The 57,671-nt window shown below is 59.0% G+C and carries 40 protein-coding genes, 1 tRNA gene and 3 pseudogenes (1 of these 44 cut by a window edge); 28 read left to right on the top strand and 16 right to left on the bottom strand.

Annotation, left to right across the window (positions count from 1 at the left end; all coding sequences use genetic code 11):
• The 3 genes in view from ACZ445_RS21065 to ACZ445_RS21055 are tightly spaced (at most 26 nt apart) and all read left to right on the top strand, a layout consistent with a single transcriptional unit that may run on beyond the window.
• Nucleotides 1-230: the 3' portion of an enoyl-CoA hydratase gene (locus ACZ445_RS21065; protein ID WP_464704251.1), read on the top strand. 556 nt of this gene lie to the left of the window's left edge; the window shows 230 of its 786 coding nt (coding positions 557-786); its start codon lies off the left edge, out of view; the stop codon is at nucleotides 228-230.
• Nucleotides 231-232: 2 nt separating this feature from the next.
• Nucleotides 233-1,762, top strand: coding sequence for a 3-hydroxyacyl-CoA dehydrogenase (locus tag ACZ445_RS21060; RefSeq protein ID WP_310864005.1), 1,530 nt, complete (start codon nucleotides 233-235; stop codon nucleotides 1,760-1,762).
• A gap of 26 nt (nucleotides 1,763-1,788) precedes the next feature.
• Complete coding sequence (locus tag ACZ445_RS21055; RefSeq protein ID WP_464707522.1) at nucleotides 1,789-3,021, top strand: CaiB/BaiF CoA transferase family protein; 1,233 nt, start codon at nucleotides 1,789-1,791, stop codon at nucleotides 3,019-3,021.
• On the opposite strand, the gene lldD is transcribed toward ACZ445_RS21055, so the two are convergent.
• On the bottom strand, nucleotides 3,018-4,148 hold the full coding sequence (gene lldD, locus ACZ445_RS21050; RefSeq protein WP_058424979.1) for an FMN-dependent L-lactate dehydrogenase LldD: 1,131 nt from the start codon (nucleotides 4,146-4,148) through the stop codon (nucleotides 3,018-3,020). The two genes, ACZ445_RS21055 and lldD, sit on opposite strands and share 4 nt — an antisense overlap.
• Nucleotides 4,149-4,248: 100 nt before the next feature.
• Here lldD and ACZ445_RS21045 point away from each other — a divergent pair, with 100 nt between their 5' ends.
• Together ACZ445_RS21045 and ACZ445_RS21040 are read left to right on the top strand one after the other, a co-directional pair.
• The gene (locus tag ACZ445_RS21045; RefSeq protein ID WP_071490736.1) at nucleotides 4,249-5,145 is read left to right on the top strand and encodes a LysR family transcriptional regulator; all 897 of its coding nucleotides are present in this window, start codon (nucleotides 4,249-4,251) and stop codon (nucleotides 5,143-5,145) included.
• 60 nt (nucleotides 5,146-5,205) lie between these two features.
• Nucleotides 5,206-5,281: transfer RNA gene (locus ACZ445_RS21040), tRNA-Asn, on the top strand.
• Nucleotides 5,282-5,466: 185 nt separating this feature from the next.
• Here the strand turns inward: ACZ445_RS21040 and ACZ445_RS21035 are convergent.
• Complete coding sequence (locus ACZ445_RS21035; protein ID WP_058424977.1) at nucleotides 5,467-6,414, bottom strand: helix-turn-helix transcriptional regulator; 948 nt, start codon at nucleotides 6,412-6,414, stop codon at nucleotides 5,467-5,469.
• A gap of 173 nt (nucleotides 6,415-6,587) precedes the next feature.
• Here ACZ445_RS21035 and ACZ445_RS21030 point away from each other — a divergent pair, with 173 nt between their 5' ends.
• From ACZ445_RS21030 to ACZ445_RS21020, 3 genes are read left to right on the top strand one after another with little or no spacing between them, the layout of a single operon-like run.
• Entirely contained in the window at nucleotides 6,588-7,016 is a 429-nt protein-coding gene (locus ACZ445_RS21030; RefSeq protein ID WP_058424976.1) for a hypothetical protein, read from the top strand.
• Nucleotides 7,017-7,019: 3 nt separating this feature from the next.
• On the top strand, nucleotides 7,020-8,381 hold the full coding sequence (locus tag ACZ445_RS21025; RefSeq protein ID WP_464707521.1) for a M48 family metallopeptidase: 1,362 nt from the start codon (nucleotides 7,020-7,022) through the stop codon (nucleotides 8,379-8,381).
• Between the two features lie 3 nt (nucleotides 8,382-8,384).
• Nucleotides 8,385-9,053 carry a hypothetical protein gene (locus ACZ445_RS21020; RefSeq protein WP_063611816.1) on the top strand — a complete coding sequence of 223 codons (669 nt, stop codon included), beginning with the start codon at nucleotides 8,385-8,387 and terminating at the stop codon, nucleotides 9,051-9,053.
• 86 nt (nucleotides 9,054-9,139) lie between these two features.
• Here ACZ445_RS21020 and ACZ445_RS21015 read toward each other — a convergent pair whose 3' ends face one another.
• Both ACZ445_RS21015 and ACZ445_RS21010 read right to left on the bottom strand, forming a co-directional pair.
• Nucleotides 9,140-10,426, bottom strand: coding sequence for a CitMHS family transporter (locus tag ACZ445_RS21015; protein WP_093122509.1), 1,287 nt, complete (start codon nucleotides 10,424-10,426; stop codon nucleotides 9,140-9,142).
• A 108-nt stretch (nucleotides 10,427-10,534) separates the two neighbouring features.
• Nucleotides 10,535-11,461, bottom strand: coding sequence for an SMP-30/gluconolactonase/LRE family protein (locus tag ACZ445_RS21010; protein WP_310864009.1), 927 nt, complete (start codon nucleotides 11,459-11,461; stop codon nucleotides 10,535-10,537).
• 329 nt (nucleotides 11,462-11,790) lie between these two features.
• On the opposite strand from ACZ445_RS21010, the gene ACZ445_RS21005 reads away from it, so the two are divergent.
• The 7 genes from ACZ445_RS21005 (at nucleotide 11,791) to ACZ445_RS20975 (ending at nucleotide 33,327) form a co-directional block, all read left to right on the top strand.
• The gene (locus ACZ445_RS21005) at nucleotides 11,791-12,732 is read left to right on the top strand and encodes a hydroxymethylglutaryl-CoA lyase (RefSeq protein ID WP_058424972.1); all 942 of its coding nucleotides are present in this window, start codon (nucleotides 11,791-11,793) and stop codon (nucleotides 12,730-12,732) included.
• Nucleotides 12,729-13,928, top strand: coding sequence for a CaiB/BaiF CoA transferase family protein (locus ACZ445_RS21000; protein ID WP_071490726.1), 1,200 nt, complete (start codon nucleotides 12,729-12,731; stop codon nucleotides 13,926-13,928). The genes ACZ445_RS21005 and ACZ445_RS21000 overlap by 4 nt, the downstream gene beginning before the upstream one ends.
• Before the next feature lie 86 nt (nucleotides 13,929-14,014).
• Nucleotides 14,015-15,331 (top strand): MFS transporter, encoded by a 1,317-nt coding sequence (locus tag ACZ445_RS20995; protein ID WP_058424970.1) that lies wholly within the window; start codon nucleotides 14,015-14,017, stop codon nucleotides 15,329-15,331.
• A gap of 120 nt (nucleotides 15,332-15,451) precedes the next feature.
• Complete coding sequence (locus tag ACZ445_RS20990; protein ID WP_058424969.1) at nucleotides 15,452-16,231, top strand: IclR family transcriptional regulator; 780 nt, start codon at nucleotides 15,452-15,454, stop codon at nucleotides 16,229-16,231.
• A 183-nt stretch (nucleotides 16,232-16,414) separates the two neighbouring features.
• Entirely contained in the window at nucleotides 16,415-18,136 is a 1,722-nt protein-coding gene (locus ACZ445_RS20985; protein WP_464707520.1) for a ShlB/FhaC/HecB family hemolysin secretion/activation protein, read from the top strand.
• 33 nt (nucleotides 18,137-18,169) lie between these two features.
• Nucleotides 18,170-32,926, top strand: a complete 14,757-nt coding sequence (locus ACZ445_RS20980) for a two-partner secretion domain-containing protein (protein WP_464707519.1) — start codon at nucleotides 18,170-18,172, stop codon at nucleotides 32,924-32,926.
• Complete coding sequence (locus tag ACZ445_RS20975) at nucleotides 32,923-33,327, top strand: hypothetical protein (RefSeq protein WP_464707518.1); 405 nt, start codon at nucleotides 32,923-32,925, stop codon at nucleotides 33,325-33,327. Before ACZ445_RS20980 ends, ACZ445_RS20975 begins: the two co-directional genes overlap by 4 nt.
• A gap of 181 nt (nucleotides 33,328-33,508) precedes the next feature.
• Here the strand turns inward: ACZ445_RS20975 and ACZ445_RS20970 are convergent, their stop codons facing one another.
• A complete protein-coding gene (locus tag ACZ445_RS20970) occupies nucleotides 33,509-34,063 on the bottom strand; it encodes an RNA 2'-phosphotransferase (protein WP_464707517.1) in 555 nt (184 codons plus the stop codon).
• A gap of 1,106 nt (nucleotides 34,064-35,169) precedes the next feature.
• Here ACZ445_RS20970 and ACZ445_RS20965 point away from each other — a divergent pair.
• From ACZ445_RS20965 to ACZ445_RS20955, 3 genes are all read left to right on the top strand, one after another.
• A complete protein-coding gene (locus tag ACZ445_RS20965) occupies nucleotides 35,170-35,694 on the top strand; it encodes a hypothetical protein (protein WP_464707516.1) in 525 nt (174 codons plus the stop codon).
• A 121-nt stretch (nucleotides 35,695-35,815) separates the two neighbouring features.
• On the top strand, nucleotides 35,816-36,397 hold the full coding sequence (locus tag ACZ445_RS20960) for a tetratricopeptide repeat protein (RefSeq protein WP_257102535.1): 582 nt from the start codon (nucleotides 35,816-35,818) through the stop codon (nucleotides 36,395-36,397).
• Nucleotides 36,398-37,498: 1,101 nt separating this feature from the next.
• Entirely contained in the window at nucleotides 37,499-37,729 is a 231-nt protein-coding gene (locus tag ACZ445_RS20955; RefSeq protein WP_464707515.1) for a hypothetical protein, read from the top strand.
• A gap of 292 nt (nucleotides 37,730-38,021) precedes the next feature.
• On the opposite strand, the pseudogene ACZ445_RS20950 reads toward ACZ445_RS20955, so the two are convergent.
• Nucleotides 38,022-39,215 (bottom strand): annotated as a pseudogene (locus ACZ445_RS20950) (IS4 family transposase).
• A gap of 196 nt (nucleotides 39,216-39,411) precedes the next feature.
• Here ACZ445_RS20950 and ACZ445_RS20945 point away from each other — a divergent pair.
• Nucleotides 39,412-39,819 carry a HEAT repeat domain-containing protein gene (locus tag ACZ445_RS20945; RefSeq protein ID WP_179028358.1) on the top strand — a complete coding sequence of 136 codons (408 nt, stop codon included), beginning with the start codon at nucleotides 39,412-39,414 and terminating at the stop codon, nucleotides 39,817-39,819.
• Nucleotides 39,820-40,064: 245 nt separating this feature from the next.
• Here ACZ445_RS20945 and ACZ445_RS20940 read toward each other — a convergent pair whose 3' ends face one another.
• The 6 genes and pseudogenes from ACZ445_RS20940 to ACZ445_RS20915 all read right to left on the bottom strand — a co-directional run bounded on the left by ACZ445_RS20940 (nucleotide 40,065) and on the right by ACZ445_RS20915 (nucleotide 45,663).
• Nucleotides 40,065-40,523 carry an Hsp20 family protein gene (locus tag ACZ445_RS20940; RefSeq protein ID WP_058425679.1) on the bottom strand — a complete coding sequence of 153 codons (459 nt, stop codon included), beginning with the start codon at nucleotides 40,521-40,523 and terminating at the stop codon, nucleotides 40,065-40,067.
• A gap of 115 nt (nucleotides 40,524-40,638) precedes the next feature.
• A pseudogene (gene cuyB / locus ACZ445_RS20935) lies at nucleotides 40,639-41,295 on the bottom strand (cysteate racemase); the annotation flags it as partial.
• Nucleotides 41,296-41,442: 147 nt separating this feature from the next.
• A pseudogene (locus tag ACZ445_RS20930) lies at nucleotides 41,443-42,276 on the bottom strand (DUF3800 domain-containing protein).
• 158 nt (nucleotides 42,277-42,434) lie between these two features.
• Nucleotides 42,435-43,700 (bottom strand): cation:dicarboxylate symporter family transporter, encoded by a 1,266-nt coding sequence (locus tag ACZ445_RS20925; protein ID WP_058425678.1) that lies wholly within the window; start codon nucleotides 43,698-43,700, stop codon nucleotides 42,435-42,437.
• Between the two features lie 95 nt (nucleotides 43,701-43,795).
• Nucleotides 43,796-45,001, bottom strand: a complete 1,206-nt coding sequence (locus ACZ445_RS20920; protein WP_464704232.1) for a pyridoxal phosphate-dependent aminotransferase — start codon at nucleotides 44,999-45,001, stop codon at nucleotides 43,796-43,798.
• Nucleotides 44,998-45,663 carry an RraA family protein gene (locus ACZ445_RS20915; protein WP_058425676.1) on the bottom strand — a complete coding sequence of 222 codons (666 nt, stop codon included), beginning with the start codon at nucleotides 45,661-45,663 and terminating at the stop codon, nucleotides 44,998-45,000. The genes ACZ445_RS20920 and ACZ445_RS20915 overlap by 4 nt, the downstream gene beginning before the upstream one ends.
• Nucleotides 45,664-45,785: 122 nt before the next feature.
• On the opposite strand from ACZ445_RS20915, the gene ACZ445_RS20910 reads away from it, so the two are divergent.
• Both ACZ445_RS20910 and ACZ445_RS20905 read left to right on the top strand, forming a co-directional pair.
• Nucleotides 45,786-46,682, top strand: coding sequence for a LysR family transcriptional regulator (locus ACZ445_RS20910; protein WP_058425675.1), 897 nt, complete (start codon nucleotides 45,786-45,788; stop codon nucleotides 46,680-46,682).
• Nucleotides 46,683-46,691: 9 nt separating this feature from the next.
• Complete coding sequence (locus ACZ445_RS20905) at nucleotides 46,692-47,615, top strand: LysR family transcriptional regulator (RefSeq protein ID WP_464704231.1); 924 nt, start codon at nucleotides 46,692-46,694, stop codon at nucleotides 47,613-47,615.
• On the opposite strand, the gene ACZ445_RS20900 is transcribed toward ACZ445_RS20905, so the two are convergent.
• Nucleotides 47,518-48,222, bottom strand: coding sequence for a TetR/AcrR family transcriptional regulator (locus tag ACZ445_RS20900; protein WP_058425673.1), 705 nt, complete (start codon nucleotides 48,220-48,222; stop codon nucleotides 47,518-47,520). The genes ACZ445_RS20905 and ACZ445_RS20900 overlap by 98 nt on opposite strands.
• Nucleotides 48,223-48,344: 122 nt before the next feature.
• Between ACZ445_RS20900 and ACZ445_RS20895 the strand changes: the two genes are divergently transcribed.
• Together ACZ445_RS20895 and ACZ445_RS20890 are read left to right on the top strand one after the other, a co-directional pair.
• Nucleotides 48,345-49,562: an MFS transporter gene (locus tag ACZ445_RS20895; RefSeq protein WP_058425672.1), complete on the top strand. Its 1,218-nt coding sequence runs from the start codon at nucleotides 48,345-48,347 to the stop codon at nucleotides 49,560-49,562.
• 94 nt (nucleotides 49,563-49,656) lie between these two features.
• Entirely contained in the window at nucleotides 49,657-50,451 is a 795-nt protein-coding gene (locus ACZ445_RS20890; RefSeq protein ID WP_464704230.1) for a DNA/RNA non-specific endonuclease, read from the top strand.
• Nucleotides 50,452-50,525: 74 nt separating this feature from the next.
• Here ACZ445_RS20890 and ACZ445_RS20885 read toward each other — a convergent pair whose 3' ends face one another.
• Complete coding sequence (locus ACZ445_RS20885) at nucleotides 50,526-50,705, bottom strand: DUF1289 domain-containing protein (protein WP_058425670.1); 180 nt, start codon at nucleotides 50,703-50,705, stop codon at nucleotides 50,526-50,528.
• 123 nt (nucleotides 50,706-50,828) lie between these two features.
• Here ACZ445_RS20885 and ACZ445_RS20880 point away from each other — a divergent pair, with 123 nt between their 5' ends.
• Nucleotides 50,829-52,040 (top strand): YeeE/YedE family protein, encoded by a 1,212-nt coding sequence (locus tag ACZ445_RS20880; protein WP_464704229.1) that lies wholly within the window; start codon nucleotides 50,829-50,831, stop codon nucleotides 52,038-52,040.
• Nucleotide 52,041: 1 nt separating this feature from the next.
• Here ACZ445_RS20880 and ACZ445_RS20875 read toward each other — a convergent pair whose 3' ends face one another.
• Both ACZ445_RS20875 and ACZ445_RS20870 read right to left on the bottom strand, forming a co-directional pair.
• Nucleotides 52,042-52,203 carry a DUF2986 domain-containing protein gene (locus ACZ445_RS20875; protein ID WP_464704228.1) on the bottom strand — a complete coding sequence of 54 codons (162 nt, stop codon included), beginning with the start codon at nucleotides 52,201-52,203 and terminating at the stop codon, nucleotides 52,042-52,044.
• 40 nt (nucleotides 52,204-52,243) lie between these two features.
• Nucleotides 52,244-53,296, bottom strand: coding sequence for an alpha/beta hydrolase family protein (locus ACZ445_RS20870; RefSeq protein WP_464707514.1), 1,053 nt, complete (start codon nucleotides 53,294-53,296; stop codon nucleotides 52,244-52,246).
• Nucleotides 53,297-53,540: 244 nt separating this feature from the next.
• Here ACZ445_RS20870 and ACZ445_RS20865 point away from each other — a divergent pair, with 244 nt between their 5' ends.
• The 4 genes from ACZ445_RS20865 (at nucleotide 53,541) to msrA (ending at nucleotide 57,489) form a co-directional block, all read left to right on the top strand.
• On the top strand, nucleotides 53,541-54,029 hold the full coding sequence (locus tag ACZ445_RS20865) for a hypothetical protein (protein WP_310864133.1): 489 nt from the start codon (nucleotides 53,541-53,543) through the stop codon (nucleotides 54,027-54,029).
• A 99-nt stretch (nucleotides 54,030-54,128) separates the two neighbouring features.
• Nucleotides 54,129-55,475: a hypothetical protein gene (locus ACZ445_RS20860; RefSeq protein ID WP_464707513.1), complete on the top strand. Its 1,347-nt coding sequence runs from the start codon at nucleotides 54,129-54,131 to the stop codon at nucleotides 55,473-55,475.
• Between the two features lie 65 nt (nucleotides 55,476-55,540).
• Nucleotides 55,541-56,887, top strand: a complete 1,347-nt coding sequence (locus ACZ445_RS20855) for a hypothetical protein (RefSeq protein WP_464707512.1) — start codon at nucleotides 55,541-55,543, stop codon at nucleotides 56,885-56,887.
• 95 nt (nucleotides 56,888-56,982) lie between these two features.
• Complete coding sequence (gene msrA, locus ACZ445_RS20850; RefSeq protein ID WP_058425663.1) at nucleotides 56,983-57,489, top strand: peptide-methionine (S)-S-oxide reductase MsrA; 507 nt, start codon at nucleotides 56,983-56,985, stop codon at nucleotides 57,487-57,489.
• Nucleotides 57,490-57,671: the final 182 nt, after the last annotated feature.

The following is a 57,671-nucleotide window of genomic DNA, read 5'->3' as shown; positions in this document are numbered from 1 at the left end:
ACGACCAGACATTGCCCCGCGCCCTCGAACTGGCCGCGCAGATCGCTGCGCTGCCGCCGTTGGCGGTGGAGCAGATCAAGGAGGTGATGCTGGCCGGTGCCGACTTGCCGCTGGAAAGCGCCCTGGTGCTGGAGCGCAAGGCGTTCCAATTGTTGTTCGATTCCAAGGACCAGAAGGAGGGCGCTGCGGCGTTCTTCGAAAAACGCACGCCGCAATACCGGGGGGAATAAACATGACCGACATTATCAATACGCTGGGCCTGGTGGGCACCGGTGTGATGGGGGCGGGCATTGCGCAAATCACCGCCCAGGCCGGTGTGGTGGTGCGCTTGTTCGATGCTCGCGACGGCGCAGCGCAAACAGCTCGGGACAACCTCGGTGCCACGTTTGCCAAGTTGCTGGGCAAGGGCAAGATCAGTCAGGCGACGATGGACGCGGCGTTGGCCAACTTGCAGGTGGTCGAGTGCATCGACGACCTGCGCGATTGCGACCTGGTGGTGGAAGCCATCGTGGAAAATCTCGACGCCAAGCGCGGCCTGTTGCAACAGCTTGAAGGCATTGTCAGCCCGAGCTGCATCCTGGCGACCAACACCTCGTCACTCTCCGTCACCGCCATCGCCACCGGTTGCCGGCACCCCGAGCGCGTGGCCGGGTTGCACTTCTTCAACCCGGTGCCGTTGATGCGCGTGGTGGAGGTGATCGATGGCCTGGCCACCGCGCCCAAGGTCGGTGAGGCATTGCTGGCCCTGGTGGCGCGCACCGGCCATCGCGGTGTGCGCGCCAAGGACACGCCTGGTTTCATCGTCAACCACGCGGGCCGGGCCTACGGCACCGAAGCCCTGAAGATGCTGGAAGAGGGCATCGCCGAGCGCGGCGATATCGACCGCATCCTGCGCGACGGCGCCGGGTTTCGCATGGGGCCGCTCGAGCTGCTGGACCTCACCGGCCTGGACGTGTCGCACCCGGTGATGGAGTCGATCTACAACCAGTTCTACCAGGAGCCCCGCTACAAACCGTCGCTCCTGACCCGGCAGATGCTGGTGGGCGGCCGCCTGGGGCGCAAGACCGGGCACGGCTTCTATCAGTATGAACACGGCCAGCTCATCAACGGCCCGCAACCCCAGCCGGTGCCCACGGTGCAAGCGCTGCCACCGGTGTGGATTGCCACGGAAAACAGCGAAGACTACGAGCGCCTGAGTGCCTTGGTGATCGACCTGGGCGCGCACCTGGAACACGCTGCGCAACCATCGCCGCAGGCGTTGTGCCTATTGGCGCCTTACGGCCGGGATGCCACCAGTGCCTGCGTGCGCTTCGATACCGACCCGGCGCGCACGCTGTGCATCGATGTGCTGACGGACCTGTCGCGCCACCGCACGCTGATGCAAAACCCGCTGACGGCCCCGGCGATGCGCGATGCCGCCCACGCCTTGTTCGCAGCGGATGGCGTGGGCGTTACGGTGATCGGCGACAGCGTCGGTTTTGTGGCCCAACGCACCTTGGCGATGGTGGTCAACCTCGCCTGCGACATTGCCCAGCAGCGCATCGCCAGTGTCGAGGATATCGACCAGGCCGTGCAGCTCGGCCTGGGCTACCCCCACGGCCCGCTGGCGTGGGGCGATGCCCTCGGGCCACGGCGCCTGCTCACGATTTTGCAGCGCATGAGCGAACTCACCCACGACCCGCGCTACCGCCCCAGCCCGTGGTTGCGGCGGCGGGCACTGCTGGGGATTTCCCTGCGCCATGAAGCGCCGAAAGCCGGCTGATTTCCCAACCTCACAGGATAAGAATAATGGGTGCATTGACAGGTTTGCGGGTGCTGGATCTGAGCCGTGTGTTGGCCGGCCCCTGGTGTGGGCAAGTGTTGGCCGACCTCGGCGCGGAAGTGGTCAAGATCGAACGTCCGAAAAGCGGCGACGACACCCGTGGCTGGGGCCCGCCGTGGATGAAAACCGACACCGGCGAGTCGTCTGGCGAGGCTTCGTATTATCAGTCGACCAACCGCGGCAAACTGTCCGTGGCCATCGACATCGCCACTCCCGAAGGCCAGGAGTTGGTACGCGCATTGGCGGCGAGTTCCGATGTGTTGATCGAGAACTATAAAGCCGGCTCCCTGGCCCGCTATGGCCTGGACTACGCGACCCTGGCCGAGCTCAACCCGCGCCTGGTGTATTGCTCCATCACCGGTTTCGGCCAGACCGGCCCGCGTGCCGAGGAGCCGGGCTACGACTTCATCATCCAGGGCATCGGCGGCCTGATGAGCATCACCGGCGAGCGCGATGACCTGCCCGGCGGCGGCCCGCAAAAAGTCGGCGTGGCGTTCTCCGACCTGATGACTGGCCTGTATTCCACCGTGGCGATCCAGGCCGCATTGCTCAGCCGTGAGCGCACCGGCGTGGGCCAATACATTGATATGGCGTTGCTGGATGTGCAGGTCGCGACCTTGGCCAACCAAAGCATGAACTACCTGGCCTCGGGCAAGGTGCCGCAGCGCTATGGCAATGCCCACGCCAATATCGTGCCTTACCAGGTGTTCCGCGCCGCCGACCGCGACTTCATCATCGCCTGTGGCAACGACAGCCAGTTTGTCGCGCTGTGCCAGAGCATAGGCCTGGCGCATCTGCCGGACGACCCGCGCTTTCGCCGCAACGCCGACCGCGTGGCCCATCGCGAAGAAATCGTCGCGCTGCTCTCGGCGCACTTTCTGGGGCGCAGTGCCGATGAGTGGGTGGCGTGTATCCATGCCTCGAAAGTGCCGGTGGGGGCGATCAACTCCATCGCGCAATCCCTGGAAGAGCCCCAGGTGATCGCGCGCAACCTGATGGTGAAGATCCCTCATCCGCAGAACCCGGAGTTCGCCATGGTCGGCAGCCCGATCAAACTGTCCGGCACCCCCGTGGAGTACCAGCGGCCGGCGCCGAGGCTGGGGCAGCACACCGACGACATCCTCGGCCAGCGCTTGGGTTTGTCACCGGAGCAACTGGCCCAACTCAAGGCGCGCGGGATTGTCGAACAGCAGGCTTAGACCAGGGTGGTGCGGTCGATCTGCGCGATGGACGTGACGCCGGTGAGGGTCATGGCCACGCGCATTTCCTTGGCGAAGATGTCCAGCAGGTTTTCCACGCCGTGCTGGCCATCGGCGGCCAGCGCGTAGGCGGTGGCGCGGCCCAGCAGGCACGCCTTGGCGCCCAGGGCGAGCATGCGCACCACGTCCAGCCCGGAGCGGATGCCGGAGTCGACCAATACGGTGAGGTCATCGCCCACTGCATCGGCAATCGGCGGCAAGGCTTTGGCGGTGGACAGCACGCCGTCCAATTGGCGGCCGCCGTGATTGGAGACCACGATGCCATCGGCGCCGAAACTCACCGCGTCCTTGGCGTCCTGGGGGTCGAGGATGCCTTTGATGATCATCGGGCCTTTCCAGAACTCGCGGATCCACTCCAGGTCTTTCCAGCTGATCGACGCGTCGAAATTGTTCGCCAGCCAGCCGATGTAGTCTTCCAGGTGGGTGGGTTTGCCCAGGTATTTGGAGATATTACCCAGGTCATGGGGACGGCCCATCAACCCCACATCGAAGGCCCATTGCGGCTTGGCGACGGCTTGCAGCATGCGTCGCTGTGCGGCGAACGGGCCGGACATGCCCGAATGGGCATCGCGATACCGTGCACCGGGCGTGGGCATGTCCACGGTAAATACCAGCGTCGTCACACCGGCCGCTTGCGCGCGCTCCAGCGCGTTGCGCATGAAGCCACGGTCCTTGAGCACATACAACTGGAACCAGATCGCTTGCGCGCTTTGCGACGCCACTTCTTCAATCGGGCACACCGACACCGTCGACAGGCAGAACGGGATGCCCTTGTTCGCCGCCGCCTTGGCTGCCTGCACTTCACCGCGCCGCGCATACATGCCGGTCAGGCCGACCGGGCTGAGGATCACCGGCATGTCGAGTTCCTGGCCGAACACCGTGGTCTTCAGGCTCAGGTTGTCGACATTGCGCAGGATGCGCTGGCGCAGGCTGATCTCGGCCAAGTCCGAACTGTTCGCACGCATCGTGTGCTCGGCGTAGGCGCCGCCGTCGATGTAGTCGAACAGGAAGCGCGGCAGCTTGCGCTTGGCGGCTGCGCGGTAGTCGGAGGCGGACGAGATGATCATTTTTAGAGGCTCCACGGGCAAGGTGGCTTCAGGATAGGCAATTCTCTGGCATGATAAAAACAACTTTTATCGCTGGCAGCCAGTCGCCAAAGGAATACTGATGAACCTGAGAACATTGCGCGCCTTTGTTGAAGTGGTGCGCCAGGGCGGATTTTCCCAGGCTGCCGAGGTGGTGTCCTTGACTCAATCCAGCGTAAGCAAGGCGGTCAAGACCCTGGAAGACGAACTGGGTACGCCGCTGCTCAATCGCCTGGGCCATCGCAACGAACTCACGGCGGCCGGCGAAATTGCCTACCGCCGCGCCCTGGTACTGCTCGCCGAGCGCAATGACCTGGTGGCCGAGATCAACGACCTGTGTGGCCTCAAGCGCGGCGTACTGCGCATCGGCCTGCCGCCGGTGGGTTGCGGGGTGCTGTTCGCGACCATGTTCGCCACCTACCGCAGCCGCTACCCGGACATCGACATCGAACTGACCGAATACGGCAGCAAAAAACTGCGCGAATGCCTGGAAGCAGGGGAGGTCGACCTGGCAGCGCTGCTGCTGCCGGTGGACGAAGACTTCGACTTCCAGCCCGTGCGCAACGAACCGTTGATGGCGGTGCTGCCCATCAGCCACCCGCTGGCCCGCCTTGAACGTATCGACTTCACCGACCTGGCCGATTCGCCGTTCATCCTGTTTGAAGCCGGCTTCGCCCTCAACGCCAAGATTCTCGCCGCCTGCGAGCGCAAAGGCGTCACCCCCAAGGTGACCGCCCGCAGCGGGCAGATCGACTTCATCATCGACCTGGTCGCCGCCGGCCTGGGCGTAGCCTTCGTGCCACGCATGCTGGCGCACAAACACCAACACCCCGGCATCGCCCTGATCCCCCTGGACGAACCCCACACCGACTGGCACATCGCACTGGCCTGGCGCGCCAGCGCCCACCTGCCACCCGCCGCCCTGGCCTGGCTGGAACTGGCCAGGGAGCACGCCGTTTCAACCGGCCATCCGGTTTAATCACGCCGAGTGCCAGAGAAAGCTTGACTTCTCCTTTTCAATCAGTAACATACGGCGCATTCCGCGATAGCTCAGTTGGTAGAGCAAATGACTGTTAATCATTGGGTCCCTGGTTCGAGTCCAGGTCGTGGAGCCAGATAGCGACATAAAGAGAAGCCTGCAGCGATGCAGGCTTTTTTTTGCCTTGGATTTTTCTAGGGTGATCAAAGCGCACAGCGTGACCCACATGAAGCCGTCTCTGATCCTACGATTCAGAGGGAAGCCCCATGAAAGTCGCTGTAGTCGTTTCAACCAAAGGCGGCAGGGTCGGGGTAACGAACGTCAGGATTCAGCCCCGGGCGGATGACCGAAATACGCCTTGTAGGCGTGGTTGAAGTTGGCAGGGTTGGCGTACCCCAGGCGGTGGGCAATCTGCGCCACGTGCCATTTGCGCTGGCGCAGCAGGGTGCGCGCCAACTCCAGGCGCTGCTGGCGCACGTAATCGAGCATCGATTGGCCGTACACCCGGCTGAAGGCACGTCTGAGGGTGGTTTCACCCACGCCCAGTTCCCGTGCCAGCGCCAGCGTGCCGGGTGGTTTCATCAGGTTTGCGTCGAGCTTGAAGCGTGCTTCATGTGCCAGGTCCGAATGGCTGCGCAACGGGGCCGTGGGCTTGGCCGGTTGTGGCGCCAGGTGCGTGGCCAGCTCGACCAGCACGGCCAGGCTCAGGCTTTCCTGATTCAGCCGTTCCAACGCCCCCTGGTAGGGCGAGTGATAAAGGCGCTCGAACAAACGCCCGACGGCGCGACAGCCGTGCAGTTCTGAAAAGTGCATGCCATCGTCGAGCAGCCTGGCCAGCGATTGCAGTGACGGATCTTCTTCGGCCAATTGGCGTAGATAGTCGCCGCCGATGCGCAGCCCGGCCATGCGCGCACGGCTGCCGGCAGGCATCTGGTCCATGGCTTCCATGCTTTCGCTCAAGCCCAGCACATGGGGCGCGCCGGGGGTGTATTCATTCAGCCGACCGTCTACCTGATGCTGCCATTGCCCACCCAGTACCTGCACGATGCACACGCTGTCGGGCAGCACCTTGTGGATGCGTAACGGTTCGGGGAACTGCAGATCGCAGTCGAAATACTGCAGGTGCGGCCGCACCGTCTGCGCACGGTAATGGCCGATCGCGCTGCCCATGACCTGCTGCGCGCTGTCATCGAATACACCGGCCTGGTCCAGGGCCTCTGGGTGATCGAAGCAGAAGTGGGTGTCCAGATAGGGGTTGCGGCGGTCCATTGGCAAAAGCGTCCGTCAGAGCGGTTGGGCAGCGTTGCATGATATCGACATCGGGCAGGCCGATCAGTTGTTGTGAGCCACGGCCTTATTATTGTGCGCCACGGCCGCACCGCTTGGCAGGCGTCGGCGCGTTGATTTCAATGGTCGGCTTTGAACTGTCGAGGAAGCCGAAAATGTTGATATATCGCAAGTGGGCAGCGCTGCTGGGCCTGGTTCTGGCCGTGATCGCGGGGATCGCCCAGGCTGACAACCGCCCGGAAGTCGCGGAAAAAGTGCTGGCCTATGCCGGCGAAGGCGGCGTGAAAGTCTGGACCCTGCGTATCGGCGCGCGCAGTGACAATCAGGCGCTGGTGCAGGTAGAGGGCGTGGACCACGACTGGAACATGAAGATCCAGAAAATGGCCGTGGAAAAGACCGGCAAGGACACTCGCTATTCCACCACCATGGACGGCCAGAAGTTCGTCGTGCTGTTGCTGCGTCAAGGCTGGGGCGAGCTGTACTTGCCCGGCGACGCTCAAGCGTTGAACGTTGGTTATGACGAGTTCCTGTCCAGCCAAGGCAATGCGCAGGCATTCCTGACCGATTATTTGCAGGCCAACTGAGCAGTGGGTCGATTCGCACGGTGGTCGTGGGCGCTGACGATACTGGTACTGCCGCTGGCCCTGATGGGGTGGGCCAGTCTGCAGAGCTGGCGCGCCGATGAAGTGCTGCGGGACGCGCAAAGTATCGACGGCGACTACGCCTGGCTGCGTGTGCGTCAGGCCCTGGCGGGGTTGGCGTACTGGCTGGCCATCGCCGCGTTGGTGGCCGGGCTCTTAACATGGCTCAAGATGCGGCTGGACGCATGGCGCGCGCGGCAATCCAAGGACTTTCTTTACAGCCGTCTGTTCCTCTGCTGGCGTGCTCTGGGCCACTGGTTGGTGGCCTACACAGGGCTGCTGGTCTGCGCGCTGGCGCTGTGCCTGCTGTATGAACTGAGCTGGGGCTGGAGCCACTTCAAGGCCGGCGGCTGGTTCATGCTATTGGTGGCGGTGCCAGTGATTACCGTGCTCTGGACAGGCTGTCTGTTGATTGAGCGGTTGCGCCGGCAATGGCACGCCTTGGACCGGCCTTCCTCGGCGTTTCTGGGCCAAACCCTGGGGCGCGCCAAGGCACCGGCCTTATGGGCATGGGTTGAGCAACTGGCCAATACGGCCGGTGCGCCGGTGCCCGACCATATCGTGGTGGGCATCGACCAGGCGTTTTTCGTCACCAGCGTCGATGTCGCGCTGCAGCCCGCCGGTGACGTGTTCAGCGGGCGCACCCTTTACTTGCCGCTGACCTACCTCTCGAGCCTGAGCCAGGCCGAGGCGGCGTCGATCATCGGCCATGAGCTGGGCCATTTCAGCAGTCGCGACACCGAACGGGGCAGCGAGATCGGGGCGCATTTCAGCCTGATGTGCCTGCACTTTTCGTATATCAGCGCTGGGGATGCCGACCCGGCGTGGGTCGAGCGCCCGGCAATCTGGATGACGCAGCGTTTCCTGCACCACTTTCAACTGGCGGTGCACCACTGGGGCCGCGCCCAGGAATTGGTCGCAGATAGGGTGGGCGGCAACATCGGCGGTGAGCGCTTATTCTGTCAGGCACTGTTACGCGTTATCGCGCTCGACGGGGAGATCCACACGCTGCTCACCGAGCGCCACCCGAACCTGATCCAGGCCCTTACCGACCACCTGCTTCATACACCGCTGCGCTTGGACAAGGCAGCGCTGGACCATGCCATCGCGCACCCGTTCGATACGCACCCGCCGACAGCACTGCGCATGCAGCAACTGGGCGTGCGACTGGATGACGACCTGCTGGCCCAGGCCACTCGCGTGCCTACCGAGCACGACCGCCACTGGTTCAGTCAACTCACCCATGCATCGTCCTCCGATGTCGGGCTGCCTGTATCACCGCCTATATCAATCGCTCAAGGAGAATGACCCATGACCCAACCCTCCGATCCGCTGTCGGATCTCGCCAGCACACTCAGTCAGGAATATGCCGACTCCCGCGAAGCTCAGCGCGAGCGTGCGATCGCCGAACTCGAGCAGGTCATCCATCGCGTGCCCGAGCAGACCGAATTCACCAATTCGCGCCGTTACAAGGTGCGCGGTCCGCTGTTTTTGCTGATTGCCCTGGGCTTGCTGGGCTTCGGGCTGCACCGAGGTTACAACGGCTTGGCCGTGTGTGCCGCGGTGATGGCCGTGGTGTTCGTACTGCTCACTTGGCAGCACCGCAACGCCGGGCAACATGCCTTTATGCGCCTGACCCGCCGCCAGCTGTTTGTGGACACCTTGAGTGCGCCGGTCGATCTCGTCGAAATTGCCGACGTCAGCGTCAGTGAGGAAGGCTGGCTGACGGTACAGAAACTGATTTTGCGACCCGGTGCGCCCCTGCCTGTGCATCGCGCCACGCGACAGCTGTTCGGCAACCAGGCGCTGGCCCTGAACAAACCCCAGCCGCAGATCCTGATTCAATCCGCCGGCCTGATGCATGAGGGCCATACCCTGGATGACGACCAGATCGCAGACATCCTCAACGCCTATTGCCAAGCCGCCCAGGCCCAACAACATCTTGATGCGCTGCGCCAGGGCACTCAGCGCGATTCCTGAGCGGTTGTACGGTAGAGCCGGTTCAGGGTTGTTGAAATTGCCTCGCTGCATTGACATCCAGATCCGCAAATCAACCTGTCGAGCATTCAGTTTATGACCGTGATCGCGCCAGTTGCGATGGCCGCGATCAACATCACCAGCACGGTGCCGAAGGTCCACTTCAGCGAGACCCGCTGGTTATCGCCATAGTCAATGTCCAGCAGCCCGCACAGTAGGTAGGTGGAGGCCACCAGCGGGCTGAGCAGGTGCACTGGCTGGCCGATCAACGATGCGATGGCCATTTCGTGGGGGCCGATGCCGTAGTGGGCAGCGGTTTCGGCGAGGATGGGCAGCACTCCAAAATAGAACGCGTCGTTGGTCAGGACGTAGGTGAACGGCATGCTGAGCAGCGCGGTGATGACTGACATGCCGTGGCCAGCCTGCTCTGGCAGGATGGCGATCAGGTTATCGGAGATAGCCTTGATCATCCCGGTGCCGCCCATGATGCCGACGAAGATGCCCGCCGCAAAAATCAGCAGGGTCACGGCCAACACATTGTCGGCGTGCCGACCGATGACTTCCTTCTGCTGTTTGAGCGTCGGGTAGTTGATCAGGCAACCCAGGCCGAAGGCGACCATGAACAGGATCGGCAGCGGCATCAGGCTGAGCATCATCGAGCTGATGAGGGCGACCGTCAGGACCCCATTGAACAGAAATTTCGGGTCGCTCAGGCGAACGTGTGCGTAGCCTTCGAGCACCTTGTCTTCGCTGACGCTGACAATACCCAAACGGCGGTATTCCATTCGACCTAGCCACCAGGCGGCAAAAATCACCCATACACCGCCAGCAATCATGATGGGAACCATCTGTAAAAACAGCTCGGTGATGTCGACGTGCATGGCACTGGCCGCTCGCGAAAACGGCCCGGCCCACGGCAGGATGTTCATCACCCCGATGGCCAGTAGTAGCACGGTGGCCATGACCTGCAAACGAATGCCGGTCAGACGATACAGCGGCAAAAAAGCTGCTGTGGCGATGATGTACGTGGTTGCGCCGTCGCCGTCCAGGCCGACGCACAACCCCAGCACGGCGGTGCCGACAACGATCTTGCGCGGGTCGCCCTTGACCAGCCGCAACAGCACCTTGATCAGCGGGTTGAACAGACCGGCGTCGGTCATCATGCAAAAATACAGGATCGCGAAGGTCAACATGATGCCGGTGGGGGCGAGCATCTTCACGCCGTCGTACATCATGCCGCCCAGTTGCGTGGCGAAACCGCCGAGGCAACCGAAGAGGATCGGCACCAGCAGCAGCGCCACCAGCGGTGAAAGGCGCTTGCTCATGATCAGGTACATGAAGCAGACGATCATGGCGTAGCTCAGAAAGATCAACATGGGCATCCCTTTTATTGGTTTTGTAGGGGGCGAGCGCGGGACGGCTCGCGTTCTTCGGGCCGAAAGAAGCCGGTGCAGCAGGCGCACAGGGTTCAGCGTGTTGCGGGTTTAGTGGTGCGAGAACATCGGCTGGCCGCTATGGGGCAGGTCGGCGACCAGGATGGAACCGGTAGAAGAGTCGGTGATGAACAATTGCCGATTGCCCTCGCCACCGAACGCCAGGTTGGTCAGGGTGCGGCCTTGGGTGCACGAGCGAATGCGGTACAGCGGCACGGCGTGAGGGTCGAACACCCAGACGCAGCCGTTACCGGCATCGCACACATACAGATTGCCTTCGCTGTCCAGCGCCATGCCGTCGGCGCCACTGACGCCCCCGGCCATGGCGGTGAAAATGCCCGCCTTGCTGGTGCCGCCGTCGCGTTGGATCGGCAGGCGCCAGACAGCGTTGCCCCGAGTCATCGCCACGAAGAGCGCGTTCTGCGCGAGGTCCATGACAAGGCCATTGGGGCTCGGGCCGTTGTCGATCAGACGCGTGAGGGTCTGCTTTTCCAGATCATAGGCGTAGACGCGACCGGTCGGGTCCTGCTGGCCGGTCTGGCCCTGATCGGTGAAGTACAGCTTGCCGCCGGCATCGAAGAATAGGTCGTTGACACCCTTGAAGCCTTCGCTGCGACTGTGAGTGAGGAACGGCGTCACCGCGCTGGTGTGCGGAGCGAGCGTCAGGATCCCTTGCTTGTAATCGGCGATGAAAATCCGCCCGTCGCGGTGGATTTTCAAACCGTTGGGCCAGCCATCGTACTCGGCGATCAACGTCCAGTGGCCTTGAGGGTCGATGCGCAGGATGCGGCCGTAGGGAATGTCGGTGACGTACAGGTTGCCGTCCCGGTCGAAGGACGGCCCTTCGAGAAAGCTTTTGACCTTCTGCCCTGGTTTGTTGGCGCGTACCCAGTCGGAGTCGCCGTCTTTCCAGAATGCTTCGGGCAGCGTGGTGAACACGCGGGTCGACAAATCGCGAGGCGGGGCATACAGGCTCACAGGATCAGCTCCTACGGGGGGCGAACGGAAAGCACCGATCTTGCTGGTGACGAGACCTTTTCGCCTTATTGTTTTTGTTCTATCTGGCAGAACGTTGTGTTTGCAGATAGAACAAGGTTCGACTTTATTTTTTCAGCTGTCAACCCACCGGGATTGTCTGTTTTTCATTTCGCCATTCATCACCAGGCACTCCCAACGCTCTCGGGAGCGCCCTGGCGCATCGCTTGGAATGAGAGGCGTTGACAGTGGGATTTTGTCGGCTCATGATTATTTCAGAACAGTGTTCTGTCAGATAGAACTATTGCATTCCCCCCCCCGGAGACCCGGCGATGAACTCTAATAACAACCTGGACATTCTGATCAGCGAGGTCGGCCCCCGTGATGGCCTGCAAAGCATTAGCGCGACCATGCCCACTGCGCTCAAGCTTCAATGGCTGACGGCCCTGGCCGACGCGGGCTTGAAGGAGATCGAGGTCGGCTCGTTCGTGTCCCCCAGACTGCTGCCGCAAATGGCCGATGCCGCCGAGTTGGTGGCGCACATGCGTCAGCGTTCGGACGTGTTCGTTACCGCGCTGGTGCCGAACCTCAAGGGCGCCGAGGCAGCGTTCAACGCGGGCGTACAAAAGATCACCCTGCCCATTTCCGTCAGCGAGCCCCATTCACTGGCCAACATCCGCAAGACCCATCAACAGGTCTACGACGAAGTGCGCAAGGTGATGGCCCTGCGCAACGAGCGCTTCCCGCACGTCGAGGTCGAGGCCGGGCTGTCGACGGTGTTCGGTTGCACGATTCAGGGCGAGGTGCCCGAGGACGATGTGCTGCGCATGGCCCTTACGATGGTCGAGCTGGGCGTCGATGAAGTCGGGCTCGCCGACACTGTGGGGTACGCCAATCCGGCGCAGGTGCGTCGCGTGTTCACCCGTCTGCGCAACGAGATCGGCAGCAAGGCCGGCAGCGCGCATTTTCACAATACCCGTGGGCAGGGCCTGGCCAATGTGGTCGCGGCGCTGGACGTTGGCGTCACCACCATCGATGCCTCTCAGGGCGGTATCGGCGGTTGCCCGTATGCGCCGGGGGCGTCGGGCAATATCGTGACCGAGGATCTGGTCTACCTGCTCGAGTCCATGGGCCTGCGCACCGGCGTGGACATCGACAAGCTGGTGGCCGCTCGCGCCTGGCTGAAACAGGGCCTGCCAGGAGAGCCGCTGTATGGCTTCATCCCTGACGCAGGCGTCGGCAAGAATTTCCATTACGCCGGAGGTGCGCGATGAGCCTGCTCAATCGGAACCTTCAGGCGCTGCCGCTGGCAGGCGTGCGCGTGGTCGAGTTCGTGCACATGGTCATGGGCCCGACCTGTGGGCTGGTGCTGGCTGACCTCGGCGCTGAAGTGATCAAGGTCGAGCCGACGCCCGAGGGTGACAACACGCGTCGCCTGACCGGCTCCGGCGCTGGCTACTGGATGACCTACAACCGCAACAAGAAAAGCTTCGCGGTCGACATCAAGACCGAGGAAGGCATGGCCGCGGTGCGCAAGCTGATCGAAAGCGCCGATGTGGTCACCGAGAACTTTCGTCCCGGCGCCATGGACAAGCTCGGCCTGGGCTACGAGCAGGTCAAGGCGATCAAGCCGGACATCATCTACAGCTCGATGAAAGGCTTTCTGCCGGGGCCGTATGAACATCGCACTGCGCTGGACGAGGTGGTGCAGATGATGACGGGCCTGGCCTACATGACGGGTCCCGAAGGCCGCCCGCTACGCGCCGGTGCCTCGGTCAATGACGTAATGGGCGGTATGTTCAGCGCCATCTCGATTCTGGCGGCGCTGTGGCAACGCAAAAACACCGGGGAAGGGCAGTTCGTGCAGACCGGGCTGTTCGAGAACTCAGCGTTTCTGGTGGGGCAACACATGATGCAGATGGCAACCACTGGCAAGCCTGCCGCGCCGATGCCCAGTCGTTTGTCAGCCTGGGCGATCTACGACGTGTTCAATACCCTGGGCGATGAGCAGGTGTTCATGGGCGTGGTGAGCGACAGCCAGTGGGTCAATTTCTGCCAGGGTTTTGGCTTTACAGAGCTGGGGCGCGACCCTGGACTGGCGAAAAACACCCAGCGCGTGCAGGCCCGGGCGAGGATTCTGCCGCAGGTCCGCGAGCGTCTGGCGCAAATGAGCAAGCAGGAGGTCATGGACCTGTGCGAGCAGACGGGCCTGCCGTTTTCGCCGATCCAGCGGCCGCAGGACCTGTTCGAGGACCGGCACCTGAACGAGTCGGGTGGGCTGGCCCATCTGACGCTGGAGAATGGCGACGCGGTCAAGGTGCCAATGCTGCCGTTCGAGATGAATGGTCGTCGCTTCAATACCCGCCTCAATGTGCCGCAAATGGGCAGTCACTCTGCCGAGCTGCTCGAAGAAATGGGCTACGCGTCGGGTGACATCGAAGCGTTGCGCGGGCGTGGCATCGTTCGCTGATACCGCTGGAAGGGATTCCTGATTCCTGTAGCTGACGGATATTCCCGCCGTCAGCCTTATAAAAATAAATGCTGAGGAAACCCGTCATGGCCATCGTCACGACACCCCCGCACAGCAGCGATATCAGCAGCGTGCGCTCCCTGGATGCCGAGCAGACCCGCGTCCTGCACAAGGCCGCCTGGCGCTTGATCCCCTTGCTCGCGCTGGCGTATTTCTTCAATTACCTGGACCGCACCAGCGTCGGCTACGCCGCGTTGCAGATGACCGAGCAGTTGGGCCTGACCGCCACGCAGTTCGGTCTTGGCGCGGGCATCATGTTCTTCGGCTACTGCCTGTGCGAAGTGCCGAGCAATCTGGCGATGTACCGATTCGGCGCCCGCCTGTGGATGGCGCGGATCATGATCACTTGGGGCCTGGCCGCTGCTGCCACCGCGATGATCGTCGGGCCGTACAGCTTTTATATTGTGCGCTTGATCCTCGGCATCGCTGAAGCCGGCTTCTTTCCCGGCGTGATTTTCTTCCTTACCCTGTGGTTCCCCGCGCAATACCGCACGCGGGTGTTGGCCTGGTTTACCGTGGCCACGCCGATCTCGTTTCTGGTGGGCGGGCCGCTGTCGATCTGGCTGTTGCAGATGCACGGTTTGCTCGGGCTTGCGGGTTGGCAATGGATGTTTCTCATCGAAGGGGTGCCAGCGTGCATCCTCGGTCTGATTACCTTGAAGGTGCTGACCAACCACCCGGCCGAGGCCAAATGGCTGACCGCCGAAGAACGCCATGTGCTGACCGGCATGCTCGCCGAAGAGCAGAGCAAAGGTCAGCACAGCCATGGCTTCAAGGCCGCACTCAAAGACCCACGCGTGTGGATTCTCAGCTCGATCACCTTCAGCTTCACCCTGGGCTCCTACGGCATCGGTATCTGGTTGCCGCAGATGCTCAAGGCCCATGGTGTCGAAGTCAGCATGATCGGCTGGGTTGCGGCCATTCCGTACTTCTTTGCCACTGTAGCGCTACTGATCTGGGCCAAACATGTGGACCGTACCGGCAAAGGCATTTTCAACCTGACCGTGGCCATGCTGCTGGCAGGCTTTGCGTTAATCCTGGCGCTGCGAATGGACGCGCTGGTTCCGGCACTGGCAGGGATTACTTTAGCGCTGATCGGCACGATCGCCGGCAAGACGATTTTCTACACTTTGCCGGGCAAGTTCCTGCGCGGGCAAGCCGCAGCGGGTGGAATCGCACTGATCAATTCCATTGGCGCGTTTGGCGGGTTCGTCGGGCCTTACCTGATGGGCTTTTTGAAGGACTACACCGGGTCGTTCACCGCAGGTCTTATGGTCATGGGCTGCATCATGTTCGTTGCCGCAGCAATGGTCGTCTCGCTTCGCTTCTTCCTGCGCGAGTAGTGAGCAGCGGCTGCACTTTTTTCAGAAGGGATCGGGCGGCTCTGATATTGTCTTGCGGGTTGGCGGGGTGGTTTGCGAATCATCCGCCGCCTGCGAGCGACGAATCGACAATGAGTGTCTATGACTACCGAATCTGAAAAAAACCTTTCCGACCAGGCCGCCAATGCCGAAGGCGGCGTGGCTGCCGTCGACCGCGCATTTGCCATTTTGTCGGCCTTCAGCATCGAGCAGGACTGTCTGGCCCTGGCCGAAATCGCGCGGCGGACGGGGTTGTACAAAAGCACCATCCTGCGCCTGATCGCCTCGCTGGAAAAAGCCGGGTTCGTCCGTCGCCTCACCGATGGTCGTTACTCGGTCGGCCCTGAGCCTCTGCGTTTGTCGCAGCTGTACCAGAGCTCGTTCCGACTGCGTGACGTGATTCACCCCTTGCTGGAGTCGATCACTGAGGAAAGCGGTGAAACCTCTTCGTTCTACGTGCTGGAAAACGGCAGCCGCGTCGTGTTGTTTCGGGTCGAGCCCAAGCGTGCGGTGCGGGTTTCGGTGCTGGAAGGCGCGCGCTTTCCGTTGCAGGCCGGAGCGTCAGGCAAGATCCTTCGGGCCTTTTCCCGCGATGCGGAGCCTGCATTGACCGAGGTCCGCGAACGCTTCTGGGCCTGTTCCTTCGGCGAGCGGGACCCGGAAACTACCGCCGTATCAGTGCCGGTGTTTGCCATGGGCCATGAGTTGAAAGGGGCGCTGACCTTGTCCGGTCCGTCCGACCGTCTGCTCAAGGAACACATCGAACATGCGGCGTCGATCCTGTTGAGAAACGCAGCCATCGCCAGCAATGCGCTCGGAGGTAATGACCGAGAGCTACGTGCAGCTCTGACACGTCTGGGCGAATCGATGGTCCGTCGTTAACCGGCGAGCGACCGCTTAGGGCCGATGTTGTGAGAGGCAGCAGTCGGCCCACCCAAGGCCGGCAATACCCATTCTCTTGGAGTCGGTAGTGGTACAAAGTTGTACATTTAATTGACGCCACTATATCGCCATCTTAAGATCGCCGCTCATTGATGGCACTACGCCATGTAGAGGGATCTAGAAATGTGGCGTTTGGTACGCCGGACCAGGCTCGGCCTGCTGTCCGCTTGTTTTTGCCTGGGCTTCGCCGGGACGGCTCAAGGCGCGACCCCGCAGAGCACCCCGGGCGTCACTGATCTGATCCGTGATCGCCAGGATCGTCTGCTTCAAGAGCAACAACGCCGCCTCGACGAACTCAAGGACCTGCCCGGCAAAGCCGTCGCTCCTGCCAAACCGACGGCGCCTGCTGACACCCGCTGCTTCGCCATCAAGGCCATCGAACTCACCGGTGCCGACGCGCTGTCTGAACGCGAACGCAACGCGCTGATCCAGCCCTACATCGGGCAATGCTTGGGCGTACCGCAACTCAATGAGGTGCTCAAGGTCATCACCGACCACTACCTGGCCAAAGGACTGGTCACCAGCCGTGCCTACCTGCCGCAACAAGACCTCTCCAGCGGCGTGCTCAAGATCCAGGTAGTCGAAGGTAGGCTCGAAGGATTGAAGGGCGAGCAGGGCAGCGGCATCACCGACCGGCAACTCGCGATGAGTTTTCCAGGCCAAAAGGGTGAATTGCTCAACCTGCGTGAAATCGAGCAGATGGTGGATCAACTGAATCGTCTGCCCTCGAACCAGGCCCAGATGGAGTTGGCTCCCGGCAAAGAAGTAGGCGGCAGCGAAGTGCTGGTCAAAAATACCCCGCAGAAACCCTGGCGCGTCGGCCTGTCGCGTCACAACGGCGGCCAGCGCGCCACTGGCGAGCAGCAGTGGGGCGCCAGCCTGGATTGGGATAACCCTCTCGGTCTGGCTGACCAACTGTCCCTGCGCGGCGGCCACGATGCAGTCAGCGACCACCAGAAGACCTCGCGCAACTCGATGCTCAACTACAACCTGCCGTTTGGCTGGTGGAACCTCAATTACAGTTACAGCGAGACTGAATACCGCTCCCTGGCCCAGGCCAGCGGCTTCAACTTCAAGCAGTCCGGCGACAGCCAGAGCCACCTGTTGCGCTTGGAGCGAGTCGTCCACCGCGACGCCCTGAGCAAGACTTCTTTGAGCACCGGCGTGGCCTACCTGCGCACCAACAACTTCATCGAAGACAGCAAGCTCGCCCTGAGCAGCAACCGCCTCAGCGAAGCCCAGTTTGGCATCAACCACGGCCGGCGCATCGGCGGTTCATTCCTCAACATCGACCTGGGCATGCAGGACGGCATTGGCGCTTTCGACGCCCAGGCCAACCACAACCCACGACCCGGCCAGGCGGATGCGCGCTACCGCAAATACACCGCGACAGTGAGCTACCTGTACCCGTTCAAGTTGTGGGGCGAGTCGTTCAGCTTCAGCAGTTTGATGACCGGCCAGCGCAGCGAAGACGTGCTGTTCAGCCCGCAACGCATGAGCCTCGGCGGGCAGTCCTCGATTCGTGGCTACAAGGACCAAAGCCTGGCCGGCGACAGCGGCGGCTACTGGCGCAACGACCTGCGCTGGAGCCGCCCGGTGACCTGGGCGTGGCTGCAGCCGGCGTTCAACGAATACGGCACCAGCCTCGGCTACGACCAAGGCGTGATCCGCCACGGTCGCTACAACGCCGAACAGCATGGGCGCATGACCAGCAATTCCCTGGAACTGTTTGCACGCGGCAAGAACGTCGCGGCCACGGTGACCTTTGCACACTCTTTGGAACGACCGGGGCCGATCACTGAACGTGAAGCGCCGATCTACTTCCGTATGGATTTCTTCCTTTAATTTTTTACCGCCCTTTGGGCATCGGGACATGACATGGACGTTTGCCAGTTCGCCTTTCTTGCGCGCCAACCTTCTGCTGCCTTGAAAAGCCGTTCTACCTTCCTGGGCTTGCCCAAGCGCGGGTTGGCGTTGGTGCTGGCGAACGCCATGTTCTGGCAGCCCCTGCTGGCTCAGGCGGACGGCATTGCCGTGAGCGGACCGGGTACGAGCCTTGGGCAGGCGGGTAACGGCGTTCCGATCGTCAACATCGCTGCGCCCAACGCTAACGGGCTATCGCACAACCAATTCCACGACTACAACGTCGGCGCCAACGGGGTCATTCTCAATAACGCGACCAGCCGGACCCAATCCACCCAATTGGGTGGCATCATCGTGGGTAACCCAAACTTCAATGGCAGCGCCGCCAGCGTCATCCTCAACGAGGTGAATGGCGGCAGCCCCAGCCAATTGCGTGGCTACACCGAAGTGGCGGGGCAGTCGGCCCATGTGATTGTCGCCAACCCGTATGGCATCAGTTGCAACGGTTGCGGCTTTATCAACACCCCTCAAGCCACCCTCACCACGGGCAAGGCGGTCATCGAAAACGGCCAGATCAGCCGCTACCAAGTGGATCAGGGCAACGTCGCCATCGAAGGCACCGGCCTGAACGCCAGCAACGTCGATCAGTTCGAAATCATCACCCGCGCCACCACCCTCAACGCGCAGCTCCAGGCGAAAAAGCTCACCATCGTGGCGGGTCGCAATGATGTGGATGCGCGCACGCTGAACGCCACGGCGCGTGCGGCGGACGGCAGCAAGGTACCGGACCTGGCGATTGACTCGTCGGCGCTGGGCGGCATGTATGTGGGTGCGGTCAGGTTGGTGGGGACCGAGGCCGGCGTAGGGGTGAAACTGTCCGGGGACATGGTCGCCGGTGGTGATATCCAGATTGATGCAGCGGGCAATGTGGTCATGGGCCAGACCTCGGCCGGTACGGCAGTGGCGGTCAAAGCAGCCAGCGTAGAGGCCAAGGGCGACGTGTATGCCGGTACTGACTTGTCGGTGACCACCCAAGGCGCACTGACCAATCAGCAAACGCTGGCGGCCAGGGACAGCATCACACTGGACGCTGCTGGGCGGTTGACCAACAACGGGATCATCGAAGCGGGCGTCAATGCGGATAACAGCCGCAATGCCCAAGGCGATGTGCGCTTAAAAGCAAATAGCATCGACAACAGCGGCAAGACGGTGATCGCCAGCCGTGACTTGACCATCAACACGGGCAACCTGGCCAACCAGGGTGGCACCTTGAGCGCTCAACGCGATGCGCAACTGAACGCGTCGACTCTGGACAACCAGAACCAGGGCCGCATCCTCAGCGCGGGCAACCTGGGAATCGACGCCAATCAACTGCTTAACAGCCAAGGCGGATTGGTCACCAGCACGGGCAACTTGACGGCGGGCATCGGGCAACTGATCAACCGCAGTGGCGAGCTGTCGAGCCAGGCTCAAGTCGTGCTGCAATTGGCAGCGCTGGACAATGTGGCGGGCCTGGTGTCGGCAGGTCAATCGTTGAGCCTCAACGCATCAGGTCTGGTCAATAACCAGGGCGGTCGAATTGCAGCGCGTCAGACAGTACGGGTCAATGCCGGCGCGCTAGACAACAGCCAAAAGGGCACGCTCAACAGCCAAGACTCTTTGACGTTGAACCTTAACCAGGGGCACTGGGATAACCGCAACGGCCTGATCAACGCCAGCGGTCAATTGACCCTTGATAACCTCAATACGGTCGATAACCGCCAAGGGGAAATTTCCAGCACGCGGTCATTCCTCTTGGCCGCCAACCGCCTCGACAACGACGCGGGTAAAGTGCTCAGCGACCAGGACCTGACCCTGCGTATCGCCGGCGCGATGAACAATGCTTTGGGCCTGGTTTCGGCGTCGAACCTCGACATCCACGCCGCGAGCCTGAACAACCAGGGCGGCAAGCTCGGCGCACGTAATCATCTGACGACGAACACCACAGGTCTGCTGGATAACCGCACCGGCGAGCTTCTGGCAACCGACCTTGCGTCCACCACGGGTGAACTGAACAACGACCGCGGCCGCCTGCAAGGCGATCGCTCCCTGGTGCTCAACAGCGGCGTGGTGTCCAACCAGCGCGGGACATTGGCGGCAGGTGCAACCGCTACCCTCAATGCATCCCGCCTGGACAACAGCGCAGGCACGTTCACCAGCGACGGCGCGTTGGTCGCGGCGATCACCGGGCAATTGCTCAACCAGACCGGTCTGTTTGCCGCCAAAGGTGATGCACGCCTCAACCTGGGTCGCCTTGATAACCAACAAGGCACGCTTGTCGCCCATAACCTCACTGTGCAATCGAGCGGCCCGCTGAATAACCAGCGTGGCACCTTGCGCGGTGATGTCGCGTTCAACTTGAGCGCTGGCCAGGTGGATAACAGCGAGGGCGGCCGCATCAGTGCGGGCCAAATGCTGAATGCTGGCGTCGGTGGTCTGGATCAGCACAATGATGGCCGATTCTTCGGCCAGGGGGATGTGCGCCTCGATCTCAATAACGGTCATTTGAATAACCAGGGTGGCACGATCAACGCCCCAGGCCAGTTACTGCTGAGCAACCTCGCCAGCGTCGATAACCAGGGCGGCGAAATTTCCAGCACCCAGGCGTTCACCCTGGCCGCGGACACCCTGAATAACCACCACGCCAAGCTCCTCAGCGAGCAGGGTTTGACCGTGCGCATCGCCCACGCACTCGATAACACGCAAGGCTTGATCTCGGCTAAAACCCTGGACGTGCGCGCCGCCAGCCTGGCTAACCAAGGTGGCACGCTCAGCGCCGGCGATGGCTTGATCGCGCAGATCGACGGCGCACTGGATAACCGCAGTGGCAAGCTGTTGGCGCGCACGGCATCGGTCAACAGTACGTCGCTGGATAACCGCGAGGGTCTGCTGCAAGGCGACGCGATGCTCTCGCTCAACAGCGTGGGCCTGATCGACAATCGCCAGGGCACGCTGTTCGCCGGGCAGGCGATGGACATCACCGCGACGCGCTTGGACAACAGCGGCGGGAAGCTGACCAGCGACGGTCGCCTTACCGCGTTGCTCAGCGCGTATCTGCTGAACCAGGCCGGTCTGTTCAGCGCAACCGGCCCATTACGGGTGAGCACGGCAAGCCTGGACAATAGCGCCAAAGGCAATATCCACAGCCAGGCGGGTGTAGCCCTGGACCTGAACCACGGCCATCTGAACAACCAAGGCGGTTTGATTCATGCGCCGGGTGCGCTGCTACTGAGCAACTTAAGCAGTGTTGATAACCAGGGCGGGGAAATTTCCAGTGCCCAGGCCCTGGTGTTTACCGCAGGCAGCCTCGACAACCGGGGCGGCAAGTTGCTCAGCGAGCAAGGGCTTGTGGTGCGCGTTGCCAACGCGCTGGACAACACCAAAGGCTTGGTCGCCGCCACGGGGTTGGACCTGCACGCAAACAGCCTGGTTAACGCCGAAGGCCAGCTCAAAGTCCGCGATGATCTGACGCTGTCCGTCGACACGGCCCTGGACAATCGCCATGGTGAAATCGTCGGTGCTACCACCACCTTGAGCAGTATGAGCCTGGATAACAGCCAGGGGCTGTTGCAAGGGGATCGGTTACTTGACGTCACCAGCCGTGGTATCGCGATCAACCGTGGCGGCCGTTTTGTCAGCGGTGAGCAGGCGGACCTTGCGATTGGCCAGTTTGATAACCGTGGCGGCAGCGTAACGGCAGCCGGGTCGATGCAGGTAAGCGGCACGCAGCTGGATAACCGCGAGGGTGGCTTGCTCAATGCACGCCAGTCGCTGGTGATGAAGGTTGATAACCTGAACAACCAAGGCGGCGAAGTTTCCAGCCTCTCCGACCTGTCATTTAACGGCAGGCAGTTCGACAACAGCCACAAAGGTCGCCTTCTGGCGAACGGCGCACTGAGTCTGGAACTCGACCAACTGAACAACCAGCAAGGCACCGTGCGCAGTGACAAGCGCCTAACCCTGCAAACCACCACATTGAACAACGACAGCGGCCGCCTCAGCAGCGGCGCGGCGTTGAACCTGACCGCCAACGGCGTTCTGAGCAACCGCAGCGGCGAGCTGCTTAGCGCAATGGCGTTGACCGTGAGCAGCGCCAGCATCGACAACAGCGGCGGCAAAATGATCGGTGACGGCGCGGTGCGCATCACGACCGGCGCGTTGAATAACCAGAGCGGCGGGCGCCTGACCAGTGCCGATCTCCTGGACCTGACGGCAGGGCAGGTGGATAACCGTTTTGACGGCCATATCGCCAGTAACAAGGCACTGACCGCCAGCCTCACCGGCCTGGATCAGCGCAACGGTGGCCAGCTCTACAGCACCCGCGATTTAAGCCTGGACATGAACCTCGGCGTTCTCAACAACGCCGGTGGCCTGATCCACGCGCCAGGGCAATTGCTGTTGAAAAACCTCGCCTCCGTCGCCAACCAGCACGGCGAAATTTCCAGCGAGCGTAGCTTTGTCCTGGCTGCGAAAAGTCTGGATAACAGCGACGGCCATGTGCTCAGTGACCAGGCGCTGACCCTCAAAGTCGACCAAGCGCTGATCAACCTCAAGGGCGTCATTGCTGCCGCAGGCCTGACTGTGCAAGCAGAGCGACTGGATAACACCAGCGGCGTATTCAGCAGTTCCAAAGACCTGGCGTTAACGTTGGGGGCCGACCTGCTTAACGATGACGGCGAAGTCTCCAGCAGCGGCGCCACAGTGGTCAACGCGATGACCCTGAACAACCGCAACGACGGTCATGTGATGGGCGACATCAGCCTCGACCTGACAACCACCGGCGCGCTGTCCAACCAAGGCGGCACCTTGGGTGCCGGCCAGCGTTTGAACGTGACCGCGGCCAGCCTGGATAACAGCCAGTCCGGCAGCCTGGCGACCGATGGCAGCCTGACGCTGAAGGTCGATGGCCTGCTTGATAACCAAGCCAAAGGTGCTGTGCTCGCCAAAGGCGTGATGGACATCCAGGCGGGGAGTGTGGACAACCGCACCGGTCGCCTGTCCGGACAGAACCTGCTGACCCTGCGCAGCAATAGCTTGGACAACCGTGGCGGCGCGGTGCGCGCCAATCAGGGCCTGGACCTGCATGTCGGCCAACTCGACAACCGCGAAGGTGTGCTTAACAGCAAGCAGGCACTGGCACTTGTCGGCCAGTCCTTGAACAACCAGAACGGCCTGACCAGCGCCATGGGGCCGGTACGTCTGACCCTCGATACCGTTGAAAACGCCAAGGGGCGCATTGCCAGCCAGGATGATCTGGACGCCACGGTTGGCGTGCTGAATCAGCAGGGCGGTCAGTTGGTCGCCCAGGGCAATCTCAGCCTCAATGCTGACACCCTGGATAACCAAAGCGGCGGTCTGCTCGCCGCGACAAAAGTGCTGAAACTCAAGGTCAGCAATACCGACAACCGTACCGGGGAAATCTCCAGTCAGCAGAACATCGACTTCAACGGCCAGCGCCTGGATAACAGTGCCGGCAAACTGTTGGCCGGTACTGCTCTGGAATTGGTAATGGCCGAAGTGATCAATCAGGCCAAAGGTTTGATCTTTGCCCAGGACGCTCGGCTTACCGGCACTGCTGTCGATAACACCGATGGCACTGTTGGCGCTCAGCGTGCTTTGGCTCTTCAACTGAAGGCAGGCCTGGACAACACAGGCGGCAAGCTCACCAGTGAAGGCTCCATGGCGCTGGCAGGCCAGCGCGTCGATAACACCCGCGGCAAGGTTTCCAGTGCAGGACCTCTGACCCTGACCAGCGCAGCGGCGCTCATGAACCAGGGTGGCACTGTCGAAAGCGCCAAAGACCTCACACTGACCAGTGCCAGCCTGGATAACACCAGCGGCCTGCTCAAAAGCCAGGGGCTGGCAACGGTCAACACCGGGCTGTTCACCAATGGCATCGACGGCCGCGTGATCAGCGCCGACAAGCTCGACCTCAGCGCCACCCAGCTCAACAACAGCGGGCATATCGGCAGCGTCGGTGCCATGAATGCCAGCCTTACCGGTCTGACGCAATGGGGCGGCGCCGAACTGGTCAGCTCTACGCAACTCAACCTTGACCTGCACAATGGCGAACTGGTCAACGCAGGGGTGATCAACGCACCCCTGCTGACACTCGACAACCTCGCCACTGTCAACAACCAGCACGGCGAAATCTCCAGCCAAAACGCCTTCACCCTGGTCGCAAAAAACCTCGATAACAGCAACGGCAAACTGATCAGCAACCAGGCACTGACCCTGCGTGTGGAGCAACTGCTGGCCAACCTCAAAGGCCATATCAACGCCGCCAGCCTTGATGCCCGCAGCACTCGCCTGGACAACACCGAAGGCCTGCTCAGTGGCCGTGGCGATGTCACCCTCAGCGCCAGCGAATGGTTCGATAACCAACGCGGTAGCGTGATCGCTGACGGCGCCTTGTTGCTGACCAGCGCAACGCTGGACAACCGCAACGGCGAGATCGCAGGCAAGGCGCTTGCGACGATCAACGCCAGCAAACTCGACAACCAGAACGGCAAGCTGATCAGCACCGACGCCCTCAACCTGCGCGGCGCAAATCTCGATAACCGCAACGGTCTGGTAGGCGCCACAAAAGCGCTGAAACTCGACGTGGCGACTGTCGACAACCGCAGCGGCGAATTGACCGGCAATGGCGACGTCAGCGTCACCGGCCAACAACTCAACAACAGCGACAAGGGCGTGGTGTTCGCAGGCGGTACGTTGAACCTTGCCGTTGATCAACTCATCAACCGCACCCTCGGTGAACTCAACGGCCAACGCTTGATCCTGACTGGCACATCGCTGGATAACAACGGCGGCAAGCTGCTCAGCCAGGAATCGCTAAAGCTGGATCTCGCAGGTGATTTCGACAACAGCCAAGGTGTGCTTAGCAGTGAAGATGCGTTGGCCGTCAAGGCCCGTAGCCTGAACAACAGCAAAGGCAGCCTGTCCAGCGCCAAGGGCTTGAGCGTCTCCGTCACCGACAGCCTCAACAACAGCGAAGGCAAACTGGTTACCGACGGCGGCCTGACCCTGCAAAGCGCCAATCTGGGTAACCAGCAAGGCATCATCAGCGGCAAAGGCCCGGTCACGGTCAGCACCGGAGAGCTGAACAACCAAAACGGCCGCCTCAACAGCGGCGATACCCTGGCCCTGACCACCGCACAGTTGAACAACGGCGGCAGCATCGGCAGCGCCAAGGCGCTGACCGCCAGCGTCACCGGTTTGGATCAGCAGGGCGGCAAGCTGTTCAGCAACGCGGGTTTGAGTCTCGACCTGAACAACGCTCAACTGAACAACCAAGGCGGATTGATCAACGCTATTGGCCCACTGACGCTCAACCACCTCAGTAGCGTCAATAATCAGAACGGTGAAATCTCCAGCGCCCAAGCCTTCACCTTGGCCGCGCAAAGCCTGGATAACAGCAACGGCAAGCTGCTGAGTAACCAGGACCTGACCCTGCGCGTCAATCAAACCCTGGCTAACCTGAAAGGCCTGATCGGCGCCGCCAGCCTCGACGCTCACGCAGGTTCCGTCGACAACCGTGGCGGCACGCTCAATAGCCGCAGCGACTTGCAACTGACCAGCGATGGCTTGTTGAGCAACCAGGACCAAGGCTTGATCAGTGCCAAGCAATCCTTGAACCTCAACGCTGCCAGCCTCAACACGGGCAATGGCGGTGAAGTCTCGGCCAAAGGCGCGTTGACCGCGAACCTCAACGCTCTGGCACTGGCGGGCGGCCGCGTGGTGGGCGAGCAGGGGATGACCCTGGACCTCAACAACAGCGACTTGGACAACCGCAACGGCCTGCTGCTGACTAACGGCCCGCTGACCCTGAAAAACCTGCGTGACCTGAATAACCAAGGCGGCGAAATCTCCAGCCAGCAAAGCTTCGCTCTGACGGCGCGCAGCCTGGACAACAGCGCCGGCAAGCTGATCAGCAGCCAAGTGCTGACTGTCAACGCGTCCACGATGAACAACACCGCAAGAGGCCTGCTGTCCGGCTGGCAAGGTCTGAACGTCAGGGGTGACAACCTCGACAACCGTGACAACGGCACGCTCTCCAGCCGCAGCGGTGCAATTGACGTGCGCCTGAGTGGCGCGCTGCAGAACAACAACGAAGGCGCGCTGGTTAGCCAAGGCCGTTTGGGCGTCAGTGCCGCCAGCCTGGATAACAGTGGCAAAGGCGTGCTGTCCAGTGGCGACGGGCAAACGCTCACCGTGGCCGGTGCGTTGACCAACGTCGATGGCGGTTTGATCGAAAGCGGCACCACGCTGGATCTGCAGGCGGCAACGCTGATCAACCAAGGCACGATCAACGCCCAACAAGCGATGACTGTCGTCGGCACCGACCTGAACAACAACGGCGGCACGTTGGCCACCAACGGCCGCCTGACCCTCAACCTGCTCGGCACCCTCAACAACAGCGGCGGCAGCATTGCCAGTTCCGGCCCCTTGTTGCTGCAACGGGCGATGCAGGTCAACAACGACGCCAAGGGCAAAATCATCAGCCAAAGTCTGTTGACGTTGTTCAGCGGTGGCCTGAACAACAGCGGCAGCGGCACCCTCGCTGGTAAAGACCGCGTAGCGATCACCAGCAGCGGTATCGTGCAGAACAACAGCGACGGTCTGATCTACAGCCAGGACGCCGATGTGCAGTTGACCTCGGTGGGATTGAACAACGCCAAAGGCAAGGTGCAGGGTCAAACCGGCCTGGGCCTGAACATCAGCGGCGACCTCAATAACCAAGGCGGCACGCTCCAGGCCCATAGCCTGAACCTGAATGCCAACCGCCTCGACAACCAGAGCGGCTTCATCGCTGCGCAGACCGGCGATGCAGTGGTCAACGCCAACTACTTCGCCAATGCCAATGGTGGGGTGTATGCCACCGGCTTGATGCGAGTCAGTGGTGTGCAACTGGACAACAGCGCCGGGCAGATTGCAGGTCGTGCGGTTGAGCTGAACGCCGGTGGCGCGCTGATCAACCGCAGCGGTGTGATTGAAAGCGACAATACCTTGAGCGTGACGGGCGGTAGCGTCGACAACCAAGGCGGGCAACTGCGCGCGCTGGGCCGCAGCGGCAAAACCAACTTCCAGCTCGGCGGTGCATTCGATAACCGTAATGGTCGACTGGAAACCTCCAACGCTGACCTGACCCTGAATGCCGGGGGCTTCCTGAACCAGGGCGGGAGCCTGTTGCACGGCGGCACCGGCACTTTTGATATCGCCACCGCCAACCTGATCAATGCCGGCGGCAACCTGGTGACCCGTGGCGGCCTGACCCTGGCCGCAGACAGCTGGACCAACAGCAGCGTGATCCAGGCCGGACGCTTGACGGTCAACGTCAATACCCTGAACCAGACCGCCAGCGGCCAGTTACTCGCCTCCGACAGCCTGACGGGCAACGGCGGCAACTGGAACAACGACGGCCTGATCGCCAGTGACGGCACGGCCAATCTGACGCTGGCCGGTAGCTACGGCGGTAACGGGCGCTATAGCAGCCTGGGCAACCTGGGCCTGAGCGCTGCGCAGATAACCGTGAATGAAACCGCCAGCGTGGCTGGCAGTGGCACTTCCCAACTGACCACAGGGGGCCAACTGCTCAACCGTGGGCGTTTGACCTCCAGCGGCGACTTGCGCATCAACGCTGGCAGCATTGTGAACACCGGCACGTTGGGGGCTTCGCAAAACCTGGTGCTGACGGCCCAAAGCCTGCTCAACGATCACGCTGCAAGCGGTGTCGGCGCACGCGGATTCCTGTTCAGCGGCCAGGACTCGACCTTCAACCTGGGCAGCCTGACCAACAACTATTCGGACATCTACAGCCTGGGCAACCTCACGGTAGCGGGGGTAGCCGGTGGAACCCAGGCGCAGAGCGTGCGTAACGTTTCCGCCAGCATCGAGAGCATGGGCGACCTCCGAATCGCGGCCAACGACGTGATCAACGAGCGCGAGAAATTCAAGCTCAACCAGCAGTTGACGTCCGTGGGCGTGGGCATTCGGTGCACCCAGCATTGCAGCGGCGGTTGGAGTGACCGACGCCCTGCGGTGACCTTGAGCCGTACCGTGTCGAGTGTGCTTGAGATCGACTCGCCTTCGGCCACCCTCAGCGCCGGGCGCAACATGGTGGTTACCGGGCAGAACTTCACCAACCGCTACAGCGTGGTGTCGGCCGCCAATGACCTATCGATTACTGGCGAAAACATCCTCAACCAGGCAGCTACCGGTGGTTCCGGTTCTCAGAGCCAGGAATACGGCGGTATTACCAAAATCTCCAAGGGGCAGTACAACCAGATGGTCGCCGCGGTGCAGGCCTATAACCGCGCTCACCCGCAGGGTTCTCCAGTGGATGAGGCGGCGTTTGCGGACTTGATGGCGCGGTTCAGTCCGTCGCTGTTTCCCGGTATCAACCAGCCCATCGCCGTACAAGGCGGCACCCAAGTGGTGGCCCCGGCGATTATTCAGGCCGGTGGCAACGCTGCGCTCACCGCCAGTAAAAGCATCAACAACATCAACGTGATCAAGACCGCGCAGGCGGTGGGTGGGCGTTCGCTGGACACCGGCGTAGGCGCCAATAAAACCCAGGTGGTTGTGCTCAATGCACAGTTGCCACCCGACCTTGCCCAACAGCAGGTCAACCCCCTGACCCTGCCGGGCTTCGGTTTGCCCAGCGGGCAGAACGGATTGTTTCGTTTAAGTGGCCAAAGCGGCACGACGGGGCAGGCGGGCACTGTTAATCAGAATTGGACGCTGGGCAGCGCCAGCCTCGATCCGAGCCAGCGTCAGCAAGCGCTGCCATCCACCCATGGCCGCGTGATTCAAGTCGGCGAAGCGGCGCAAGTCGCCACCAGCACGCGTCAGGTCGCCGTGGCTGCCCGTGAAGCGGGTTTGCTCAATGCGGTCGCCAGCGCCATCGATACCGGCGGTGTAGGCAGCGCCGATGTGCAAATCCGGCTGCCGGGACGCACCAACGGTGCCGACATCACCCGCGTTGACGGCATTGACGCGCGCAATCCCGCGGGTGTTTCCCAGCCTGCGGTCGATGGTTCGCGGCCGGGCATCGGCCTGCCTGCCGTCACGCCAGGCGATAGGGTTGTGCATACGTCGCCAGGCGGGGCTCTCCCTGATCTGAGTGTGCCGGGCTTGTCGACCATCACGCGCAGTACCGACGTTGCGGCGATCGCTGCGCCGGATACCCAACTGCCGGGCCTTACCTCGGCTGCCCAGGACGTACTGCCTGCGGGTCAGGTACAACCACCCGTCGTCAGCCAGCCCACGGCATTGGCCGGCCAAACCATCAGCCGCGTCCAGGGCCTGCCGGACAGCCGTGCCGTCTCGCAGCCGCACAAATACCTGATCGAAACCAACCCGGTACTCACCGACCTCAAGCAATTCATGAGCTCGGACTACCTGCTGCAAGGCCTGGGCTACAACCCAGACACAAGCTGGAAGCGCCTGGGCGATGGCCTGTACGAACAGCGTCTGGTTCAGCAGGCCGTGCAAGCGCGCACCGGCCAACGCTTTATCGACGGCCAGACCACCGATGAAAAACTGTTCAAGTACTTGATGGACAACGCCATCAGCAGCAAGCAGCAGCTGAACCTGTCGATGGGCGTCAGCCTCACCTCACAACAGGTCGCAGCCCTGACGCATGACATCGTGTGGCTGGAAGAGCACGAAGTGAACGGTGAAAAAGTCCTGGTGCCGGTGCTGTACCTGGCCCAGGCCAATAACCGTCTTGCCCCCACCGGCGCCTTGATCGCCGGTAACGACCTGAACCTGATTGCCGGTGAAAACCTGGTCAACGCCGGCACCCTGCGCGCCACCAACAACCTGTCGGCCAAGGCCGCCAATGATGTGACCAACAGCGGGCTGATCGAAGCAGGCAACCGCCTGGACCTGCTGGCGGGCAACAACATCGTCAACAAAGCCGGCGGCATCATCAAAGGGCGCGATGTGACGCTGACCGCCATCAATGGCGATGTGATCAACGAGCGCAGCGTGACCGGTTGGGATGACAAAGGGGCGGGGTATTCGCAGCATCGCGATTATGTGGATAGCGCTGCGCGGGTTGAGGCGGCGAATGATCTGGACATCGGCGCCGGGCGAGACTTTGCCAGTGTCGGTGGTGCTCTGCAAAGCGGTCGCGACACGACCATTGTCGCTGGGCGCGATGCCAGCTTGGTCGCCGCCGAAGAACGCAATGCGATGGATATGGGCAAGCGCCTGCAAACCAGCAGCGCCACACAACACGGCTCCGATGTGGATGCCGGGCGCGATGTGAATGTCAAGGCAGGACGAGACATCGCAGCGATCGCCAGTCAGATCGATGCCAAGCGCGACATCAACATGCGTGCTGGCGGTGATTTGATTCTGGCTTCGGCTGCAGATGAGGAACATTCCTCGCGCAAAAGCAAAAAGGAGAAACGCCAGGAGGATCATGTCAGTCAGGTTTCTACTACGTTGAGTGCAGGTGGCGATGTATCGCTGGGTGCGGGTAACGATCTGGCGATGATTGCCAGCCGTATCAGTGCTGGGGACGAGGCATATCTGGTTGCAGGCGGTAACCTGGCGCTGCTGTCAGCGGAAGACAGTGATTATTCGCTGTATGACATGAAGAAGAAGGGGAGTTGGGGCACCAAGAAAACCCAGCGTGACGAAGTGACTAAAGTCACCAACATCGGTAGTGAAATAAAAACCGGTGGCGACCTTACGATTCAGAGCCAGGGTGACCAGAAGTACCAGGCGGCCAAGTTGGAAAGTGGCGATGATCTGACCATTGCCAGTGGCGGTAGTGTGACGTTTGAAGGTGTTAAGGACCTTCATCAGGAAAGCCACGAGAAGTCCAATAACAATGCTTTTTGGGTGTCATCCAAAGGCAAAGGCAATACCGACGAAACCGTGCGTCAAACGCAAATGGCTGCCGCAGGCGCTATTGCGATCAAAGCGGTGGATGGTTTGAAAATTGATGTAACGCAGGTCAATCAGCAAACGGTTAGTCAGTCCATTGATGCAATGGTCAAAGCTGACCCGCAATTGGCATGGATAAAGGATGCAGAAAGGCGTGGCGATGTAGATTGGCATCAAGTTAAGGAAATTCACGAGAGTTTCAAATACAGCAACTCCGGACTTGGTCCTGCGTCGCAGATCATTATCGCGATCGTGATGGCTACTGTCATAGGGCCTATGGCTGCGACTGCGGCGGGTGGTGGTGGTGTCACGGCGGCGGCGGTGGGGGCTGTTGCTTCAGGTGCCGCGACTAATGCAACCGTCAGCGTTATCAATAATCGGGGCAATCTGGGTGCAGTGTTCAAGGACGTCACCTCATCGGATGCGATTAAGGGCTACGTGATATCGGGCGTGACGGCAGGCCTGACGAAAGGGCTTTTCGATGGTTGGACAGGCACGCAGACCAATCCAAACACAGGGGCCGTTATCACTTCGCCAGCCCTCAACACCTGGGCCGGCGTTGGCCAGTTTGCGGCGAACCAAGCCTTGCAGAACGGTACGTCGACTTTGCTGAGCAAAGCGCTCGGACAAGGTGGTGACTTTGGTGATGCACTCAAAGGCGCATTGTTCAATACATTGGCTGCAGCAAGTTTTAATGCCATTGGCGACTACACCCATGGGGTACTGACGGAAGGCTACCCTCCTAAAATTGTGGTTCATGCAATGGTGGGTGGCTTGCTCTCTAAGGCCACAGGCGGGGACTTCAGAACGGGGGCTTTGGCAGCCGGGATCAACGAAGCTCTAGTCGTTCATCTGGACTCTTTGGTTAAAGGCGATAAGACCCTTTTGTCCATGAGTTCACAGATTGTGGGAGTGCTGGCAGCGGCTTCGCAGAAGGATGCTGATGCGAAGTCGATCGAGAAGGGTGGTTGGGTAGCTAAAAATGCTACGCAGTATAACTATCAAGCGCACTCAAAGAATTACGATAAACGACTAAACGCGTGCGTCGACAATCCCTCGATAACGGGCTGTTCAACGGTATTGAGAATGGCTGGTACTCGCTCCCAGCATCTCGGTAATATCATTATTAATCAAAATGATGGCGGTGAGATAGTCAGCTACGTATTGGTGGATCCTGTCACTGGAAAACCATCAGTAATTATGGAACCCGCAGAATATAAGACTTATTTACAAATGACTGCGGAAGATCAAGCAGTTTATATAAAGTCTCCTCAGTGGGCGCTCGATAGCTCATCGGTGATAATTTACGGGATCGGTGGTCAACGAGAAAAGGCGTTAGAAAGCTATACGTTCATGTTAACGGATCCTGAGTATTGGGCGGATGCAGCGCTAGCTTTGGCATTGTCTCTACCCGGGGGCACGGCGCTCAGCGGTGCTAGATATCCAGTTCGGGGAGCGTTGGGGGATAGCGTCTTTGCACAGATTCCAGCTAAAATCACTAAAGAATTTAGTCCAGTAGGGCAGGATATATATACGCAAGCAGCAGGGGGGCGGACTATAAGCACGGTGAGTGATCTTGCTGACGCTCTTAAGCAAGGGGTAATCCGACCAAGCCAAGTTCCATTAGATTACGTAATGATTGACGGGAAGAAAGTTATCGCAAACACTAGGAGTTCAACTGCTTTGATAGAGGCAGGCGTTCCTAAGAGTCAATGGTATGGAACCAATAAAACAGGAATAACAGCATATGATAACTTGACCTTTGATGATTTGGTAAGGCAACAGCTTAATAAGAACTACGGCGGCTCTGTAGATAAGGCTAGAAAATGATTGAAAAAATTAAATTGTCAAATCCTAGGCAACTGCTTGATCTCGATCAGTTGTTGCCTGGTGGCGGTGAAAATAGATTTGAGATTTTTTATTCGGGAACAACTCTTGACCTGGATGTTTATTATGATGATGAGAGTTCAAGTGCTGGAGAGATTAAAAAGAGCATTCGTTTCTTAAAGGTTTCATATTTTTTAAAGCAGCCATTTCCCGGTTATAGTTTTTTTAGTTGTAAGGATGATGGTGATGTTTCAATGCTTGGATCTCTTGTTGAATATGGATATTCAGGTATTATAGCCATGCAGCAGGGCAAAGAGCTTTCAAGTGGTGATAAGCATTACAGGCTATTTCTGCATTCTGTAGGTGTTGCGTTATATGTAGTTGCAAAATCAGTAGAGGTTTGAGTTTGTAAGGTGGTAAGTTGTTGGGGTTAGGGTGTGTTCACGTGATTTAAGCATGTATAAAAGGCTTGATTTCTTGGTGTTAGTGGTTAAATTTTGTAAGTGTTAAGGGCTGTTTCTTGTTTGTTTTTGGGGTCTTGTACCGTTGTATGGGAGAGGAAAATTTGTCGTTGGGGAAATCTGTCTATCTATTGTCTTCGATAATAAAGTTGCGCGGCACGTGATTGGTTAACCAAGTGTTGTTTTCGGCCCGAAAGAATTTGAAACCCTGTTGGTGCATTTCTAGAGCGTTGATTTTTAGGATGACCGGCTTCCCATGTCGTTGGCCGACTGATAAGGCGGTAGCTATCTCCTCCGATAGATGTACATGATGACGAGAGCCTGCAATCAATCCCTGCCTTAGAATTGAATCTAGATAGCGAGTTGCTGTTCCGTGATACAAGACAATGGGGGGGGGTACCTCAATATGACTAACGTTTACACTCTCCGTTGAGTGTCCCTGTACGGCGCGGATGTATTGTCCGTCGTTAGATATAGAAAACCGCTTCTTGTCGCTACTGCTCACAATTGCCTGGATCAATTCGTAGTCTAGAACTTGTCCCTCTTTAGCCGCCCCCTCAATTAGTAAAGCAATTTTCGCCCAACCTTCTGTATCTAGCTTGATGCCGATGGATTTTGGTTCGTGTCGCAATACGTAACTGAGGAATTTACTACCCTTATTAAGCTGTTTGCTGTTCATGGTCATCGACTCTGTGTTGGATGAGGTAAATTAGCTAGGCCAAATGAAGGTATTATATTAAGTAAATCGGAAAAGCTTGGCGCCAAGGTGTTATCAGCTCATCCTGAGGCTTGCGCTCGTTTTTATCAAGCGGCAGCTCTTAAAGACGTTCAAAGCCATTTTGATATCATTGCGCTTCTGAACGGATGGTTAGGCCTCGGCAGACTTATAGCGTGTGGGCTCTACCCGTAAACTGCCCCCGCGGGGTAGCTCTAAAAGTGAGTCTTTAGGTTCAATAATTCAAATAAACCGGTTAATGGGGTCTGACCCTGGGGAGTCACGTTGTTAGGCACGAAAACCCCATTTGGTAAGGCGCTAGGTGTGTATGTCGGCGGGGTGGGTTATAAGGGCTACGGCTTTTACGAGGAGGCTAAGGGTGACGGTAAGTAAGTTGATGTCCTCGGCAATAATGGCGGCGGGTGTTTTAGTCGTAATGCTTTCCATAGGATGCCTGCTGGCATTGTTGCCAGTCCTGTTTATTTCTGCAGGGTTTGAGGTGGAATTTGACGTGGTATTTGTATGGTTGGGAATGCCATTCTCGATTTTGTTTGCGTTAAGTTGGTTTTATAAGTATGCAGACTTCGCAAAATCAATCATCTTTAGGCATTAGTGAGTCGCATGTCTGTTAGCAACGCATGGGGTAAAGCGGGCTTGGCGAAAAGGCCGTTGACTATTGTACTCAGCGTCCAAAGCGACAGTTGAAAGATGAGGCGTTCCGGAAAGTCTATACCGTTGAATCGTCACGCCGCATGGTAAATAAATCAAAAAAGCAGACGGACTCTGAGGGATCCTCACACATTCACCCTAAGCCCCGGAGAGCGATCTTGAATCTGCTCTGCTGGCGAAGTCTTAGGCTTGGCGAGGTCGGTGCGCGGAGTCTCTCGGTGACTCGAATGATGAGCGGGCGTTGCGCGTTGTGCTAACGCTTTTAAAAGCTAGAGAGGAGTCGATTGTTATTCACAGGTTTCAAGCCTGGAACGATAACCAGCTATCAGCAGTATTATGATAAGCAGGGAAGTCGGTTAAAATATGAAGCTGGGGAATGGAAAAACTGGGAGTGATGGTGAATGACTTTATTAGTTTCTGATCTTATGGCTGAGTTGAGTCTTGGCTTGAGTGCGGCTGGTTTTTATTTGGGCGAAGACTTTTCCTGTGTTCAGGAAAAAATTGGCGCTGTGGAGTGGTACGACTCAAACTCCGTTCTTAATAAAATTTTGCTCGAAAGTTTAGGCTGGATTGGCGTTCGAACGCCGGTGGGCTCCGCCATTGGTGTAGGTAAAGTCGTGGAGTCTTTCAGCTATCGGAATGACTGGATTTCATTGGATTTCGGGGAGCGCAATAAGCTATATAGGATTGTGGTTGGTAGAGGCTATCAAGGAAAGTTTAAAGTGGTTGTGCCTGGCAGTGACCTACTGCTGCTTGAGGATTTTTACGAGTTGGATTTTAATGATGTGGATGATGAGTTTCTGATTATTGAAAATGGTGAATATATAGAGGGTATCAGCTTTATTACCGACTATAGAGCACCATTGGAGTATGAGTCTAATCAGAAGATCGAATTTATATCGGTGCATGACTGGTCGTTTCAATAGAAGAAAGTTTTGAACCAAGTATGCTGGGCGATAAAATAAAGAGTTTAAAGGGGGGGCAGCCCGCGCGCAGTAAATGGCGGCTGACCCTGAGCAGTCCCGTTAGAGTAGTTGGAGAGTAGCTGTGAACGAGTCTGATTTTAATGATATTAAGAAACAATTGATTAGGTACCTCTCAACCGGGCTTGTCGAAAATGCAATTGAATATTTCAAAACCCGCTCGCATTCACTGTCTGAGTCTGCATGTGCTGAATGTTTAGGTGATATATGTTTCTATCAGCGTGACTTTGCCCAGGCTATTAAGCATTATGAAGTCGCTACCCAGTTGGCCCCAGATCAAGTCATAGCTCGATATCTTTTCCTTGCAGGCGTATCGAATGAGCGCGCGTCAAATGTTGTCGACGCATTCAAATATTATCAGGCCGCCATTGAAGCCGAACCCTCATTTGTCGATACGTATCTTGAACTCGGTGCGATGTTGGTTAAGGTGGGAGATCTTGAAGGCGCCTTGCAGTGTTATGAGGATGCTATGGAAATAGAACCTACAGACTTGGCCATTCATGAAAGTCTGGTGTCGATTTTGGGGGAACTTCACAAGCGTACTCCGGAAAAATATGCTGATAAGTATTTAGCGGTCAACGCGGAAATTGAAAAAATTAAGCATTCCGGAAAGTCGACACCCTCGAACCGTCAAGCTGCGTGGTGAGTAAAATTGATAAAGAGGATCCTTAAGGGGCGGATTTATTGAATTTGAGGTGGGTGACGAAACGAATTGAGTGATGATGCTGTATCTAATCGGGCCGACAATCGCCTCGCGCTGAATGGCGGGCTGATGGGGTAAACTGTGTCTGACCCTGAGGGATCCACTGTTCGTTTTGTTGATGAGGTTGAAAAAAATGCAGGGGTTGATATCGAACATAGAGGCCGTGGTAGTCCGAAGTTAGATGTGGGAAAAAATAGAAAAAATCTGTCCCCTTTTGTACTATCACTTCCAGGTGACACGTAATAGCAAGACTGGAGAAATAACAAATGCCTTTATCACTATGCCCCCGAGGACAAACTGATGTCTAACTTGGCTTGGCTTGAGAGCCTCAAGGAGTCGTTTGTTTCAACGGGTCTGGATTATGAAGACCTTTACGAATTGATAGAGGCTTCTATGGCGAGGGGGAGGATTAATTTTCCAGTACTTATCTATAATGCCTCGCGGGGATTTGGATTTTCTGTGAGTGAAGGATTTTTTACTCTCTTGATCAGGACTGGGACGTTCCAGAAGATTTCAATGAGGTCAGTTTCTTTTTGGATGAAGTGCAAACTTCAAGTATCCCAGTGCCTTACTACGTTTCCCTGATGAAAGTTGCAGCTGATGTTTACTCTGTATTCTTTCCTGATGATAGGGGCAGTGTTCTAAGGTCTGCTGAAAGATTAGAATAGCGCTACTCAAAGAAGTCTCCAGTCTAGTTTAGGACGTTTATTCAAGATAAAAAGTGGCGGATTTATTTGTTATTCATTTGTTAGGCTGAATAGAAAATAAATCTGTCGCATTTTTCTGTCTGGCAAATTTTAAAGTATTCAAAAAAGTTTTAGTCCTGAAGATTTTATACCGAGGTAGATTTCATGAGGTTGAATTACAGTCAGTCTAAGGGGGTCGAAAATTTCTTTTGCGGGCAAGGCAGAGAGGAGGTCAGGAAGGTTATAGGTTTGCCATATAAGGTTTTTCCTAAAACTGAATTTTCAGAAAATTCAATTGACGCCTTTGGTGACGCTGTCATGCAAGTTTGGTACAACTGCTCTAATGAGTTGTTGGGGGGTGGAGGTCTATTTTCCTAATGCTTGTTTTTATTATGATGGCAAGCAGGTTTTAGGTCTGTCTATTGAGGCAGTTGAGAGTTTTTTTGTGGCTGAGGGTGTGTCTTTTGAAGTGGAGAAAGATAAAACCGGCATAAACGTTAACCAGAACTCGGTCAGGTTTTATGCTCCTGATATGGATGATTTAGGGGGGCGAGCCACGGTAGAGGCTGTATACGTTGGCTTTAAGTAGGGGCGGGACTTTAATTTAAAGGTTAGCCTTGATTGCTGCGGTGCAACAGGACTTGGAAGGGTTGCGTCGACATTCTTTTTTCTCAAGCAATGCAACATACTCTGTACGGTGATAAGCAAAGCAGTGGGGGACATATGGGACCAGGACAGGAAGGAAAGACAGTCTTCACTGAAAGTTGAGAGGAAATAGGGGGCAGACCCTGAGGGATCCGCACAAATTTATTCCAGGCTCTGCGTCTGATGATGCACCTCATGGGGCAAATGGGGTCTGACCCTGAGGGATCCCCACAAATTTACTCCAAGCTCTGCGCCTGATGATGCACCTCATCACGCAGAGCATGCTCCAATATTTCTAATTGCTTTCGGTCTCCGAGACCTGTGCAACTGCGCCAATACTCCAGGCCTAAACGCCACAGAGAAAGTACTCGCCGCTCCTTGAGGCTGTTGCTTTGATAACGCCGCTCCAATTGGTTCTCTCGTGCCTGCAACCCTGTTAAGAAGATCAGGTAGTTGGCCAAAGCGGCAATCAGCAACAACACTTCAATGGGCCTTGGACATTGGCTTCGATGCAGGTTCAAGCCCCATCCCAGGTGCTAACTTTTGACATCCCGGAAGCCTTCTTCGATCTGCATACGCCGCTTATAAATCGCGACGATTTTTGCTGGATTCCACTCGCTTTGCGACAAGTTACTGGCAAGCAACCACGGCTCGCGCTCACGTCTAGCGGACTGCCGGCTTAGTTTGCTTCTAGCGACTGAGCCTGTAACACGTTGGTGTTTGCGGCCCTTTGCTGAATGACGGACACAGTACAAATCGATGAAGTGAGGGGCGCTACGTGTCATCTCGACACGGCCTAACGATTTGGCCGATGAGGTGGCCAGAGCGTACAAATTCTTCACTGGTTGCCAGTCATTGTCTTCGCGACGATAAAGCTCACGATTTCGTATACGGGCCACGTAATACCAGCCCTGCGCTGCTACAGCCTTCATCCAGGGGCGCCGGAAACCTGCATCAGTGACCAGGACTGGAACGCACCCATCAGGCAGTAACTCAGCCAACGTTTTGAGCAGACGGCTTTGATATCTTGGGCAACTTTCGCGTTCATGAACGCTTTCATAAATAGGAAATGAACGTCCCGCAAACGGGACCGCAGCTCTTAACAAAAAAGCTTCGCCAGGCGCATCAATTCTCGACCAGTCGACCAAGATTAATGGGTGCTTCAAGGAGCCCAGCAATGCCCGCAGCATCGCCCAGTAGAACAATGGCCGCTCCGCTCTCAGGTGTTGATTACCCAACAATCGGTCCACTCGCTTGATTGCATGTTTTGGATACGCTTGACCTGGCATAAAACGTCCGAGCGCAGTCAGCGTCAGGCGACGACCTCGTAGTAACGAACTGACACAACTCACCAGCGTTGTCATACGGCGAGAATGGATTGAAGGCAGTGCTTGAGCGAGTGCTCTGTGTAAAAATCGGATGGCCTGCATGAGTTCGGGGGTCTTGTTTTTGTGTGGTGCAAACCAAGTTGCCGACTCATGCAGGCGTCTTCAATATTCCAACTTCTTGATTTTCGGTAAGAAAAATCGGGGATCCCTCAGGGTCTGACCCCAATTAGTTTCGTTACTGCTGGCTATCCTTGTGGCAGAGGCTGTACGGATCCGACGAAATTCTGATAGGTGAAATATGTTTAAAGAATATGAATTTTTGCTGGATTCAATAGGGTCAGAAGATTACTGGTCGGATGTAGGAATTGATGTCGCGGCCTCCAAGATCTCTCAGTTTGATAATTCAAGCTGGGACGAACTTGAATCTACTCTTCTGGCGAAGTCTGAAGTCTGGCGAGGTCGGTGCGCGGAGTCTCTCGGTGACTCGAATGATGAGCGGGCGTTGCGTGTTTTGCTAACGCTTCTAAAAGCTGGAGAGGAGTCGGTTGTCATTCATGCAATTGAATCAATTGAGTCAGTTTTTTTGGCTGGCTACATTCATGACAGGGCGCAGGTCTTACGCGCTCTAGATGAAGGATTTGAGGCAGAGAGCAGAACGTTGAAGCTAATGGCGGCTACGTTGGTCAGGAAGTTAAGTGAGGCATGAAGATTGCTCGGTAGCTGACAGAGGACGCCTCCTTTTCCTACAGGTCATTGTTTTGCCACGCTTTGACAAGCCAACCCAACCCGACTAACTTTCGTGGCGTGACGTATTCGCGTACTCACGCTATGCAGCGATTCTATTTCTCCAGCACGTTTTTCGTGGCCCAGTTGTGACTAGTCGGTAGCAAATGACTGTTAATCATTGGGCCAAATAAAGGCGCTCCTGAGAGCGCCTTTATTCAGTTCAACTCACTGCTCGCCGATGGATTTCACATCCGCCTTGGCAGCGCCGCCAATCGCAATGCGTTTTGGCTTGGCTTCCTCCGGTACCACCCTGAGCAGGTCGATGCTCAGCAGGCCATTGGCAAGCTGCGCGCCCTGCACTTCGATGTGGTCGACCAGGCGGAACGACAAGCGGAACGCGCGCTGGGCGATGCCCTGGTGCAGGTAGGTGATGCCTTCATTGTGTTCACGCTTGCCGCCGGCGACGGTCAACACGCCTTTTTCCACCTGGATTTCCAGGTCGTCTTCCACCAGGCCTGCGGCCGCAATCACGATTCGATAATGATCGTCACCGTGCTTTTCGACGTTGTGCGGTGGGTAGGTGGTGCCGGCCTCGCTGCGAAGCGCCGATTCGAAAAGGTCGTTGAAACGGTCAAAGCCGACAGAGTGACGGAACAGTGGGGCCAACGAAAGAGTAGTAGCCATTGCAAAATCTCCTGAGGTTTCTCCAAGTGATTTGAGACGCGACCCGCATTCGGCATCGCGTAAGACCTAAGTAGGTTCAGGCTGAAAATTTTCAAGCGGCGCCCACAAAAAATTTTTATCCGATGTGATGAGCTCCGGACGAAAGGCTGACACACCGGCGCGCAAGAACCGTTGTGGGATCAACCAGGGCGACCCGGTGGGCACCGATCTCGAACACCTCACAATGCGCCAGCACCAACGGCAACTCGGTACACCCGAGAATCAACACCTTCGCCCCCAGCTCACACAAATGCTCCGCCGCCAGCAGCAATTGTTCACGGCACACGCCCTCGGTAAACCCGGCCTTGATCCCCCGTTCGCCATAGATCGCCTCCATCACCAGCGCCTGGTAATCAAAGCCGGGCGTGATGAGTTGCAAGCCGCAGCGCCGCGCGGCCTGGTGGTAGACCTGGCTTTGCAGGGTGCCGGACGTCGCCAGCAAGCCCACCGCCTGGCCGCTGCCGTGGGTGTGCACGATCCACTCCACCGTCTCGCTGAGCATGTTGACGATGGGCACGCGCAGGTGCGCCTGGATGCGTTCGACAAACGCATGGGCGGTGTTGCACGGAATCGCGATGGCCTGGGCGCCGGCGCTTTCCAGGCGTTTGCAGGTGGCGTACAGGGCCAGGGTCGGGTCGGTTTCATCACGCAGCAGGTTGGCGGTGCGGTCGGGGATCTGCGGGTTCTGTTCCACCACCATCTTGATGTGGTCCTGGTCTTTGCCGGCCGGGGTATCCATTGCACCCTCCTGATCAGAAGCCAGAAGGTGTAAACCTTATTCAGGACGAGACACAAGGCAAAAAAAGCCTGCATCGCTGCAGGCTTCTCTTTATGTCGCTATCTGGCTCCACGACCTGGACTCGAACCAGGGACCCAATGATTAACAGTCATTTGCTGTTAATTGAGCAAATTGCTCTTTGGCTTTGGCCGTTTTTTTATCATCCAGACCACTGCTCGGCAGGGTCACGTCAGCCATGCGTGCCGCAAAATACATATCGAAAAGTTGCCAGTCTTCGAACTCCTCAGGAGCGACAGCAAACGTCGTCAGCCGACCAATCAATCCGCACAGCCAGTCAGCACACTGCAACGTTTGAAACAGATAGCTCTCACCTTGAAGCGGAGGCTCTATCAGTGTGCGGCATTTTTCTGCTGGATCTTCAAACATCGCCAGGGTACAGGCTTCTACGTTTCGCTCGCGCCATTCATTGCCTGCTTTCTGCTCATCCAGCAGAACGATGAACGAGGCATTGTTCAACGTACAGAAGCGATCAATCTTGCGGATTGACTGTAACAGCGTCCGCTTGAAGGTCTCGGTCGAGTCGTGTTCCCCGGGCTCGATAGATTTGTGCTCACCCGTTTAGAAAACGTGTCCTCCAATTTTCTGGATATGACTCAGCAAACGACATGAGGACTTTCGCAGCTCCCGATACTTGCGCACATTACCCACAGTAAAAAGTGCAGAGCCTTTCTTTTCCCATTGATAGGCAGGCAAGTGATGAGGGTTTTTGTGTTTCAGGTCCCAGGCGAGTAACTGGCATTTGAGCTTGTAGAAATAGATTGCGAACTCGCGCACCTCTTCGGCGGGAATCAGCATGCCGCCTAACCCGAATACAGGGCTGGTCTTGTACATCGGGTGTTTTCGCGAGACATATTGGCCCACGTGCCCAAACTCATCCAGACAAGCAATGTACTGCACCAAATTCGATTTCCCCATCCATGAGAAACACGAAAGCCCGTGCGATTTCTCGCAACGGGCCTCGGAAGGTGGGCACATGGTTGCCCATATGCGTTGGGGAGGAATCTAGCGAAAAAAAGGGGCAGGTTCCAGCCGCGCCGGCGGAATCAGGCAAGTCCTACACATCATCAGGAAACTTACCGCGTAGGTGCTCTTTGGTGAGCCCTTGGCACCTCCCGGCCCTCCCACTTCGCAATCACCAACGGCGCCAGCGCATTGCCCAGCACGTTCAGTGCGGTGGTCGGCATTTCCATCAAGCGATACACCCCGGCAATAAACGCAATGCCCTCCAATGGCAACCCGGCACTGGCGAGCGTTGCCGAGAGAATCACGAACATGAACCCCGGCACGCCCGCGGCGCCCTTGGACGTGAGCACCATGGTCACCACCAGCAGCGCCTGATCCCCCAGGCTCAAGTCGATGCCGTACAACTGCGCCACGAACAAGGTGCCGATGCCGAGGAACAGCGAGGCGCCGTCGAGGTTGAACGAGTAGCCCACCGGCACCACAAAGCTCACCAGCGACGGCGGTACACCGTAGGTCTCCAGCTTCTTCATCAATTGCGGCATGACCGACGCCGAACTCGCGGTGGAGAACGCCAATATCAGCTCATCCTTGATATGCCGCATCAGGGCAAACAGATTGATCCCGCACAGCCGTGCCACCAGGTTGAGCACCACCAGTACAAAGAACGCGATGGACACGTAACTGACCATGATCAGCTTGGCCAACGGCAACAGCGAACCAAAACCGAAGTTGGCCACGGTCACGGCGATCATGCCGAACACGCCGATGGGCGAGTAGGCCATGATCATCGACGTGACCTTGAACATCGCGTCAGACACGCCGCGCAGCAGTGCGATCACCGGGTCCTTGCGTTCGGCGGGCAAGCGCGCCACGCCCAGGCCGAACATCACCGCGAAAAACAGCACCGACAACAGGCTGCCCTGGGCCATGGCGCTGATCACATTATCCGGGATGATGCCGACGACGATCTGCCCCAGGCTATGCCCACCGCCGTTGCTGGTGGGCAGGGTGATGTTCGCCGCGTGCAGGCTCGACAGCTCCGTACCGGCGCCCGGCTTGAGCAGATTGCCCAGCACCAGCCCAACGATGATCGCCAGCGTGGTGATGCAGAAAAAATAGCCCAGGGAACGCACGCCGATACGGCCCAGGGATTTACCGTCGCCGTGCCCGGCAATGCCCACCACCATGCAGGCAAACACGATGGGCACCACGATCATTTTCATCAGCTTGATGAAGATATCGCCCGCCGGTTGCAAAAGATTGTCCACCAGCCACGGCCGGGATTCGGGAAAACGGTGCAACAGGGCACCAATGGCGATGCCGGCCAGCAAGCCGATCATGATTTGCCAGACCAGCGCGATACGGGGCGTGTGCATGGGAATGCCTCATTTGCGATCAATGATTTTTAAGTTGTTGTTCTAGGCAGTCAAAACAGCGGCCGTCCGTTGGCCGCCGGGTGCAGCAGGGCGTGTCAGCGCAGGTCGTGGCAGGCGTCCTTGAGACGTCGGCAACCTTCTTCGATCACTTCTAGCGAGCTTGCGAAGGACAGGCGCACATAGGGCGACATGCCGTACGCCGCACCGCTGACTGTGGCCAGGCCGTAGTCACGCAGCAGGTAGTCCACCAGTTGGCTATCGCTGTCCAGGCGATCGCCTTGCGGGGTGACTTTGCCCATCAGCCCGCTCACGTTGGCGAACACGTAGAACGCGCCGTCTGGCGGGGTACAGCTCAAGCCGTGGATGTCCGCGAGCAAAGCCAACATGCGTGTGCGGCGTCGCTGGTATTCCTCGCGCATGGCGACAATCGGTGCTTGCTCTCCGGCAAACGCGGCGACGGCCGCCGCCTGGCTCAACGAGCTCGGGCAGGTGGTGGTCTGCGACAGCAGCTTGGCGATGGCGGCTATCAGCCAGGCGGGGCCCGCCCCAAAACCCAAGCGCCAGCCGGTCATGGCGTAGCCTTTGGAGGCGCCGTTGACGATCAGCGTGCGCGACTTGAGGTCGGGCGCCAGGCGCGTCAGCGGCACGTGCCGGGCTTCACCGTAGACGAAGTGCTCATAGATTTCGTCGGCCATGACCAGCACGTGTGGATGACGCCGCAGCACGTGGGCCAGCGCCAGCAGCTCGGCCTCACTGTAGACCGCGCCGCTGGGGTTGTTCGGGCTGTTGAGGATGACCCATTTGGTCTGCGGGGTAATCGCCTGGTCCAAGGCGTCGGGCGACAGCTTGAAACCCAGGCTTTCATCACCGGGGATGATCACCGGTGTTGCATCGTTGAGCCGTGCGATGTCCGGGTACGACACCCAATAGGGTGTGTGCACGATGACTTCATCACCCCGGTTCAGCGTGGCGGCCAGTGCGTGATAGATGATGTGCTTGCCGCCGCAACCGGCCACCACTTCATCCAGGCCGTAGGCCAGGTCGTTGTCCCGTTGCAGCTTGAGGCAGATGGCCTGGCGCAGGGCGAGGGTGCCGGTGGTGGGCGTGTAGTGGGTGTCGCCGTTGTGCATCGCCTGGCTGGCCGCTGCAAGGATATGCGCCGGGGTGTCGAAGTCCGGCTCGCCGACGGTGAAGTTGACGATATCGCGGCCCTGGGCGCGCAACTCGGTCACCAGTGCGTTGGCGGCGATGCTGGGGGAGGGCGCGATGCCCAGGACGCGATCAGACAACCAGTGCCTCATGACGCCAGCCCTGCGTTGTCCAGTACCTTGTCGATCCAGCTCTGGCGCACGGCACCGCTGGCGATCTCGGCTTTGACGGCCTCTTCATGGTCGGCATGGTGCGCGGCGCGGCGCAGCACTTCGGCGGCGTCGGCCTGGGAGAACGCGACCAGGCCGTCTTCATCCCCCACCACCAGGTCGCCGGGGTTGACCAGCATACCGCCGATGGATACCGGCACGTTCACTTCACCGGGTCCGGTCTTGTAGGGCCCGGTGTGCACCACGGCGCGGGCGTAGCAGGGCGTGTCATCGAAGCTGGCGACATCACGGATCGCGCCGTCGATCACAAACCCCACACAGCCGCGTTGCTGGGCGTAGAGCTTGACCAGTTCGCCGATCACCGCATTGTTGGTATCACCCTGGCCGTCCACCACCAATACATGGCCGGGTTGCAGCAGGCTCAGGGCTTTGTAGATCAGCAGGTTGTCACCGGGACGGGTCTTCACCGTGATCGCCGTGCCCACCAGTTTGCCGCTGCGGTTGTAGCGCGTCAGGCCGCGCGCGCCGATATGCCGGCCAAGGTTGTCGCTGATGTGCGGGGTGACCACCTGGGCGAACGCCTCGACCAGTTCGATTGAGGCCATGGGGGCGTTGGGAAGGATGCGTGAACCGGGCAAGGACATGGCAAATCTCCAGAATCGTTGGATAGCGACGGGCTATGGCCAGATCTTAGGAGTGATGATCGGAGAGTTTTAGCGATATTTTATGATGTGTTAGCATCGCTTTTTCTCATGATTGGCCTGCCATGATCACGTTCAAGCAAATCGACGCGTTGTACTGGATCGCCGAACTGGGCAGCTTCGAAGCGGCGGCCAACAAGCTGAACATGTCGCAGTCGGCCATCTCCAAGCGTATCCAGGAGTTGGAAGACACCTTCGATGTGGAGATTTTTGACCGCAGCAAACGTAACGCCCGGCTGACGGAGAAGGGCGGCGAGCTGCTGGACTACGCGCGTGACCTGCTCAACAGCCGCGACCAATTGCTGGAACGGGTCAGCGCCCGTGAGGTGCTGGTGCGCCGGTTTCGCCTGGGTGTCACCGAACTCACTGCACTGACCTGGCTGCCGGCGTTGGTCGAAGCGCTGCGTCAGATGTACCCCAAGGTGCAGATCGAACCGTCGGTGGAGCTCAGCAGCGAGCTGTTCCGCAAGCTGGAAAGCGACCAGTTGGATTTGGTCATTGTGCCTGACGTCTACAGCGACCCGCGTTTTCACAGTACGCCACTGCAATGCGTGGAAAACGCCTGGATGTGTGCCCCTGACCTGATCCCGGATGCCGACCCCATCAGCCTGGAGACCCTGGCCAGCTACACCGTGCTCACCCAAGGTTCACAGTCGGGGACCGGGATGATCTACGAGCGCTGGCTGGCGGCCAACAATGTGCAGATGCCGCGCACCCTCACCAGCCATAACCTGTTGGTGCAGGCCGGGCTGGCATTGTCGGGGATCGGCGTGAGTTACCTGCCCGTGGCCTGCCTGTCCCACCTGATCGAGCAAGGCACCCTGCGTGCGCTGGTGACCGAGCCGGCGCTGCCGGACATCCAGTATGTGGCGTTGCACCGGGTGGACCGGCAATACGGGCTGAATCAAGAGGTAGCGCAACTGGCACAGGCGTGCTGCAATTTCTCGCGGCTGTTGTTTTAGGGAACGACCATGAAGCGCCATTTCGAAGATGTGCAGCTGGGCAGCATCGAGCTGTTTTGCCTCGCCGCCGAAGCCCACAGCTTCACCGCCGCTGCGCAGGTTGCCGGGGTCACGCCGGCGGCCGTGAGCCGCAGCATTTCACGCCTGGAAGAGCGTCTGGGCTCGCGGTTGTTTGTGCGCACCACGCGTAGCATCCGTCTCACTGACAGTGGCCGCACCTTCTTCGAACAATGCCGTCAGGCCCTTAACCAACTGGTGGAAGCCCAGCAGGAAGTGATGGGCGCGCAAGCCGTGCCATCGGGCCTGTTGCGCATCAGCATTCCCACCACCTACGCCCATCACCGTCTGCTGCCGCTACTGCCCAGGTTTCGTGCGCTTTACCCGCAGGTAACGGTGGATATCCACATCAGCAACCGCAACATCGACTTCGTCGCCGAAGGCTACGACCTGGCCGTCCGTGTGCGCGCCCAGCCGGATTCATCGCTGATTGCGCGCCTGCTGGAAGAGGCCGAGCTGGTGGTGGTCGCGGCACCGTCTTACCTGAAACGCGCCGGCATCCCACAGACGCTGGAAGACCTGCCCACCCATGAATGCATCCAGTACGAACTGCCCAGCACTGGCCGGCGCATCGCCTGGCTGTTCCAGGTGGACGGCAAGGCGCAGGAGTATGCGAGGGACGCGGGGTACAGCTGCTCCGACGATGTGCTGGGTGGGGTGACCCTGGCCAAGTATGGGGCGGGGTTGTTCCAGACCTACAAGTTTATCGTTGAGCAGGAACTGGCTGACGGCAGCCTGGTGGAAGTCCTGCAGCCGTTTGGCGGGCGTTCACGGCCGTTTACCTTGTTGTATCCCCACGGGCGCTATGTGCCACATCGGGTGCGGGCGTTTGTGGATTTCCTGATGCAATGCCGGGACGAATCGGCGGCACCGTAGACGCAGCAATGTCCCAGGTCAGCAGCAGGTGGCTGATCGCCGCGTCGATGCTGGCGTGGGGCACGTTGTCGCGCGCAAGGATCGAAATGCCTTGCAGGAAACTGTCAAAGACCGTCGCCATCACCGCCGGGTCAATCGTGCCCGGCAATTGCCCTGCACGTATTGCGCGCTGCACACAGGCCACAATCCCCGCCCGGGTGCGCAGTCGTGATTGCGTCAACCCATTCGCCACCCGGGCATTTTCCGGGCTGGGCGCACTCATCACGCCTAGCGCCACCATGCAGCCCTTGGGGTGCCCGTCTTCACACTGCATGCGCGCCGACCGGCGCAGCGCCGTTTCAACCGCCTTACGCGGTGACAGGCTTTCATCCCACAGGCATTCGGTGACCTGCGCGTAGGTCGCCAGGTAACGCTGCACGCACTCGTCAAACAAGGCTTCTTTGGAACCGAACGCGGCGTAAAAACTCGGCGCGGAAATACCGCCGCCCAGGCCAGACTTTAGCTGGGCCAGGGAAGTGGCGTCGTAGCCGTGCTGCCAGAACAGGTGCAGGGCCTGGTCTACGGCGTGGTCGCGGTCGAAAGTGCGGGGGCGGCCCATCTGTGCCATGGCGGATCTCCGGTGGGGAAGCGAGATAAATACTAGTCGATACATAAGTCGTTGACAACGTGCTGTGCTCGGCTGCAACATTTGTATCGATCAGTATTTAAGTCTCGCTCAAGGAGTTCTCCATGACACCCTCACTCGCGTTATCGGCGTCATCCGACCGCCTGCCCATTGGCGCCTTGCTCGCCCTGGCCATGACCGGCTTCATCTGCATCGTCACCGAAACCCTGCCTGCCGGCCTGTTGCCGTTGATCAGCGACGGCCTGGCGATTTCCCCGTCGATGGCCGGGCAGATGGTCACCGCGTATGCCTTGGGCTCGGTGCTGGCGGTGATCCCCATGACCATCGCGACCCGTGGTTGGCGCCGGCGCAATGTGTTGTTGCTGACTATCGTCGGCTTCCTGCTGTTCAACTCCATCACCGCGCTGTCTTCCCACTATGGCGTGACCCTGGTGGCGCGTTTCTTTGCCGGTGTGGCAGCGGGGTTGGCCTGGAGCCTGCTGGCCGGTTACGCTCGGCGCATGGTCGCGCCGCACCAGCAGGGCAGGGCGCTGGCGTTGGCGATGGTGGGTACGCCGATTGCGCTGTCATTGGGTGTACCGCTTGGCACCTGGCTGGGTGGGTTGGTGGGGTGGCGCACCACGTTTGGCCTGATGTCGGCAGTGAGTCTGGTGTTGATTGCGTGGGTGCTGGTGAAAGTCCCGGACTACGCGCCCCAGCCCGCCCATCAACGTGTGTCACTGGGCCAGGTGCTGACCACGCCGGGCGTACGGCCGGTGCTGGCGGTGGTGATCAGTTGGATGCTGGCGCACAACATTCTGTATACCTACATCGCACCGTTCGTGGCGCCTGCTGGGTTGGCAGAGCGGGTTGACCTGGTGTTGTTGGTGTTCGGGGTGGCTGCGTTGGCGGGGATCTGGCTCACGGCCAGGCTCGTTGAGCCGTTATTGCGCAAGACCGTACTCGTCAGCCTGGCGGTGTTCGCGGTCGTTTCGCTGGGGCTGGGCCTTTTTGGCGATCTGCCTGCAGTGATTTACCTCAGCGTCGCCGTGTGGGGCCTGAGTTTCGGCGGTGCCGCGACCCTGCTGCAAACCGCGCTGGCCGATGCGGCGGGCGATGGCGCCGATGTGGCACTGTCGCTGAATGTGGTGGCCTGGAACAGCGCGATTGCCGGCAGCGGCGTGGTCGGTGGGGTGCTGCTGGAGACCTGGGGCGTGGCCTCGTTTCCGTGGGCGATGCTGCTGTTGATCGGTGTGTCGCTGGCGATTGCCTGGGGCGCCCATGCCCATGGTTTCAAACCAGGCGCGCGGGCTGCGGGAAAACCTACAGCGGTCGGGCACTAATCTCACATCTGCTAGTCAATAATCCTCGCAATATCATCCACTTGGCTCCGTACGCCGGAGCCAGCCGCTTCACTCCTTTTCGAAGATTTAATGCATGTACCTACGCAAAATTGCCGTTGGGCTGACCGCCTTTGTTTTGCTGTCTTGCGGGGCCAACGCCCGCAGCCTGCCGGACCTCTACTCCAAACAGGAAAAACAACTGTCCTTCGACAGCTGTGCCGACCTGTTCCCCGCCGCACCGATCAACACCGCCACGGTGCCAGCCGCGATGAAGCCTCTGGCGTTGTGTTCCGACCATTTTGCGGTGCTCTACTCGCAAACCAGCAAGACGCCGCTGGTGGTGGTCGAACGCCTGAATGCCGCTTTGTTGAAAGACGCCAAGGGCGAGGAACGCACCAACCAGTTCTATGCCGACCCGCGTATCCCCAAAGCCGGTCGCGCCGAGTTGAGCGACTACCGCGCCCAGCATCCGGCGGTGGACCGTGGCCATCAATCCCCGGCCGCCGATGCACCGAATGCCAATGCCATGGCGCAGTCGTTCGCGCTGTCGAACATGGTGCCCCAGGACCCCACCAACAACCGCAAGATCTGGAGCAAGGTCGAGGCCGACGTACGCAAGTTTGCCGTGCGCGCCGGCGGCGATGTGTATGTGTTCACCGGCCCGCTGTTCGACCCGGGCTACGGCACCATCGGCGACAACAAGGTCTGGGTGCCGACGCGCCTGTTCAAGCTGGTGTACGACGCCTCCAGCAAACGTGCCTGGGCCTATGTGCTGCCCAATGCAGAGACGCGTATCCAGAAACCGATGGACTACGCGACGTTTGTGAAGAGCACTGGGCTCAAGTTGCTGGGGGATCTTCCGGTGTCGGGGTCGGTGGGGCGGGGTTGACCCCCATCTTGCGGGCCAATTGTGGTGAGCAGGCATCTGTGGCAAGCCCACTCGCCACAGATGCATCAACAGCCTCACCTGGCTTTTTTCAACGCCTTGAGACGCTGTGTCGCCCGCTGTACGGCAGCCATCTTCTCCGGGCGTTTCATGCGTTTCCACTTGCGGATGTCATCCTTGGTGCGTCCGCAACTGACGCAGAGGTCGCCGCTGAGCTGGCAGAGGGAAACGCAAGGGTTCTCGATGTCTTTGGCCACGGGTTCACCGGCTGATGGAGGAAAGGGGCGACGTCAGGCCACACGCATCCCGGGATTATCTACACACAAGGTTATACTCGCCACCCTCGCAGCCTACTCCATTCAAACAGACCGAGATTCCCCATGAGTACCTCTCTGCCTCTCACCACCGCGCGCAAGCCCGTCGCGCCGCTGGTGGCCTTTATCATCCTGGTGCTGGGCGCCCTGTTCCTGCAAAACAGCGTCGGCTCGCGCCAGGTGCTGTTGCTGGTGGTCGGCGCCGCACTGGGCTTGACCCTCTACCACGCCGCCTTCGGCTTCACCTCGGCCTGGCGCGTGTTCATCAATGATCGCCGTGGCGCCGGCTTGCGTGCGCAGATGGTGATGCTGGCGCTGGCGGTGCTGCTGTTCTTCCCGGCGTTGGGGGCGGGCACGCTGTTCGGGCAGCCGGTGACCGGGCTGGTGGCGCCGGCCGGAGTGTCGGTGGTGTTCGGGGCGTTTATCTTCGGTATCGGCATGCAGCTGGGCGGCGGTTGTGCATCGGGCACGCTGTTCACCGTGGGCGGCGGTAATGCGCGCATGCTGGTCACCTTGCTGTTCTTTATCTGTGGTTCGTTGATCGCCACGCACCATGTTGACTGGTGGTTCGGGCTGCCGGCGTTCCCGGCGGTGTCCATCGTCAAGAGCTTTGGCGTGGTGCCGGCATTGGGCTTGAGCCTGGCGGCGTTCGCGATCATTGCGCTGGTGACCGTACGCCTGGAGAAGGGCCGTCATGGTCAGCTGGAAGAGGGCGTGAAAAGTGAGCATCAAGGCGTACGCCGCTTCCTGCGTGGGCCATGGCCATTGGTGTGGGGCGCCATCGGCCTGGCCCTGCTCAACTACGCCACCCTGGCGTTGGCGGGACGGCCCTGGGGCATCACCTCGGCGTTCGCGCTGTGGGGCGCCAAAGTCGCCAGCGGCCTGGGGGTGGACGTGGCCAGTTGGGCGTTCTGGCAGATGCCGGGCAACGCCAAGGCCCTAGCCGCGCCGGTGTGGGAAGACATCACCAGCGTGATGGACATCGGCATCGTCGTCGGTGCGCTGCTGGCCGCCGGGCTGGCCGGGCGCTTTGCCCCCAGCCTGAAGATTCCGGCGCGCTCGCTGGCGGCGGCGGTGATCGGCGGCCTGCTGCTCGGCTACGGCTCGCGCCTGGCGTACGGCTGCAATATCGGTGCGTACTTCAGCGGCATCGCCTCGGGCAGCCTGCATGGCTGGGTGTGGCTGGTGGCGGCGTTTATCGGCAACAGCGTGGGCGTGCGGTTGCGGCCGTTTTTCTTTGCGGGCGAGCGGCGGCAGGTCGTGTTGAGCGGTTGCTGAGTCAGCTTTCCGGGGAAAGGCTTGGGTCCTGGGCGGCTTCGGCCGCGAGCTTTTCCCGGTCTGCCTTGCTGATGTACTTGTCCTTCTTCTTCGGCGCCAATTTGGCGTTGGCCTTCTTGGCTTTTTCCTTGAAGAGCTGCTGGAGTTTTTTCTGGCGGTTCATGTGGTTCTACCCGGGTTATACAGGCCCGGGATGATACCAGCTAAAAATCGGCCGCCGTGCGCCGTGCCGCTGTCCGCCCCAAAAAAACGGTGATCAGATCCAGCACCTGTTGCTGAATCACCGCCCTTGGCCGAGCCCCCTCACCATCGCGGCAAATCATGCCATCGCCCGGTGAGTCTTCTTCGATCAACGCCATGCCACCCGGCTTGCAGATCGACATGAAGCTGAAGTGCGTAGCGTCGCGGATTTCCACGTACTGGGTCGATGCTTTTGGCATACGCCTGACCATATCGGCGGACTCCAGGTTGGGGTCCATATCTTCCGTTGGTACGCCCCCCGCAATCACCAGCGCCGGCACCGGCAGTGCGGCCAGGCTGGCGTCGGTGAAGCCGCGCGACAGGCCCAGGTCCAGGGTCACCACGGCGCCGACGCGTGGGTCGCGCAGGTCAGCGGCCAGTTGGGCCTTCGCCGCCGGTGTCGCGGCGGGCTTGATCTGCTGGTAGCCAATGCAGCCGCCCAATTTAGGGTGAGTGTTGCAGTCGCGGGCGAAGAGGTCCGGGTCGAAACGCGCGCCGGCGATTTCCATGGCAGTCCAGCCACCGATGGAGTGGCCCACCACGGCGATACGGTTGTTTGCCACGGTGCCGAACTGCGTCGGCTGGGCGATCACCGCATCGATGGCCCGGCTCAGGTCTCTGGGCCGTTGCCACAACTGCGCAGCGGCCTGGGGGCTGCGATCCTTGCTGGTGGTGCCGGGATGGTTGACCGCCGCCACGATGTAGCCCTGATGGGCCAGGGCGCTGGCCAGCCACACCTGGTTGCCCCAGTTGCCGCCGTAGCCGTGGGAAAGCACCACCAGCGGATGTTCGCCGCTCGCTGCCGGCGCATCGGGCACCGCCAGGGCGCCGAAAAACACGGCGTCATCGCGGATCAACTCAGGTGTCGCGGCGCTGGCGGCGGGGTACCAGACGGCCATTTGCAGCGGGCGTTGTGCACCAGGGACGTTGATGCTCTTGAAGCCGATGGGCGTGGTGTCGGCGAATGCAGGCATCGCCAAGCCAATCAACAGCAGCGCGGTGAGGGTGGTTTTCACGGTTTTATCGTCCTTGATGTGAGGGCGGCATCATGCCTTGGAACAGGGGTTTTTAATAGAGGGGAGGCGGGACTAGGAAGTTGCTGACAAAGTCCTACTTCCAAGTATGACAGAGCGGGACTGCATGATTTTAGGAAGTGAGTGCCTTACTTGAATTGAAAAATCGTGCAAGTGTAGTGGTGTGATTCCTACTGCTGGAATGATTGGAACCTCAGGTGCTCACTTATGAGCTAGGGTGAAGATTATGAAGAGCTCGAAAAGCATTAATAAGGTTTGGCTTGTTGTGTGTGTTGTGTTGGCGGTTTTTATAAAGGATGTGGTGTTGGCGGCGGAGGGCGTTTTTACTAAAACGGTAGCGCCAACTCCCGTATTGGTTTTGTCTAATTCTAATACTGTGCCGAGTCGTGAATTCGCAAATTTTAGTGTGCTGGCTGCGGATATTCCATCAGGCACACTCCAGCATCCCAAGCAGATATCAGAAGTTCGGTGGAGTACAACATACTATCCTGGGACACTCAGTGATAAGGTTGAGCTGTGTTACTTTCGCTCCTTCAGTGCCGAAAAAGATTGCCGTGATATCTTTCCGAACTCTTCGGGTGTCCTGATGGATTTTAATAATCAGCCCTTCGGTCATGGTTCGAAAGTTACGATTTTTCATATGGTATTGGGTGGCGCTCCACCTTACGCTCGTCCTGCCGGCGTTGATTCTGTGACAATTAAATATAGCTATTAGTGTGTGGTGTGATACCCGCAACCAATTTGGCTGCGGGTATTTGGGTAGGTAAGAAACTTTTACATGACCATTCACATGCCTAACGCAAGGTGAATACTAATGATCACTATCAGCCCTAATACCTCCTCGTCAAACAATCGCGTGACGAATGATTCCGTCGGCATTGTTATTCCGTCAACAGTCTCGCCTGACAACGCCCAGGCTGATGCCCCCCTCTCTACACGTAATGCCGGCACCACCACCGTCTCAATCCTGGCGCGTCAATTGAGTGATGCAGCACAGCGGGCGGAGACACCCGTTGGCCAAAAGAACGCCGACTCCCTAGAACCCATCACCGACGAACAGTACTTCGCCAACAAGGCACAACACGACGCAGAGCTTCCAACGTCCAATACCCCGGAACTCCAGGCCCGTGCGCGACAAGCGACCGGTTTCCTCAACGGTCATGACAGCAACCCCTTCAAGGGACTCGGGCGAGATCAACTCAACCTGATCGCCCGCGACAACGGCGGCGCCTTCACGGTTAACGAGCGAAGGGTGGCGTGGGAAACCGTCCAGTCGATGGCGCCTTCAGGTGCTTCTTATCCTGAGCCAGTCCCCATTAACGGTCGTGAGACCTTCATTTCGCGCATGTTTCACAATGGCGAACCACCCGTTGCCCTTCCACCCGCGACCTTTGAAAACGGCACTCAAAATCGCAACGACTTTCTCACCCTCGATGACCGTGCCTTGATCTCGGATATGTACGCTTATGCGCAGTCAGAAGGTGCGGATCTACGTCACGTCGACCGATTGGTTTATGCACTCGCTGACTATCGTTATTTCAGCGACGGTCGCCAACTCATTAGCAATAATGGCTATTACGTCGATGAGTATTGGACGACGTTCGATTTCAAGCCGGAGGACGCCACCATCGCTTCACGGATACTGTCCAGTTCAGCGCTCGGCAGCAGCCGTATTGACCCGGGTTTTGTGAAGCACATCCTTGATCCGGGCATTGGGGGGTACTCCCACTTTGGCGGCATACCGTTCCTGGAGCGTATGGTGAAAAAATTCTCCAGTGAAGGTGCGGATCAACCCCCCCTCGGCAGTGAGTACGTCACCTTCAACTACGCCAAGGCGGCGGACCATATCGTCACCACCACGCACAAGGACATAAAACTCCCCCCCTCCGAGGCCCTCTTCGAAGTCGTCAACGGGGTATGGAACCTCACCGAATACGGCAAGGCCGCCGGCTATGTACTGGATGCGGCTAACCGGCGTGTCTATAAGCCAGAGGAACCACCCAGCGATCCAAATCACCTGCGTTCAAACGTGAATGCGCCTGACGGTGATGCCTCCAACAACACCTTTCTGGATGCACTCGCCGACACCCGAAACCCGCCCCAGTCACGCTGGGTCTGGCCCGGCCACCTGTTCAAATTGATGAAAAACTTCAAACCCTGAGGTGCCGGCTCACTGCATGCCATGTCCGTGAGTCAGGCGGATTAATAGAGGCTAGGTGAAGACAAATGATCACTATCAGTCCTTATACGCCATCGTCCAACAGTCGCGTGACAAGCGATTCCGTCAGCGGTGCTACTCCGTCCGCTATCTCGCTTGATGGCGGTGAACGTGATGCGCCCATTGCTTCAAGTAATAACGGCACCACGACCGTCTCAATCCTGGCGCGTCAATTGAGTGATGCGGCACAGCGTGCGGAAACGCCCAGGGGGCAAACGAACGCGGACCCCCTCGAACCCATCACCGACGAACAGTATTTCGCCAACAAGGCACTACACGATGCAGAGCTTCCAACGGCCAATACCCCGGAACTCCTGGCCCGTGCGCGGCAAGCGACTGGTTTCCTCAACGGTCATGACAGCAACCCCTTCAAGGGGCTCGGGCGAGATCAACTCAACCTGATCGCCCGCGACAACGGCGGCGCCTTCACGGTCAATGAGCGAAGGGTGGCGTGGGAAACGGCCAAGTCGATGGAGCCTTCAGGCGGTTCTAGTCCGGGGCAGGCTGCCAGTGTCGGCCGTGAGATCATGATTTCGCGCGTGTTTGGCGGTAGAGAACCACCCGTCGCCCTTCCACCGGCCACTTCAGTGAATGCCCTTCAAAGAGCAAGCGACTTCCTCAACCTTGATGATCGTGCCTTGGTCGCGGATATGTATGCATATCTACAGTCAGAAGGTGCGGATTTAGGCCACGTTGATCTTTTGGTCTGGGCACTCGGCGAGTATCGACGCTCCAGCGACGGTCGCCAATACATAGCCACCAATGGCTTTTACGTAGACGGGTATTGGACGACGTTCAATTACAAGCCAGAGGACGAGGCCATCGCCTCACGCATACTGACCAGTTCAGCGCTCAGCAGCACCCGTGTTGACCCTGGCTTTGTGAAACACATCCTGAACCCAGGCATGGGCGCGTTCACCCACATCGGCGGCATACCGTTCCTGGAACGTATGGTGAAAAAATTCTCCGACGAGGGCGCGGATCAACCTCCACTCGGCAGCGAGTACGCCACCTTCAAACACGCCAAAACTGCGGACCATATCGTCACCACCACGCACAAGGACATCAAACTTCCACCCTCAAAGACAGTCTCCCAAGTCATCGACGGTGTCTGGAGCCTCACTGAGTACGGCAAGGCCGCCGGTTACGTGCTGGATGCAGTCACCCATCGGGTCTATAAGCCGGAGGACCCGCCAAGCGATCCAACTCTCCCGCGTCCAAACGTGAATGGGCCTGACGGTGATGCGCCCAACAAAACCTTTCTGGACGCTCTCGGTGAGACTCGCGACCCGCCCCAGTCACGCTGGATCTGGCCCGGCCACCTGTTCAAATTGATGAAAAACTTCAAACCCTGAGCTCCCGGCGCACCGCGTAACAAAACCGTGAATCTTGCTATTGGCCAACACGGCCCCATAACTAGGCGGGTATCCACTGAACGCAAGGGCAGACCATGACCAACTCAACCGAAACCGCCATCCTCGCCGGCGGTTGCTTCTGGGGCATGCAGGACCTGTTGCGCCGCTACCCCGGCGTGCTGCACACCCGCGTCGGCTACACCGGCGGCGATGTGCCGAATGCCACCTACCGCAACCACGGCAACCATGCCGAAGCGATTGAAATCGTGTTCGACCCGGCGGTGATCAGCTACCGGCAGATTCTGGAGTTCTTTTTCCAGATCCATGACCCGAGCACGCCGAATCGGCAGGGCAATGACCTGGGGCCCAGTTATCGCTCGGCGATTTATTACCTGAGTGAGCAGCAGCGGGATGTGGCTGAAGATACGGCGGCGGATGTGGATGCATCGAAGCTGTGGCCAGGCCGCGTGGTTACCGAGATTGAACCAGCGGGGCCGTTTTGGGAGGCGGAGCCGGAGCATCAGGATTATCTGGAGCGGATTCCCAATGGCTATACCTGCCACTTTGTTCGGCCGAATTGGAAGTTGCCCAAGCGGGGATGAAAGCACCCTGTGGCAAGCGGGCTTGCCACAGTTGCCGTGTTCGCCCTTAACGGAGGGGTATCAGCCAGATATGGCCGGTTTTTTTGACTGTACCTGTTTTAGGGCGAACACCTTTTCGTTATTAAACGAGAGGGTGGCGGTTGTACGCAGGTTAGTAGACCGGGGAAACAGCCTCCGTCAAG

The sequence above is a fragment of the Pseudomonas allii genome (assembly GCF_055380095.1).
Note: the sequence above shows the minus strand (reverse complement) of the source record. Positions and strands in the feature narration are given on the sequence as shown.

Bases quoted from the DNA above. Each gene is read 5' to 3' on its own strand.
- lldD (WP_058424979.1), bottom strand. From the start codon at position 4,148: ATGATCATCTCGTCCGCCTCCGACTACCGCGCAGCCGCCAAGCGCAAG.
- ACZ445_RS21005 (WP_058424972.1), top strand. From the start codon at position 11,791: ATGAACTCTAATAACAACCTGGACATTCTGATCAGCGAGGTCGGCCCC.
- ACZ445_RS21055 (WP_464707522.1), top strand. From the start codon at position 1,789: ATGGGTGCATTGACAGGTTTGCGGGTGCTGGATCTGAGCCGTGTGTTG.
- ACZ445_RS20940 (WP_058425679.1), bottom strand. From the start codon at position 40,523: ATGGCTACTACTCTTTCGTTGGCCCCACTGTTCCGTCACTCTGTCGGC.
- ACZ445_RS20890 (WP_464704230.1), top strand. From the start codon at position 49,657: ATGTACCTACGCAAAATTGCCGTTGGGCTGACCGCCTTTGTTTTGCTG.
- ACZ445_RS20980 (WP_464707519.1), top strand. From the start codon at position 18,170: ATGGACGTTTGCCAGTTCGCCTTTCTTGCGCGCCAACCTTCTGCTGCC.
- ACZ445_RS20860 (WP_464707513.1), top strand. From the start codon at position 54,129: ATGATCACTATCAGCCCTAATACCTCCTCGTCAAACAATCGCGTGACG.
- ACZ445_RS20965 (WP_464707516.1), top strand. From the start codon at position 35,170: ATGACTTTATTAGTTTCTGATCTTATGGCTGAGTTGAGTCTTGGCTTG.
- ACZ445_RS20865 (WP_310864133.1), top strand. From the start codon at position 53,541: ATGAAGAGCTCGAAAAGCATTAATAAGGTTTGGCTTGTTGTGTGTGTT.
- ACZ445_RS21015 (WP_093122509.1), bottom strand. From the start codon at position 10,426: ATGTTGATCTTTCTGAGCTACGCCATGATCGTCTGCTTCATGTACCTG.
- ACZ445_RS20875 (WP_464704228.1), bottom strand. From the start codon at position 52,203: ATGAACCGCCAGAAAAAACTCCAGCAGCTCTTCAAGGAAAAAGCCAAG.
- ACZ445_RS20880 (WP_464704229.1), top strand. From the start codon at position 50,829: ATGAGTACCTCTCTGCCTCTCACCACCGCGCGCAAGCCCGTCGCGCCG.
- ACZ445_RS20910 (WP_058425675.1), top strand. From the start codon at position 45,786: ATGATCACGTTCAAGCAAATCGACGCGTTGTACTGGATCGCCGAACTG.
- ACZ445_RS20925 (WP_058425678.1), bottom strand. From the start codon at position 43,700: ATGCACACGCCCCGTATCGCGCTGGTCTGGCAAATCATGATCGGCTTG.
- ACZ445_RS21000 (WP_071490726.1), top strand. From the start codon at position 12,729: ATGAGCCTGCTCAATCGGAACCTTCAGGCGCTGCCGCTGGCAGGCGTG.
- ACZ445_RS21035 (WP_058424977.1), bottom strand. From the start codon at position 6,414: ATGGACCGCCGCAACCCCTATCTGGACACCCACTTCTGCTTCGATCAC.
- msrA (WP_058425663.1), top strand. From the start codon at position 56,983: ATGACCAACTCAACCGAAACCGCCATCCTCGCCGGCGGTTGCTTCTGG.
- ACZ445_RS21060 (WP_310864005.1), top strand. From the start codon at position 233: ATGACCGACATTATCAATACGCTGGGCCTGGTGGGCACCGGTGTGATG.
- ACZ445_RS20995 (WP_058424970.1), top strand. From the start codon at position 14,015: ATGGCCATCGTCACGACACCCCCGCACAGCAGCGATATCAGCAGCGTG.
- ACZ445_RS20985 (WP_464707520.1), top strand. From the start codon at position 16,415: ATGTGGCGTTTGGTACGCCGGACCAGGCTCGGCCTGCTGTCCGCTTGT.
- ACZ445_RS20975 (WP_464707518.1), top strand. From the start codon at position 32,923: ATGATTGAAAAAATTAAATTGTCAAATCCTAGGCAACTGCTTGATCTC.
- ACZ445_RS20990 (WP_058424969.1), top strand. From the start codon at position 15,452: ATGACTACCGAATCTGAAAAAAACCTTTCCGACCAGGCCGCCAATGCC.
- ACZ445_RS21030 (WP_058424976.1), top strand. From the start codon at position 6,588: ATGTTGATATATCGCAAGTGGGCAGCGCTGCTGGGCCTGGTTCTGGCC.
- ACZ445_RS20855 (WP_464707512.1), top strand. From the start codon at position 55,541: ATGATCACTATCAGTCCTTATACGCCATCGTCCAACAGTCGCGTGACA.
- ACZ445_RS20905 (WP_464704231.1), top strand. From the start codon at position 46,692: ATGAAGCGCCATTTCGAAGATGTGCAGCTGGGCAGCATCGAGCTGTTT.
- ACZ445_RS20945 (WP_179028358.1), top strand. From the start codon at position 39,412: ATGTTTAAAGAATATGAATTTTTGCTGGATTCAATAGGGTCAGAAGAT.
- ACZ445_RS21020 (WP_063611816.1), top strand. From the start codon at position 8,385: ATGACCCAACCCTCCGATCCGCTGTCGGATCTCGCCAGCACACTCAGT.
- ACZ445_RS20970 (WP_464707517.1), bottom strand. From the start codon at position 34,063: ATGAACAGCAAACAGCTTAATAAGGGTAGTAAATTCCTCAGTTACGTA.
- ACZ445_RS20920 (WP_464704232.1), bottom strand. From the start codon at position 45,001: ATGAGGCACTGGTTGTCTGATCGCGTCCTGGGCATCGCGCCCTCCCCC.
- ACZ445_RS20900 (WP_058425673.1), bottom strand. From the start codon at position 48,222: ATGGCACAGATGGGCCGCCCCCGCACTTTCGACCGCGACCACGCCGTA.
- ACZ445_RS21045 (WP_071490736.1), top strand. From the start codon at position 4,249: ATGAACCTGAGAACATTGCGCGCCTTTGTTGAAGTGGTGCGCCAGGGC.
- ACZ445_RS20895 (WP_058425672.1), top strand. From the start codon at position 48,345: ATGACACCCTCACTCGCGTTATCGGCGTCATCCGACCGCCTGCCCATT.
- ACZ445_RS20915 (WP_058425676.1), bottom strand. From the start codon at position 45,663: ATGTCCTTGCCCGGTTCACGCATCCTTCCCAACGCCCCCATGGCCTCA.